The 57,671-nt window shown below is 64.9% G+C and carries 48 protein-coding genes (1 of these 48 running past the window's edge); 35 read left to right on the top strand and 13 right to left on the bottom strand.

From position 1 onward, the window contains the following. The 14 genes from JYP50_RS15965 to JYP50_RS15900 all read left to right on the top strand — a co-directional run. A protein-coding gene (locus JYP50_RS15965; protein WP_206561552.1) for a universal stress protein crosses the window boundary here: on the top strand, window positions 1-99 show its end. Its footprint begins 771 nt before the window's first position; the window shows 99 of its 870 coding nt (coding positions 772-870); the start codon falls outside the window, past its left edge; the stop codon is at window positions 97-99. Between the two features lie 502 nt (window positions 100-601). Next, a complete protein-coding gene (gene ppk1 / locus JYP50_RS15960; protein WP_206561551.1) occupies window positions 602-2,740 on the top strand; it encodes a polyphosphate kinase 1 in 2,139 nt (712 codons plus the stop codon). Between the two features lie 133 nt (window positions 2,741-2,873). Next, window positions 2,874-4,220, top strand: a complete 1,347-nt coding sequence (locus tag JYP50_RS15955) for an ISNCY family transposase (protein WP_206561550.1) — start codon at window positions 2,874-2,876, stop codon at window positions 4,218-4,220. A 272-nt stretch (window positions 4,221-4,492) separates the two neighbouring features. Further along, a complete protein-coding gene (locus JYP50_RS15950) occupies window positions 4,493-4,717 on the top strand; it encodes a hypothetical protein (protein ID WP_206561549.1) in 225 nt (74 codons plus the stop codon). Further along, entirely contained in the window at window positions 4,707-5,663 is a 957-nt protein-coding gene (locus JYP50_RS15945; protein WP_206561548.1) for a DUF808 domain-containing protein, read from the top strand. The genes JYP50_RS15950 and JYP50_RS15945 overlap by 11 nt, the downstream gene beginning before the upstream one ends. A 77-nt stretch (window positions 5,664-5,740) precedes the next feature. Then, window positions 5,741-6,451, top strand: a complete 711-nt coding sequence (locus JYP50_RS15940) for a thermostable hemolysin (protein ID WP_206561547.1) — start codon at window positions 5,741-5,743, stop codon at window positions 6,449-6,451. Continuing rightward, the gene (locus JYP50_RS15935) at window positions 6,448-7,944 is read left to right on the top strand and encodes an AMP-binding protein (protein WP_206561546.1); all 1,497 of its coding nucleotides are present in this window, start codon (window positions 6,448-6,450) and stop codon (window positions 7,942-7,944) included. The genes JYP50_RS15940 and JYP50_RS15935 overlap by 4 nt, the downstream gene beginning before the upstream one ends. Beyond that, entirely contained in the window at window positions 7,941-8,612 is a 672-nt protein-coding gene (locus JYP50_RS15930; RefSeq protein WP_206561545.1) for a TenA family transcriptional regulator, read from the top strand. Before JYP50_RS15935 ends, JYP50_RS15930 begins: the two co-directional genes overlap by 4 nt. Before the next feature lie 9 nt (window positions 8,613-8,621). Continuing rightward, window positions 8,622-9,431 carry an SDR family oxidoreductase gene (locus JYP50_RS15925; RefSeq protein ID WP_206561544.1) on the top strand — a complete coding sequence of 270 codons (810 nt, stop codon included), beginning with the start codon at window positions 8,622-8,624 and terminating at the stop codon, window positions 9,429-9,431. Continuing rightward, window positions 9,431-10,090 (top strand): response regulator, encoded by a 660-nt coding sequence (locus JYP50_RS15920; protein WP_206561543.1) that lies wholly within the window; start codon window positions 9,431-9,433, stop codon window positions 10,088-10,090. Before JYP50_RS15925 ends, JYP50_RS15920 begins: the two co-directional genes overlap by 1 nt. After that, complete coding sequence (locus JYP50_RS15915; RefSeq protein ID WP_206561542.1) at window positions 10,087-11,397, top strand: sensor histidine kinase; 1,311 nt, start codon at window positions 10,087-10,089, stop codon at window positions 11,395-11,397. The genes JYP50_RS15920 and JYP50_RS15915 overlap by 4 nt, the downstream gene beginning before the upstream one ends. Next, on the top strand, window positions 11,394-11,714 hold the full coding sequence (locus JYP50_RS15910) for a cupredoxin domain-containing protein (protein WP_241263212.1): 321 nt from the start codon (window positions 11,394-11,396) through the stop codon (window positions 11,712-11,714). Before JYP50_RS15915 ends, JYP50_RS15910 begins: the two co-directional genes overlap by 4 nt. A 6-nt stretch (window positions 11,715-11,720) precedes the next feature. Beyond that, window positions 11,721-12,509, top strand: a complete 789-nt coding sequence (locus JYP50_RS15905; RefSeq protein WP_206561541.1) for an FTR1 family protein — start codon at window positions 11,721-11,723, stop codon at window positions 12,507-12,509. A gap of 26 nt (window positions 12,510-12,535) precedes the next feature. Further along, window positions 12,536-13,225 carry a hypothetical protein gene (locus JYP50_RS15900; RefSeq protein ID WP_206561540.1) on the top strand — a complete coding sequence of 230 codons (690 nt, stop codon included), beginning with the start codon at window positions 12,536-12,538 and terminating at the stop codon, window positions 13,223-13,225. 114 nt (window positions 13,226-13,339) lie between these two features. On the opposite strand, the gene JYP50_RS15895 is transcribed toward JYP50_RS15900, so the two are convergent. Next, entirely contained in the window at window positions 13,340-14,794 is a 1,455-nt protein-coding gene (locus tag JYP50_RS15895; RefSeq protein WP_206561539.1) for a helicase HerA-like domain-containing protein, read from the bottom strand. A gap of 111 nt (window positions 14,795-14,905) precedes the next feature. Between JYP50_RS15895 and ypfJ the strand changes: the two genes are divergently transcribed. After that, window positions 14,906-15,817 (top strand): KPN_02809 family neutral zinc metallopeptidase, encoded by a 912-nt coding sequence (gene ypfJ, locus JYP50_RS15890; protein ID WP_206561538.1) that lies wholly within the window; start codon window positions 14,906-14,908, stop codon window positions 15,815-15,817. Window positions 15,818-16,200: 383 nt separating this feature from the next. Here ypfJ and JYP50_RS15885 read toward each other — a convergent pair whose 3' ends face one another. Continuing rightward, on the bottom strand, window positions 16,201-17,733 hold the full coding sequence (locus JYP50_RS15885; RefSeq protein WP_241263211.1) for a WS/DGAT/MGAT family O-acyltransferase: 1,533 nt from the start codon (window positions 17,731-17,733) through the stop codon (window positions 16,201-16,203). Between the two features lie 124 nt (window positions 17,734-17,857). Between JYP50_RS15885 and JYP50_RS15880 the strand changes: the two genes are divergently transcribed. After that, on the top strand, window positions 17,858-19,291 hold the full coding sequence (locus JYP50_RS15880) for a M20/M25/M40 family metallo-hydrolase (protein WP_241263210.1): 1,434 nt from the start codon (window positions 17,858-17,860) through the stop codon (window positions 19,289-19,291). 48 nt (window positions 19,292-19,339) lie between these two features. Here the strand turns inward: JYP50_RS15880 and JYP50_RS15875 are convergent, their stop codons facing one another. Further along, window positions 19,340-20,308, bottom strand: a complete 969-nt coding sequence (locus JYP50_RS15875) for a magnesium transporter CorA family protein (protein ID WP_206561537.1) — start codon at window positions 20,306-20,308, stop codon at window positions 19,340-19,342. Window positions 20,309-20,345: 37 nt separating this feature from the next. Here JYP50_RS15875 and JYP50_RS15870 point away from each other — a divergent pair, with 37 nt between their 5' ends. The 6 genes from JYP50_RS15870 (at window position 20,346) to JYP50_RS15845 (ending at window position 26,085) form a co-directional block, all read left to right on the top strand. Further along, entirely contained in the window at window positions 20,346-21,200 is an 855-nt protein-coding gene (locus JYP50_RS15870) for a mechanosensitive ion channel family protein (protein ID WP_206561536.1), read from the top strand. A 57-nt stretch (window positions 21,201-21,257) separates the two neighbouring features. Further along, complete coding sequence (locus JYP50_RS15865; RefSeq protein WP_347136820.1) at window positions 21,258-22,691, top strand: NfeD family protein; 1,434 nt, start codon at window positions 21,258-21,260, stop codon at window positions 22,689-22,691. Beyond that, window positions 22,684-23,430, top strand: a complete 747-nt coding sequence (locus tag JYP50_RS15860; RefSeq protein WP_206561535.1) for a slipin family protein — start codon at window positions 22,684-22,686, stop codon at window positions 23,428-23,430. The genes JYP50_RS15865 and JYP50_RS15860 overlap by 8 nt, the downstream gene beginning before the upstream one ends. Before the next feature lie 129 nt (window positions 23,431-23,559). Beyond that, window positions 23,560-23,979: a YidB family protein gene (locus JYP50_RS15855; RefSeq protein ID WP_206561534.1), complete on the top strand. Its 420-nt coding sequence runs from the start codon at window positions 23,560-23,562 to the stop codon at window positions 23,977-23,979. Between the two features lie 336 nt (window positions 23,980-24,315). Beyond that, window positions 24,316-25,020, top strand: a complete 705-nt coding sequence (locus JYP50_RS15850) for a hypothetical protein (RefSeq protein ID WP_206561533.1) — start codon at window positions 24,316-24,318, stop codon at window positions 25,018-25,020. A 51-nt stretch (window positions 25,021-25,071) separates the two neighbouring features. Then, window positions 25,072-26,085: an NAD(P)H-quinone oxidoreductase gene (locus JYP50_RS15845; RefSeq protein ID WP_347136818.1), complete on the top strand. Its 1,014-nt coding sequence runs from the start codon at window positions 25,072-25,074 to the stop codon at window positions 26,083-26,085. A 42-nt stretch (window positions 26,086-26,127) separates the two neighbouring features. Here JYP50_RS15845 and JYP50_RS15840 read toward each other — a convergent pair whose 3' ends face one another. After that, window positions 26,128-26,697 (bottom strand): hypothetical protein, encoded by a 570-nt coding sequence (locus JYP50_RS15840; protein ID WP_206561532.1) that lies wholly within the window; start codon window positions 26,695-26,697, stop codon window positions 26,128-26,130. An 11-nt stretch (window positions 26,698-26,708) separates the two neighbouring features. Beyond that, window positions 26,709-27,074, bottom strand: coding sequence for a YkvA family protein (locus JYP50_RS15835; RefSeq protein ID WP_206561531.1), 366 nt, complete (start codon window positions 27,072-27,074; stop codon window positions 26,709-26,711). Window positions 27,075-27,284: 210 nt separating this feature from the next. On the opposite strand from JYP50_RS15835, the gene JYP50_RS15830 reads away from it, so the two are divergent. From JYP50_RS15830 to JYP50_RS15815, 4 genes are all read left to right on the top strand, one after another. Further along, the gene (locus JYP50_RS15830; RefSeq protein ID WP_206561530.1) at window positions 27,285-27,911 is read left to right on the top strand and encodes a PepSY-associated TM helix domain-containing protein; all 627 of its coding nucleotides are present in this window, start codon (window positions 27,285-27,287) and stop codon (window positions 27,909-27,911) included. An 11-nt stretch (window positions 27,912-27,922) separates the two neighbouring features. Then, window positions 27,923-28,444 carry a DUF2271 domain-containing protein gene (locus JYP50_RS15825; protein ID WP_206561529.1) on the top strand — a complete coding sequence of 174 codons (522 nt, stop codon included), beginning with the start codon at window positions 27,923-27,925 and terminating at the stop codon, window positions 28,442-28,444. Between the two features lie 124 nt (window positions 28,445-28,568). Beyond that, on the top strand, window positions 28,569-29,393 hold the full coding sequence (locus JYP50_RS15820; protein ID WP_206561528.1) for a DUF4198 domain-containing protein: 825 nt from the start codon (window positions 28,569-28,571) through the stop codon (window positions 29,391-29,393). A 1-nt stretch (window position 29,394) separates the two neighbouring features. After that, complete coding sequence (locus JYP50_RS15815; RefSeq protein ID WP_206561527.1) at window positions 29,395-30,750, top strand: sulfite reductase subunit alpha; 1,356 nt, start codon at window positions 29,395-29,397, stop codon at window positions 30,748-30,750. Between the two features lie 19 nt (window positions 30,751-30,769). On the opposite strand, the gene JYP50_RS15810 is transcribed toward JYP50_RS15815, so the two are convergent. Next, window positions 30,770-31,639: a helix-turn-helix transcriptional regulator gene (locus tag JYP50_RS15810; protein WP_206561526.1), complete on the bottom strand. Its 870-nt coding sequence runs from the start codon at window positions 31,637-31,639 to the stop codon at window positions 30,770-30,772. A 152-nt stretch (window positions 31,640-31,791) separates the two neighbouring features. On the opposite strand from JYP50_RS15810, the gene JYP50_RS15805 reads away from it, so the two are divergent. Then, window positions 31,792-33,180 (top strand): DUF2868 domain-containing protein, encoded by a 1,389-nt coding sequence (locus tag JYP50_RS15805; protein WP_206561525.1) that lies wholly within the window; start codon window positions 31,792-31,794, stop codon window positions 33,178-33,180. After that, window positions 33,177-34,577 (top strand): DUF3482 domain-containing protein, encoded by a 1,401-nt coding sequence (locus tag JYP50_RS15800; RefSeq protein WP_206561524.1) that lies wholly within the window; start codon window positions 33,177-33,179, stop codon window positions 34,575-34,577. Before JYP50_RS15805 ends, JYP50_RS15800 begins: the two co-directional genes overlap by 4 nt. A gap of 411 nt (window positions 34,578-34,988) precedes the next feature. Here the strand turns inward: JYP50_RS15800 and JYP50_RS15795 are convergent, their stop codons facing one another. Further along, window positions 34,989-38,228, bottom strand: a complete 3,240-nt coding sequence (locus JYP50_RS15795) for an amidohydrolase family protein (RefSeq protein ID WP_206561523.1) — start codon at window positions 38,226-38,228, stop codon at window positions 34,989-34,991. Between the two features lie 101 nt (window positions 38,229-38,329). Between JYP50_RS15795 and JYP50_RS15790 the strand changes: the two genes are divergently transcribed. Together JYP50_RS15790 and JYP50_RS15785 are read left to right on the top strand one after the other, a co-directional pair. Beyond that, on the top strand, window positions 38,330-38,860 hold the full coding sequence (locus JYP50_RS15790; RefSeq protein ID WP_206561522.1) for a peroxiredoxin: 531 nt from the start codon (window positions 38,330-38,332) through the stop codon (window positions 38,858-38,860). Next, a complete protein-coding gene (locus JYP50_RS15785; protein WP_206561521.1) occupies window positions 38,850-39,458 on the top strand; it encodes an SH3 domain-containing protein in 609 nt (202 codons plus the stop codon). Before JYP50_RS15790 ends, JYP50_RS15785 begins: the two co-directional genes overlap by 11 nt. Here the strand turns inward: JYP50_RS15785 and JYP50_RS15780 are convergent. Both JYP50_RS15780 and JYP50_RS15775 read right to left on the bottom strand, forming a co-directional pair. Further along, window positions 39,455-41,638, bottom strand: a complete 2,184-nt coding sequence (locus JYP50_RS15780) for a cation:dicarboxylate symporter family transporter (protein ID WP_206561520.1) — start codon at window positions 41,636-41,638, stop codon at window positions 39,455-39,457. The two genes, JYP50_RS15785 and JYP50_RS15780, sit on opposite strands and share 4 nt — an antisense overlap. Before the next feature lie 148 nt (window positions 41,639-41,786). Beyond that, window positions 41,787-43,097, bottom strand: a complete 1,311-nt coding sequence (locus JYP50_RS15775; RefSeq protein ID WP_206561519.1) for an alpha/beta hydrolase — start codon at window positions 43,095-43,097, stop codon at window positions 41,787-41,789. Window positions 43,098-43,357: 260 nt separating this feature from the next. Between JYP50_RS15775 and JYP50_RS15770 the strand changes: the two genes are divergently transcribed. Then, complete coding sequence (locus tag JYP50_RS15770) at window positions 43,358-44,503, top strand: hypothetical protein (protein WP_206561518.1); 1,146 nt, start codon at window positions 43,358-43,360, stop codon at window positions 44,501-44,503. Continuing rightward, window positions 44,500-45,894 carry an LssY C-terminal domain-containing protein gene (locus JYP50_RS15765; RefSeq protein ID WP_206561517.1) on the top strand — a complete coding sequence of 465 codons (1,395 nt, stop codon included), beginning with the start codon at window positions 44,500-44,502 and terminating at the stop codon, window positions 45,892-45,894. Before JYP50_RS15770 ends, JYP50_RS15765 begins: the two co-directional genes overlap by 4 nt. On the opposite strand, the gene JYP50_RS15760 is transcribed toward JYP50_RS15765, so the two are convergent. Next, a complete protein-coding gene (locus JYP50_RS15760) occupies window positions 45,882-46,790 on the bottom strand; it encodes a hypothetical protein (RefSeq protein ID WP_206561516.1) in 909 nt (302 codons plus the stop codon). The genes JYP50_RS15765 and JYP50_RS15760 overlap by 13 nt on opposite strands. Window positions 46,791-47,083: 293 nt before the next feature. On the opposite strand from JYP50_RS15760, the gene JYP50_RS15755 reads away from it, so the two are divergent. Both JYP50_RS15755 and JYP50_RS15750 read left to right on the top strand, forming a co-directional pair. After that, window positions 47,084-48,886: a DUF885 domain-containing protein gene (locus tag JYP50_RS15755; protein WP_206561515.1), complete on the top strand. Its 1,803-nt coding sequence runs from the start codon at window positions 47,084-47,086 to the stop codon at window positions 48,884-48,886. Continuing rightward, window positions 48,868-50,250: an MATE family efflux transporter gene (locus JYP50_RS15750; RefSeq protein WP_347136817.1), complete on the top strand. Its 1,383-nt coding sequence runs from the start codon at window positions 48,868-48,870 to the stop codon at window positions 50,248-50,250. Before JYP50_RS15755 ends, JYP50_RS15750 begins: the two co-directional genes overlap by 19 nt. A 31-nt stretch (window positions 50,251-50,281) precedes the next feature. On the opposite strand, the gene JYP50_RS15745 is transcribed toward JYP50_RS15750, so the two are convergent. Then, complete coding sequence (locus JYP50_RS15745; protein ID WP_206561514.1) at window positions 50,282-51,163, bottom strand: lysophospholipid acyltransferase family protein; 882 nt, start codon at window positions 51,161-51,163, stop codon at window positions 50,282-50,284. A gap of 90 nt (window positions 51,164-51,253) precedes the next feature. Further along, the gene (gene ptsP / locus JYP50_RS15740) at window positions 51,254-53,497 is read right to left on the bottom strand and encodes a phosphoenolpyruvate--protein phosphotransferase (protein WP_206561513.1); all 2,244 of its coding nucleotides are present in this window, start codon (window positions 53,495-53,497) and stop codon (window positions 51,254-51,256) included. A gap of 123 nt (window positions 53,498-53,620) precedes the next feature. Between ptsP and JYP50_RS15735 the strand changes: the two genes are divergently transcribed. After that, a complete protein-coding gene (locus JYP50_RS15735) occupies window positions 53,621-54,472 on the top strand; it encodes an SDR family oxidoreductase (protein WP_206561512.1) in 852 nt (283 codons plus the stop codon). Between the two features lie 911 nt (window positions 54,473-55,383). Here JYP50_RS15735 and JYP50_RS15730 read toward each other — a convergent pair. Further along, entirely contained in the window at window positions 55,384-57,450 is a 2,067-nt protein-coding gene (locus JYP50_RS15730; RefSeq protein ID WP_206561511.1) for a choice-of-anchor D domain-containing protein, read from the bottom strand. Between the last annotated feature and the right edge of the window lie 221 nt (window positions 57,451-57,671).

Here is a 57,671-nt window from a genome sequence, read left to right as displayed (position 1 = left end):
ACCGTGGGGCGCCGGGGCGTGAAAGCGCGACTGCTGGGCAACACGGCGGAGTCGGTGTTGCAGTTGCTGCATACCGATGTCATGGCCCTCAAGCCCTAGTGGTTCCGGGGCCGGCCGGAATTTTTTTGTGACAGAGCTTGCCATTTAGCTAAAGCGGTCTATTTTGAACGTAGCACGGTGCATTTCTGCCCGTGCTACACGTCCCCTGGCCGATGTTTCCGCCCCGAAACATACGGCTGTTTTAGCCCGCCATCTCTTCCCGATTAGCGGGCTTTTTTTATACTTTGTAAATACTTAGGGGCTTCTTCTCAAGCATTTTGACATCCCTCGGCGGCCGCTGTCGCCGCGGCCATGCGCCTGTCGCGGCGGGCGGTGTCGACCCCTGGCGGCGCCGGTACGGCCGCCACCCCGGCCGGGGGGCGGGGCCCCGGAAGCGTCACCGGATTTTGGCGGATGCCGGTGCGTCGGGGCGCCGTGGGGCGAAGGGCGCGCGCCCGTCTTCCGGTCGTCACAAAACTGTCATACTCTGTCTGGACAATATCGGGTTTCGACTGACCGCGCCCCGGTGTGCGGTTCGAACCATCGATAATCAGGGAGAGTTATGGCCAGCCCGATCAAGCAGCGTCTCGTCGAATCGCACACCGACCTGTTCGTGCCGCGGGAGTTGAGCTGGCTGCAATTCAACGCCAGGGTCCTGCAGGAGGCCGCCGACCAGAGCGTGCCCGTGATCGAGCGGCTGCGCTACCTCGGTATCTTCTCCAACAACATGGACGAATTCTTCCGTGTCCGGGTCGCGGAGGTGCGCCGCCTTATCTCCGTGTCGAACGGCAAGCCCAAGCAGCAGGCCAAGGACCTCCTGGCGGATATCCTCGATAGGGTGGTGGAGCTGCAGAAGGAATTCGAGCAGGTCTACAACGTCGTGCTGCGCGACCTGCGCGGCCGGCGTATCTACATGATCAACGAACGCCAGCTCGATCCCGGCCAGGCGGTCTTCGTGCAGGAGTACTTCACCCAGACCGTACTGCCCGAGCTGGAGCCGATACTGCTGCGCTCCGACCAGTCCATTCCCACCCTCAACGACGAATCCATCTACCTGGCCCTGGATATCCGCTCTGGCGACGACTACAACTACGCCGTGGTGGAGGTGCCCACCGATCGCCTGGACCGTTTCGTGGAAATCCCCCGGCGCAAAGGCAAGGCGGGCAAGGTGTTCATCGCCCTCGACAACGTCATCCGCGCCTGTCTGCCGCAGATGTTTCGCGGCGTGTTTACCATCGACGAAGCGGCGGCCTATTGCTTCAAATTCTCCCGTGACGCCGAATTGGAGATCGATCCGGACATCACCGAGAGCCTGATCGAGAAGATGGAAAGCAGCCTCAAGCAACGGCGCAAGGCCGACGCCGTGCGCTTCGTCTACGACGAGACCATGCCCCCGCGCCTGCTGGACTATCTGCGTACCCGCTTCGGCTATGGCAAGTACGACAGTGTGATTCCCGGTGGCCGCTACCACAATTCCAAGGACTTCATGTCCTTTCCCAACGTCGGGCCCAAGTACCTGGAATTCAAGCCGCTGCCCCCCATCCGCATGCCGCGCCTGGACGAGCCGGGGAGCCTGTTCGACAACATTCGCGAGCGGGATGTATTCCTGTACTACCCCTACCACCCCTTCGACTACATTGTCGACCTGCTGAAAACCGCGGCGCTGGACCCCGGGGTGACAAATATCAAGATCTGTCTCTACCGGGTGGCCAAGATATCCCGGGTGATCGACGCGCTGGTCAACGCGGTGCAAAATGGCAAGCGGGTGCTGGCGGTGGTCGAGCTGGCGGCGCGCTTCGACGAGGCGGCCAATATCTCCTGGGCCCAGCGGCTGACCGAGAACGGTATCGACGTCATGTTCGGGGTGCCCGGTCTCAAGGTGCACAGCAAACTGATCCTGATCGAGCGGCGCGAGGAGGGGGGCACGCGCTTCTACTCCCATATCGGCACCGGCAACTTCAACGAGAAAACCGCGCGCCTGTACACCGACTTCGCCCTGCTGACCTACAACCAGGAAATTGGTCGCGACGTTCACAGCGCCTTCGATTTCCTGCAGTACAACTACAAAAGGCCCGAGTACAAGCACTTGCTGGTGTCGCCGCACACCGCGCGCAGCGGCATCGACGCGCTGATCGACCGCGAGATCGCCAACGCCCGCGACGGCTACCACGCGCAGATGATCCTCAAGTGCAATAACCTGGTGGATACCGCGCTGGTGGAGAAGCTTTACGAGGCATCCAGTGCCGGCGTGGAGGTTCACCTGATCGTGCGCGGCATGTGCTCGCTGAAACCGGGGATGCCGGGAATTTCCGAGAATATCCGCGCCATCAGCATCGTCGATCGCTTCCTGGAGCACCCCAGGGCCTATGTGTTTCACAACCGGGGCCGGCCGGTGTACCTGATCGGCTCCGCGGACCTGATGACCCGCAACCTGGACTTTCGCGTGGAAGTGTTGTGCCCGGTCTATGACGAGGACGCGCAAAAGATGATCCAGGACGTGCTGGACCAGCAGTGGCACGACAACGTCAAGGCGCGGATCATCGACGACACCCAGAGCAATACCTTTTCCAAGGGGCGGAAAAAATCCGCACAGATCCGCTCGCAGGAATCCATTCACCGCTACCTCGCCACCGGCAAGCTGCCGCGCTATCCCAAGTCGCGCATGCGCGAGCAGACGCGCAAGCGGCGTCACCAGCACTAGCTAGTGTGCGTCCGGAAACTCTACTGCGTTGAATTATAAGAGGAAATTTCGTTCAGGCATAAAAAATCCCTCCTGTTGTTGGTAAGCTTTTAAGTGCGACCCAAAAAGAAACCAACCACAAAAGGGATTTACGATGCGAGAAGCCCGCAACGCACAACCGAGTATATTTGATCGCTATGCAAAACACGAGATGGGATCACAACTGGAGATGATGTCGGCCCTGCTGGACCGGTGTCCTGCCATCGTCGATCTGGTCGAGTCAGATCTGATTGACCGTCGGGCAAAAGCGACGGGGCGTACCGGTCTGCCGGTTGAGAGCGTATTGCGTTGTGCGGTACTGAAGCAATCACGGCAACTGAGCTATCACGAGCTGGCTTTCTATCTTGAGGATAGCGGCAGTTTTCGCAGCTTCGCCCGGCTACCGCAAGGGGTTGTGCCAAGGAAATCAGCCTTACAGGCCAATATCCGCCGTATTCAACCGGCGACGTGGGAACGCATTAATCAGGCATTGATGCAGGAAGCGTTATCGACGGGCCTGGAGGATGGTGAGCAAGTGCGGATGGACAGCACCGCAGTGGAAACCAATGTACACGAGCCCTCCGACAGCAGCCTGCTCTGCGATGGCATTCGCATGCTGACCCGGCAGATGGTGAAGGCCCGGCAGTTACTGAAGGTGCCGGGCATTCGCTTTGCCGATCACCGCAAAGCCGCGCGCAGTCTGGGCCGGCAGGTGTTTTACACACGGGGGGCGACAAAGAAAAAGCCTTTGTATGAAGCGCTATTGTCCTATGCTGAGCAAGTGCTGGAGGAGAGCCGGGAAGCATTGAAGCTGGTTGAGCGATTACAGCAGGATGGCCCTGTGTATGCGCAATGGGTGTGGCAGGTCACGCATACCCGACAACTGTTGAGGCAGGTGATTCAGCAAACCAGGCGTCGTGTTATCGATGGGGAGCAGGTGCCTGCATCGGAGAAACTGGTGAGTCTGCACGAACCCCACACCGATATCATCGTGAAAGGCAGCCGGGATGTTCAGTACGGGCACAAGATCAACCTGACCACAGGCCGCCAGGGGCTGGTGCTGGACGCCACGATTGAAGCAGGTAATCCGGGCGACGTGACGCGCTACCTACCGCTGATTGAACGTCAGATGGCTCTTTACGGCAAGATTCCAGCAGCAGTCGCGGCGGATGGGGGTTATGCGAGCGTCCCCAATCTCAAGGGCGCGAAGGCATTGGGTGTGAATGAGGTGGCCTTCCAGAAGAAGAAAGGATTGGCGATCGACGCAATGAGCAGCACGCCGGCGTTATACCGGCAATTGTGCAACTTCCGTGCTGGTGTTGAATCAAACATCTCCGAGTTGAAGCGGGCCTACGGTCTGGCGCGCAGCCTGTGGCGTGGCTTGAAGGGGTTCATGGCCGAAGTCTGGTCAGCAATCTTCAGTTATAACCTGGTGAAGATGTCTCGACTAATCGCCACATAACGACATTGTTGCTGGTGGAGGTGTTGTTGAGAGCGGAAACTGGCGTTCCCGCGGGAACCCCGACGGCAGGAAACGCGAAATTGAGGGCTTTGGCTCCGAAGTTCGGAGCACAGAGCCAAAACAAACAGGAGTCTATGTAGTGGGAAATACTTGTACACAAAGACTCAAACGAAAATGCCCGTTTCCGGATGGGCACTAGCTACTTTCACATTCTGTTTGCGCTGTCACCTCACTCGGTTACACTCAGCCAGAGCGCGAAACGGAGTGGCGAGATGATTGGATACGTTACCCTGGGCACCAACGACATGGAGCGTGCCAAGTATTTCTACACCACCTTGCTGGCCCCCCTGGGGGCCAGTGTACTGATGGACATGGGGCGCTTTGCCGCGATTGGCAATACGCCGGGAGCGCCCATGCTGTCGATATGCACGCCCTGGGACGGGGAGCCGTCGACGGTGGGCAACGGCACGATGGTGGCCATACCCCATGGCGGGTAGTTCCCTCCTTGTCCTGATCGACGACATCGCCACCATCCTCGATGACGTGGCGGTGTTGTCGAAAGTGGCGGCCAAGAAAACCGCCGGGGTCCTCGGCGATGACCTGGCGGTCAACGCCGAGCAGGTTTCAGGGGTCAAGGCCGACCGCGAGTTGCCGGTGGTGTGGGCGGTGGCCAAGGGCTCCTTTCGCAACAAGTGCATCCTCGTTCCCGCCGCGCTGTTGATCTCGGTGGTGGCTCCCTGGCTGATTACACCGCTGCTTATGCTGGGGGGGCTGTTCCTGTGCTACGAGGGCTTCGAAAAACTCGCCCACTCCCTGCTGCACAGCAAGGCGGAGGACGAAGCCCATCACCGGGATCTCGCGGAGCACCTGGCCGACCCCTCGATCGATCCCGTGGCCTATGAGAAGCGCAAGATCCGTGGGGCGATCCGCACGGACTTTATCCTCTCGGCGGAGATTATCGTGATCACCCTGGGCACCGTGGCCGAGGCCGCGTTTTCCACCCAGGTGCTGGTGGTGTCGAGCATCGCCCTGGTGATGACCATCGGCGTCTATGGCCTGGTGGCCGGGATCATCAAGCTGGATGATGCCGGCCTTCATCTCGCGGAGTCCGCGGGGGAGGGGGCCTGGGCCGGTTTTCGGCGCTGGCTGGGGCTGAGACTGCTGGACTTTGCCCCCCTGCTGATGAAGACCCTGGGGGTGGTGGGCACCGCCGCCATGTTCATGGTCGGCGGCGGGATTCTGGTTCACGGCCTGCACCCGGTGGCCGAGTTGATCGACCACCTGGTGCATGCGGGCAGCGCCTGGCAGGTGGTTGGCCCGGTGATCGACGTCGCCGGCTTCACCCTGCTGGCGGCCCTGTGTGGCATTGTCGCCGGCGCGCTGGTCATGGCGCTGGTGGGGGTCGTGCAGCGGGTGCGCGGTGGCGGGGCGGCCGAAGCCTGATATCTCTTTTTCCGGCCTTAAGTTTTTACTAAGGGGGCAGGGTTAACCTTTCGTCAACCATAACGGGAGGTGACCAGATGTATACCCAGTTATCCACCGCGGCGCCAGCCGCCAGCCCCGCCCCACCGGCGCCCGGGATTGTCCGCTGGCAGCTGCCGGAGCTGCGCGTCTACAGCGGTGGGGAAGACGGGTGCGGGGTTCTCTCTCGCTATATTACCCAGGTATTTGACTCCGCTTACGGTGCGCGTATCGGCGAGTTCATGCCGCTGCTGGTCGGGCTTTTCGAGGACGGAATGCCGGTGGCCTCCCTGGGCCTGCGCCGGGCCAGCGGACAAACCCTGTTTTGCGAACGCTATCTCGATCAGCCCGTGGAGTACTACGCCCGGACCTTGTTTGGGGACGACGGCGACCGCGGCCGCATCATGGAGCTGGGCAACCTGGCGGTGACCCGCAGTGGCTACAGCATGATCCTCTACCTGGTGACGATGGCCGCCTTGCGCGAGGCGCGGGTCGATTACCTGCTGTTTGCCGCCAACCGTTCTGTTCGCCGGTCGCTCAAGCGTTGTGGCTTTACCCCACAGGGCATCGATGTCGCGCGGGCCGAGCGCCTGCCGGACGGGGGCGCGCAATGGGGCAGCTACTACGCCTCCGACCCCATGGTCATGCTGGCGGACATCGAACTTACGGCCCGCCAGGCCGCGACCCGCGCGGAAATGGTGGCCTGCCTGGAGCACTACGCCGGATCGATCCGCGAGCTGGCGGAAAAAATACAGCTGGTACGCGAATGATTCGCCTTCTGAATGTACTGCGGCAGCGCGCCGCCGAAGCCGACGCGACCCCGGTCCTCGCCTGCGCCGGCGGGGAATTCAGCGCGCAACAACTGCTGGAAAAGCTGGACGCGCTGCTCGTGGAGCTTCGCGCCAGCGGTATACGGCGGCTGGCCCTGCGCGCCGACAACGGTCCCGGCTGGGCAATGCTGGATATCGCGGCCCAGCTTGCCGGCTTGGTAGTGGTGCCAATTCCGACTTTCTTTTCAGCGGAGCAAACCCAATGGGTGCTCGACCAGGCGGGGATCGACGGTGTTTGCGCCTCGCGGTCGGACGCGTGGTTTCCCGGCATGGCCGGCGGTGACAGCCTTGGCGAGCTTGGCGTGCCGGACGAGCTGGTGCTGGCGCGACGCCCGGTCCCGGAACCGGTCGAGCTGCCTCGGGGGACCTCCAAGATCACTTTTACCTCGGGCTCCACCGGCCAACCCAAGGGCGTCTGCCTGTCCACTTCCCAGTGCATGGCCGTCGCGGAGTCGCTTTTGGCTCGCAGCGGGCTTCGGGGCGCGCGGCACCTGGCGATACTGCCGCTAGCCACCTTGCTGGAAAACATCGCCGGACTGTATATGCCGATACTGGCGGGCGGGACGGTGATACTGCCAGGGGCGCGCGAGGTCGGCCTGGCCGGTAGCGGCGGACTCGATGTGCCCAGAATGCTGTCGGCAATCGATCACTGGCAACCCAATAGCGCGATCCTGGTCCCGGAAATCCTGCGCGTTCTGGTGGCCGCGACCGGCGCTGGCTGGACGCCCCCTGGCTCACTGCGCTTCCTCGCGGTGGGCGGGGCGAGGGTGTCGCCGGAAATTGTGCTGCGCGCCCGGGAACTGGGTTTGCCGGTCTACGAGGGCTACGGCCTTTCGGAATGCGCGTCGGTGGTATCGCTCAACGCGCCCGGGGTGGATCGGCCCGGGACCAGCGGGCGCATATTGCCACATGTATCCGTTCGCGAAGTGGACGGAGAGCTGCGTATTTCCGGCAACGCTTTCCTGGGCTACCTCGGTGACCGCGCGGGGTGGAGCCCGGCCGAAATCGCCAGTGGTGACCTTGGTCGGGTGACCGAAGACGGGTTCCTGGTGATCGAGGGGCGCAGGAAAAACCTGCTGATTACCTCGTTTGGACGCAACGTAAGCCCCGAGTGGGTAGAAAGCGAGTTGTTGGCCGGCGGCGTCCTGCGCCAGGCCGTGGTCTTTGGGGATGGCCGTCCCGGTTGCTGTGCGCTGGTGTATCCGCTGCATCAAACGACCGCAGACGAAGCCATCGATGGCGCCATTGAAGCCGCCAATGCACGACTGCCGGATTACGCCCGCGTGCGGGGCTGGCACCGGCTGCCGCGGCCGCTGGAGTCCACGCCCGGGCTGTTGACCGCCAATGGCCGGCCCAGACGCGAGGCCATCGCACGATATCACCGTGAAGACATTGAGTCTCTCTATCCACACGAGGAGTCCTTGCCACAATGAGTTTCTATACTACCTTGGTTGAATCCACCGCGGGCGAACGCAACGCGCTGATGGCGACATCGCTTGTACGGGACGCGCTGTCCGGGCAATTGACCCGTGAGCGCTACGCCGCGTTTCTGTGCCAGGCCTACCACCATGTGCGCCATACGGTCCCCCTGCTAATGGCCGTCGGCAGTCGCCTCGACGCGAGCCGGGAATGGCTGCGCAGCGCGGTGGCGGAGTATATCGAGGAGGAAATCGGGCACCAGGAATGGGTGCTCAACGACATCGCCGCCTGTGGCTACGACCGGGATCTGGCGGCGGCCAGCCAGCCCAATCCGGCCACCGAGTTGATGGTGGCCTATGCCTACCATGTCATCGACCGGGTCAATCCGGTGGGCTTTTTTGGCATGGTTCATGTTCTCGAGGGCACCAGTATTGCCGTGGCTGACCAGGCGGCGGAGGCGATCATGGGCTCGACCGGATTGCCGCCGGAGGCATTCACCTACCTGCGCTCCCACGGGGCCCTCGATATCGAGCATGTGGATTTTTTCCGGGGGTTGATGGACAAGGTGGACGATGACGCGGACAGGGCGTTGATCCTGCACTGTGCGGGTATGTTCTATCGCCTTTACGCGGACGTGTTTCGCGGCGTTGAAGCCGATCAGGTGGCCGCGCTCGCGGCATAGGAGGCGTTCGTGGACATTGCCGGAAAGCGAATACTGCTGACAGGGGCGACGGGAGGGCTGGGCCGCGCACTCGCCGTGCGCCTGGCGGATCGGGACGTGGAACTGGTGCTGGTGGGGCGCAAGCGGGCGGCGCTGGACGAACAGCTCGGGGCCCTGCCCGCGGGCAATCACCAGTCGGTGCTCGCCGACATAGCCTCCGTCGACGGGCGGCGGGCGGTCGTCGATGCCGTGGGTGGATCGTTGGACGGGCTGATCAATTGTGCCGGTGTCAACACCTTCGGCCTGTTTGCCGACCAGTGCGCCGATGACCTGGAGCGCCTGCTGCGGGTGAACGTTATCGCCGCGGTGGAGCTGATCCGGGACCTGTTGCCGGTACTGGGGCAGCGGAAGTCGCTGGTGGTGAACGTGGGTTCGACCTTCGGCACTATTGGCTATCCGGGTTATACGGCGTATTGTGCCAGTAAGTTCGCCCTGCGCGGCTTTACCGAAGCCCTGGCCAGGGAGCTTGCGGACAGTTCCGTTCGCGTGTGCTATTTCGCCCCCAGGGCGATTCGCACGCCGATGAACGATGCCAATATCGAAGCAATGAATGCAGAGCTGGGGAACACCATGGATACGCCGGAGCGCGTCGCCGATTCACTGGTGAAGTTTCTGGAGCAGGGCAGGGCGCGGCGGCATGTCGGTTGGCCGGAGCGCCTGTTCGTAACATTGAACGCCCTGTTGCCGGGTATTGTCGACGGGGCGCTGGCGAAAAACCTGCCCGTCATCCAGCGTCACTGCCGTGGCGATGGCGCGTCGTCGCTGAGTCCCCCTGGCTGATGCGCGTCCTGTTGGTGGAGGATGATTTGTCCCTGGCCAGCGGGCTGGAATCGGCCCTGGGCCGGGAGGGCTTCGCCGTCAATCACGTGGCCAGGGGCAGGGATGCGCTGGCTGCCCTTCGCGCCGAATCCCACGACACGGTGATCCTGGACCTGGGCCTGCCGGACATGGACGGACTCCAGGTACTCGCGGAATTGCGGGCCGCGGGGGATCGCACTCCCGTCCTTCTGTTGACAGCCCGTGGCGAGGCCGACGACAAGGTGGTGGGCCTGGACCGGGGAGCGGACGACTATCTGGCCAAACCATTCGATATGCAGGAACTGGCAGCCCGTCTGCGGGTCATCGCCCGGCGTTTGTCCACCACCGCCAGTAACCGGGTGATCGTGGGCGCGGTGGCGCTTGATTCGGCGGCGCACTCGGTGACGGTCGACGGCGCGCCCGTGCAGCTGCCGCGACGCGAGTACATGCTGCTGAAGGCGCTGATGGAAAACGCGGGGAAGGTGCTGACGCGATCGACCCTGGAGAATCACCTCTATAGTTGGGGGGAAGAGGTGTCCAGCAACGCGCTGGAAGTGCACATTCACCACTTGCGACGCAAACTGCCCGAGGGCTTTATTCGCACGGTGCGTGGGATCGGATACAGTATCGCGTTGACATGAAGTCCATCCGTGCTTCCCTGGTGGCGATGCTGGTGGCGGCATTTACGCTGGTATCGTTTCTCGCGGCCTTACTGGGTTATCGCGCCAGCATGGACAAGGCCGAGGACCTGCTGGATTCACAGTTGCGTTATGTCGCGGAGATCCTGCAGGCCGTCGATACCACCGGCGCGGCCGCCCGGGCGGCCCCGGATACCGAAGGGCTTGCATTCCAGGTTTGGCGTGAGGGTTCGCTGGTGCGTTATTCCGCCGGCTTGGACGAGGCCCCCATCGTGCGCCTGGAAACGGGTTATGGCTACGCCAATTTCGCGGGGTTTCGCTGGCGAACCCTGGCCAGAAGCGACGGTGCCGGTACCTGGTACCTGGTCGCCGAGCGCGCCGATTTGCGCTATATCCTGGCGGAGCGGGTGATCATGGAGTCGATTCTGCCGCTGTTGACCTGGATTCCCGTGGCGGCGGTGGTTATCTGGGTGCTGGTTGGCTGGGGGCTGCGCCCCCTGCGGGCACTGTCGGAACAGATCAATCGCAAGGCCAGTGACGACCTGTCGCCGCTGTCGTTTCCCGACCCGCCCACCGAATTGGCCCCGGTCATCCGATCCACCGATGCCTTGTTGGCCAGGCTGTCGTCGGCCTTGCAGCGCGAGCGGGATTTCGCCTCCCACGCGGCACACGAACTGCGTACACCGGTCAGCGGCATGAAGGTCCATCTGCACAACCTCTCGGAGGAACTGCCTGCCCATCCCTCGCTGGCGCACCTGCGTTCCGACGTGGCGCGCATGCAGCACCTGGTCGAACAGATCCTGGACCTGGCGAGATCCCAGCCGGAACAGATAGGTCGAAGCTTTGTCACGGTCGATTTACATCATTTGGCGGAGCGGGTTACGGCATCGCTGTGGCCGGACTTTACCGAAGCGGGTGTGTCCCTTTCCCTGGCGGGACAAGCCTGCCAGGTGCACGGCGACGAGGGCTTGCTCGAGACCCTGCTGCGCAATCTGTTGGAGAATGCCTGCAAATACGGCGGCCGCGGTGTCGAGGTCGAAGTTTTCACAACTGACTCGGCGCAAGGACCCGTGCTGACGGTGGTGGACAGCGGTCCCGGCATACCCCCGCATGAGCGCGAGCGTGTGTTCAGTCGCTTTTACCGCGCTGTGGATAGCGATCGCAAGGCCGTCTCCGGGGCGGGTCTCGGGCTCGCCATTGTGATGCAGATCGCGCAGCTCCATGGCGCCACGGTGGCGCTCGGCGAGCGCGAGGGGGGGGCAGGTCTATCGGTTGAGATCACATTCCCCCGGGCGGGCGTGCAAACATGAGAAGGATGGCTCTGGGCATGGCGTTCGTTGCCGGGGTTGCCTCGGCGCAGGCGGCGCCGGAATACACTCTCGTCATACGCGATCACCTCTTCGATCCGGCGGAACTGGTGATACCGTCGGACACGCGGGTGAAACTGGTGGTTCACAACCAGGATGCCACGCCGGAGGAGTTCGAGAGCTACGAACTCAACCGTGAAAAAGTGATTCTGGGTGGCCGCAAGGCGACCATTTATATCGGCCCGCTGTCCCCCGGAACCTATCCTTTCTTTGGCGAGTTCAACCCCAGGACCGCGCAGGGAAAGGTCATCGTGGAGTAGGGACAGGTGCTGATCAATTCCGTTGTGCTCGTACTGCGCGAAATTCTCGAAGCCGCCATCCTGGTGACGGCCCTGATGGGTCTGGCGCGTATTGTCGGCCTGGGGCTGACCTGGTTTTACGCCGCGGCAGCCGCATCGCTTGTCGGGGTGATTGGCCTTGCGGCGGTGCTCGGCCCGGTTACCGACATGCTCGATGGAACCGGGCAGGAGGTGATCGGCGCCGCGCTGCAATACGGCGTTTACCTGTTGGTGCTGCTGGTTATTCTCGATACCCGGCAACGGGTTTGCGGCCGGCGCCATTCCCGCTTCACCGGATGGTTGATGGCCGCCGCCGTGGCGCTCGCCGTTACCCGGGAGGGGGCGGAAATCCAACTGTATATTGGCGGCTTCATGAGTGTTGTTGAGTATCGCCAGGCGGTGCTGCTGGGCAGTGCGCTGGGAGCGGGTATCGGCATCAGCGCGGGGATTCTTTTCTACTGGACGCTAGTGACCCGCCCGCGGCGCTGGGCTTACCCCCTCTGCCTGTTTTGCCTGTGCCTGCTGGCCACCGGGATGATCATGCAGGGCACGCTATTGCTGGAACAGGCGGGGTGGGTCCAGGCCGGAGAACCGGTGTGGAACAGCAGCGGGATAGTTTCTGAACAGTCGATTGCCGGCGAGCTGCTGTATGCCGTGTTTGGTTATGAAGCCACCCCGGGGCCCTTGCTGATTGCCCTGTACGGACTGGGCCTGGCGCTGTCCCTGATGGCCAGTATCTATGCAATCCGCTCGAGGGCTGGAGGAGGTGATGATTGAGTAGGTGTATCCGATACGGGTTGTCGATGCTTGCGTTGAATGGCTTTGCCTGTGGAGTTCTGGCTGATGGCCTGGCCATTGACAAGGTGTACCACCCCTACGTCGATCCGCTGGCCTGGGAGCTGGAGTGGCGGGTGACACATGCTGATTATAATCCGGCGAGCGATATTGACCGCGAGGAGGTTCACCGGTTCGGGCTGGCCAAGGCCGTTGCTCCGGAGTTGATGCTGGAAGGTTATTTGATCGCCGAACGCAGCGCCAACCAGGACTTGAAAATCGAGGGCTATGAGCTCGAGGCTCTGTGGCAGTTGACGGAACAGGGAGAAAAGTCACTGGACTACGGTTTGCTGTTTGAACTGGAGAAAGAGCGCGGTCAGAACGCCTGGGAAGGCGCGGCGAGCCTGTTGCTCGAGCGTGAACTGGGCCGCTATAGCGTCACCGCCAACATTGAACTTGGCTATGAGTGGGGAGAGGACATCCGCGATGAGTGGGAAACCGGCCTGGCGTTGCAGGCGCGATATCGGTACCGGATGATCCTCGAACCAATGCTGGAGTTTTACCTTGGCGAGGATACCGTTGGCTTGGGGCCCGCAGCCCAGGGCAATATTCGCCTGGGAGGCATGAAAAGCCTGCACTGGCAAACCGCGGTCGTGGTCGGGGTGGACGGCACGACGCCGGACTATACTTTACGCGGTCTGTTGGAATACGAGTTCTAGGCAACACAGCCAGGGTTATGACCGATGAAGGGCCGGGCGAGCGATATTGTCGCCGGCGCCGCGGGGCCTCCCTCGACGGGGTGCGTAATATCGCGCGGGCCAATTGGCCGGGTATTACTTTTTCAACAGCGAGCCCAGAATACCGCGAAACAACTGCCGGCCGAGGCTGCTGCCCGCGGCCCGTGCCATGCTCTTGAAAAAGGCCTCGCCGGAACTCTGCCGGTTTGAGCGGCGGCCCCGGGATTTGCTGGCGCGCGCCTCGCGTTCGGCTTCTTCCCGCTGTTTCAACGCCTCGGCGGTGCGCTCCGCGAGAATTTCATGGGCCGAGCGCGGGTCCACCGTATCGCGGTAGCGGCGCTGGTTGGGGTCGTGGGCCAATACCGCCTCGCGCTCCGCCGCGGTGGCCTTGCCCATGCGGGAGTGGGGCGGGCGCACCAGCACGCGCTCCACCGGCGCCGGCACGCCGCCTTCCTGCAGGGTCGACACCAGGGCCTCGCCCACCCCCAGCTCGCCGATGGCCACTACCGTGTCCAGTGAGGGATTGTCGCGAAAGGATTGTGCCGCCACCCGCACCGCCTTGCGCTCTTTCGGCGTGTAGGCGCGCAGGGCGTGCTGCACCCGGTTGCCGAGCTGGCCCAGCACGCTGTCCGGGATGTCGGCGGGGCTTTGGGTGACGAAATAGACGCCCACGCCCTTGGAGCGGATCAGGCGCACCACCTGCTCGATTTTGTCCTGCAGGGCCTTGGGTGCGTCGTTGAACAGCAGGTGGGCCTCGTCGAAGAAAAACACCAGTACCGGCTGCTCGGGATCGCCTAGCTCCGGCAGGTTTTCGAACAATTCCGACAGCAGCCACAACAGGAAAGTGGAGTAGGTGCGCGGGCTGCGTATCAAGGTGTCGGCGGCCAGCAGGTTGATCACGCCGCGGCCGTCGCGGGTGGTCTGCATGAAGTCCTGAAGTTGCAGCGCGGGTTCGCCGAAGAAGGCCTTGCCGCCCTCGCGCTCAAGCACCAGCAGGCGGCGCAGGATCGCGTTGACCGAGGCCGTGGCGACGTTGTAACCACTGCCCAGTTCCCCGCGGTGCTCGCCGAGATAGGACAGGGTGGAGCGCAGGTCCGCCAGGTCCACCAGCAGCATCCCTTCCCGGTCGGCGAATTCGAATACCAGGGTCATGACCCCTTCCTGGGTGTCGTTCAGGTCCAGCAGTCGCGAGAGCAACTGCGGCCCCATCTCCGATACCGTGGCCCGGATCGGCGTGCCCTTGTCGCCAAACAGGTCCCAGAACGCGACCGGGTAGTCCCGGGGCTGGTAGTCCGCGATGCCGATCGCCTGCAATCGCTGGTCGATCTTCGGATGGGCCTTGCCAGCCTGGCACATGCCGGAGATGTCGCCCTTCACGTCGGCCAGGAAGACCGGCACGCCGAGGTCGGAAAAACCCTCGGCCAGGCACTGTAGTGTCACGGTCTTGCCGGTGCCGGTGGCGCCGGCGATCAGCCCGTGGCGGTTGGCGTAGCGTGGATGGAGAAATACCTGGGCGGCCTCATTGCCGCCGATGAGAATCCCTTCGCCCATGTGTTAGTGCCCCTGGATAGTCCCAAGGGGAACATCTTAAGCAGCTTTGTTACCGCTTGCCACCACCGGGGCAGGTGCTAATGTATGCAAGTGATCCCGGGAGTGACAGCCATGCGTTGGAAAAGCGGCAGGCGCAGCAGCAACATCGATGACCGACGCGGCCAGACGCCGTCCTACGGAAGGGCGGCCGCCGCGGCGCCGGCGCTGCTGCGCTTCCTGCCGGCGCTGATCCGCAGCAAGACCGGGCGCAGTATCCTGATTGTCGGTGTCCTGGTGGTTGTCGGTGGGCGCATGTTGGGGGTGGATGTGCTGTCGCTGTTTCTGGGCGGCGGCGCGGGCAGCGGCGGCGCCACCGCCCCGGCGCAGCTGAGCGCCCGTGAGCGGGAGCTGGCGGATTTCACCGCGGTGGTGCTGGCGGATACCGAGGATACCTGGCACGCGATTTTCCAGGAACAGGGGGGCAGCTATCGGGAGCCCACGCTGGTGCTGTTCTCGGGACGGGTGAATTCGGCCTGCGGGATGGCCTCTGCGGCGGTTGGGCCGTTTTACTGCCCGGGGGACCAGCAGCTCTACATCGACCTGTCTTTTTTCGGCGACCTCAGGGACCGTCACGGCGCGCCCGGGGATTTCGCCCAGGCCTACGTGATCGCTCACGAGGTGGGCCATCACGTGCAGACCCTGCTGGGCATCAGCCAGCAGGTGCGCGCGGCCGGCCGCGGCAAGAGCCAGGCGGCGGTCAATGCGCTTTCGGTGCGCCAGGAGCTGCAGGCGGATTGTTTCGCCGGCCTTTGGGGGCACGCGGCGAATACGCAGCGCCAGCTGCTCGACCCCGGTGACCTCGAGGAAGCCCTGCGTGCCGCTTCGGCGATCGGCGACGATCGCCTGCAGCGGGAGGCGGGCAGGGAGGTGGTGCCGGACAGTTTTACCCACGGCACTTCGCAACAGCGTGTGCGCTGGTTTCGCGTGGGCTTCGACAGTGGTGATTTTTCCCGCTGTGATACTTTTGCGGAGGGGACGATTTAGATATGGAAAACGAAAGCGGTGGCCTGATTGTTCGAAGAGGTGCTTCCACGCCCCGGCCCTACCTACGCAGCATGTAGCCAGTTGGGGTATATAAATCACATGATATTGAATCTCGCTCCGTAGAGAGGGACGGGAGGCGGGTTGGGGTTCGAACAATCAGGCCACGCTTTTAGGGCTTGTCATCACCGGAGGGGGCTTTACCGCGAGCACTGGTCGAATCCCAATTTTTGCGCAGCAAAAATGGTTGAGTTGCGCAGCGGCCCGGAGGTGATGACAAGACCAGTGGCCGTTCGGACCCCAACCCGCCTTCCGGCCCGACTTGCGAAGTCGCAAACCCTTGCCGACCAAAGAAGACCTTTGCCACTGTAAAGTAACCCAAATGGCTAGCTGGTTGCATTGCTCCGGGCCTGGGTTTTCGCCTTGCCAGTCGCGGATGCTTTGCCCTTGCTGTTACTCCGGACTGTCGCCTTCCTTGCACTCTTGGCCTTACGTTTAGGTGCCGCGGCTGGAATGCCGGCAACCTGCTCCAGCTCCCGCAGCGACTCCTCCAGGTAGTCGATCAGGCGCTGCACCTGCGGCACCGAGCGCCGGCAGGCGACAATGCCGAAGTCCAGTTGCTTGTTGTAGCTCACCAGGGTGATGTTCATCGCGAAGCCATCGAACACAATCGACGCCGGGTACATGCCCTCCAGGCGGGCGCCGTTCCAGTACAGCTGCTCGCGCGGGCCCGGGACGTTGGAAATCACCGTACTGAAGGCGGGGAACTTGGTGGCCAGGCCCATCACCGAGGTCAACAGCGCCGGCACCTGGGTAATCTGCATGAACAGCATGGCCTCGCGCCGCGACAGGCTTTGCAGCAGCTCCTTGCCGGCGGTCATCGACTCCTGCACCCGGCGCAGGCGGGCCTCGGGGTCGTCGAGATTGGTGGCGAGGTCGGCGACCATAAAGCCCACCGCATTGGCGGAATCGAGGTCGTCCTCCTCGCGCAGCGACACCGGTGTCATCGCCTTGAGTGAATGCCGGGGCAGCTCGTTCTGTGCCTGCAGGTAGCGCCGAAGCGCCGAGCCACACATGGCCAACACCACGTCGTTTACCGTGCCATCCAGCGCCTTGCACACCGCCCGCACGCGCTCGAAGTCCCAGCTCTGGGCCACGAAGCGGCGGGAGCCGGTGACCTGCGCATTCATCGAGGTGTGGGGAATCCGGTGCCAGGGTACCGCCAGGCCATCGCCGCCGCCGATGAAGGCGCCGCCAAAACGGCGAAACGCGCCCAGTAAATTGGCCGTGGTGTCCAGCTGGCCGCGCAGCACGTCCAGCACATTGCGCAGTTCCGCGCCGCGGGGTGTCACCCGCTCCTGTTGCGCCGTTCGCCGCTGGGCCTTGTAAGCCTCGTAGGCCTCCAGCGAGAACGGGGAATGGCTGGCCTTGTCGGATTTGCGGGTGGAGTACATCGCGCTGATCATGTGCATCGCCCCGACGCCATCGGTGGCGGCGTGGTGGATCTTCTGGTACATGGCGAACTGGCGTTTCTGCAGGCCCTCGATCAGGTGTATCTCCCACAGCGGGCGGTTGCGATCCAGCAGCGTGCCGTGCAGGCGCGATATCAGCATGAACAGCTCGCGAAAGCGCCCCGGCTTCGGCAGCGCCGAGTGGCGCACGTGATAGTCGATGTCGAAATTGCCGTCCTGTTCCCAGTACAGCGGCCCCAGGTGACCGGCGCGACCAGTGGCCACGAATTCGCCAAAGGGGCGCCGGTAGGCCTCCTCGAGGCGCAGCACCTCTTTCACTTCCAGCAGGAAGCGGGCCTCGTCGACGCCGGTGGGCAGGGTGAACAGGTGCAGGCCGCCCACGTGCATGGGGGTCTGGCGTCGTTCCATGTAGAGAAAGCCGGCGTCGGCCATGGGGATGCGTCGCATTGCTGTTATCCTTGTCGTGCGGACCTCGTTTAACCTTAGTCCTTGCGCGGCGGCTTGCAAAGTCCCGGTCATGACGCACGCGCCATTTGGTCCTACAATGCAGTCTTTGCCCGGAGTCGCGTCGATGAAGCGAATGACCTGCCTGCTCGCCCTGCTACTGTGCCAGCCTTGGGCCGCCGCCGCGGAGCAGCCCGTGTTGACCGAACACGCCAATAAAACCCTGGAGATCTATCGCACCATCGTGGAGGTGGACACTTCCAAGCATAGCGGCAACACCCCGAAAGTGGCGCGCTATCTCGCGGCGCAGCTCACCGAGGCGGGATTCCCGGGGGAGGATGTGGAAGTCCTGATGAAGGGACCCTTCGCCGCCCTGGTGGCCCGCTATCGCGGCGATGGCCAATCCGCCGACGCGCCGATCCTGCTGCTGGGGCACATGGACGTGGTGGAAGCCCGCGCCAGCGACTGGGAGCGCCCGCCTTTCGAGCTCACCAGCGACGACAGCTATTTCTATGGCCGGGGGACCATCGACAACAAGTTCGGCATCGCCCAGCTCACCGCGACTTTTATCCGCCTCAAGCGGGCGGGATTCGTGCCCACCCGGGATCTCTACCTGGTCTTCTCCGGCGACGAGGAGAGCGGCATGAGCACCACGCGCATGCTGGCCTACGAGCGGCCGGATCTGGCAAAGGCGGCTTTCGCGCTCAATTCCGATGCCGGGGGCGGCGATTTGGACAAGCGGGGGCGGGCGGTGACCTATAACATCCAGGCGGCGGAGAAGACCTATGCCACCTGGGAGATCACCGCGCGCAATCCGGGCGGCCACAGCTCGCGCCCGCGCGAGGACAACGCCATCTATGACCTGGCCGCCGCCATTGGCAGGATTCAGCGCCACAAATTCCCCGCAAAGTGGAGCGAGATGACCCTGGCCTACTTCCAGGAGACGGGGCAGCGCCTGGGCGGCGAGCTGGGCGAGGCGATGGTTCGCTTCGCCTATGATCCGGGCGACGCGGAGGCCGCGGCGCGCCTGGCGCGCGAGCCGTCCTACGTCGGCACCACCCGCACCACCTGCGTGGTGACCATGCTGGACGCGGGGCACGCCGAGAACGCCTTGCCCCAGTCCGCCACCGCAACCGTGAACTGCCGCATATTTCCGGGCGAATCGGTGGCCGATGTCGAGCGAGCCCTGCGTCAGGTGGTGGCCGACGACGCCATCGCGTTCAATCTGCTAGGGGATCCCACCGAGAGCCCCATTTCCGAATTGCGGCAAGACGTGGTGGCGGCGGTGGGCAAGGCGGTGCACGGCCGCTACCCGGGTGTGCCCCTGATCGCCTATATGGAATCCGGCGGTACCGATGGCATGCACTTTCGCAAGGCGGGCATTCCCACCTGGGCGGTTAGCGGAATCTTCATGGACCCGGACGAGATGTTCGCCCACGGCTTGAACGAGCGCGTGCCGAAGAAGGCTTTTTTCGACGCCCTCGACCACTGGGACATTATACTTCGCGAGCTGGCCGGGCCTTCCGGGAACGGATCGGCCCGAGCGGCCGCCGGGCATTGACCGGGCGGGTCTGGAACCCGCCTGGCTTGTGGCTGTATCGGCGCGCCCCTACAGCCACTTGATGCGCCGGAACAGCAGCAACATCGCGCAGGCGACGCCGGCCATAACCAGCAGCACCCCGAAGTAGCCGAAGCGCAGGTGAAGCTCGGGCATGTGATCGAAATTCATGCCGTAGAGCCCGGCGAGGAAACTCAGCGGCACGAAAATCGCGGTGATGATGGTGAGGATTTTCATGGTGTTGTTGAGCTGGTGGGAGCTGATGGAGATATAGCCTTCCACCAGGTCGCCGCAGATTTCGTAGTACATGTTGCACAGGCTGTAGAGCCGTTCACAGCGGTCGTAGAGATCGCGCCGCAGGTGGTGGCTGTCGTCATCGCCGCTCCCCAGGTGAGGGGTGCCCTGGTGCAGCAGTTGCTCGGTCATGCGCTGGTGGTAACTGAAGATCCGCCGCAGCTTGCGCAGCCGGGAGCGATAGGCCACCAGTTCCTTCATCACCTCGTCGGATTCACCCGCCAGCAGCGCGTCCTCCAGCTCGCCCAGGGTGTCCTCGAATTGCAGCACCCGGTCGAGGTAGCGGCCGCTGGCGAAATGCAGCAGGCGCAGGGCCAGGGTGGGGGGCGAGGCGAGGGAGCGTTCGGCGGGGTCCTCCTCCCAGAAGTGATTGACGCTGACCGACAGCCCCCGGTGCACGGAAATCAGGCAGTTGTCGGCGACCCACAGCCCCACTTGCTGGGGTACCAGGGTCAACTCGTCATCGATGCTGGCAATCCCCCGAAACAACACGAAGGTATAGTCGGCGAAAGCCTCGATCTTCGGCGGGTGGCGGAGGCGGGCGCTGTCGGTGATGGCGAGCTCGTCACAGCCCAGTGACAGCAACAGCTCGCGGACCTGCGGCGTGATCTCGCCCTCGATATCGAGCCACAGGACATCGCCGTCCGCGGCGCGCCACCGCTCCACCAGATGCACATCGCCCGTTTGCTGTTCGCCGTCGGCGGATAGTAACTTGGCTCGTATCATGGTAAACACTTCTGGCTTGTTTGCCCTGGATCATAGCATGGAAGAATTACGACACATCCTTCACACCCCGATCATCGTACTCGGCGATATCAGCATCGACCTGGCCAGGATACTCACGGTCCTGGCCTTTGTCCTGGCGGGCAGCGGCTTTGTGCTGTGGAGCGCCCGTTTTATCCGCAAACAGATGGGCGGGCGTGGCATCGACCCCAACGCCATCCAGCTGGTGTCGCGGGCCTACCTCATCCTGGGCCTGGTATTGCTGGGCCTGGTCACCCTGGACATGTTGAGCGTGCCGCTGACCGCCTTCGCCTTTATTTCCGGCGCGGTGGCGATCGGCGTGGGTTTCGGTGCCCAGAACATCATCAACAACTTCATCAGCGGCTGGATACTGATGTGGGAGCGGCCGATCAAGATCGGCGACTTCCTCGAACTCGGCGAGGTGCGCGGCAGTGTCGAGGCGATCAACACCCGCTCCACCCGCATTCGCCGCGTGGACGGCGTGCATTTGCTGATTCCCAATAGCCAGCTGCTCGAAAACACGGTCACCAACTGGACCCTGGTGGACAGCCTGGTGCGCACCACGGTGCGGGTGGGGGTGGCCTACGGTTCCGACGTGCGCCTCACCGAGCGCCTGATCGCCCAGGCCGCGGCGGAACACCCCGATGTCTTGAAGACACCCGAGAGCATGGTGATTTTCGACGATTTTGGCGACAGCGCCCTGATTTTCGAACTCAATATCTGGATTTATGCCACCGCTGATCGGGGCCTGCGCATGATACGCAGCGACTTGCGCTTCAGCATCGATGCGCTGTTTCGCGAGCATGGCGTGGTTATTGCCTTCCCCCAGCGGGACCTGCACATCGACGGGGAGCTGCGCCTGCTGAGGGATTGACGCGCAGTGGCGCGGCTGGCCTATACTTCGGGATATGTGCCAGCGAAAGATAACAGCGTGACACGGCTACTGGGCCTGCTGCTATACGGCTTGCTGTGGGTCGCACCGGGCCTGGCCGCGGCGCAGCCGCCTCCCGGTGCCATCTGGCAGGTGAGCATCGAGGGCGCGGTGGGGCCGGCCACGGCCGATCACATGATCCGCGGGATCGAGGCCGCGGCGGAGGCCGGGGCCAGCCTGGTGATCCTGCGCATCGATACGCCCGGGGGGCTCGATTCCGCGATGCGCGACATGGTCAAGTCGATCCTGGCCGCGCCGTTGCCGGTGGTTGGCTACGTGGCCCCCAGTGGCGCCCGGGCCGCCAGCGCCGGTACCTATATCCTCTACGCCACCCATATAGCCGCGATGGCCCCGGGCACCAATCTCGGTGCGGCCACGCCGGTGCAGATGGGCACGCCCGGGCCGCCGAGCCTGCCGCAAGCCCGCGACGAGCGCCGCGAGGACGGCGGCGGGAGTGAGGGAGAAGGGGGTGAGGGCGAAGTGCGCGACGGCAAGGGCAAAGGCGCCGACGCGCCGGCGTCGCCGCAACCGGGCACGGCCATGGAACGCAAGGTTATCAATGACGCGGTGGCCTATATCCAGGGTCTGGCGGAGTTGCGTGGACGCAATGCCGCCTGGGCTGAAAAAGCGGTCCGCGAAGGGGCGAGCCTGCCGGCGTCCGCGGCGCTCGAGCTGGGCGTCATCGACCTGGTGGCGGATTCGCGCGAGGATTTGCTGGCGGCGCTCGACGGGCGCGAGGTCACGGTCGGCGACCGCGGCCTCACCCTGGCCACCGAGGGCGTGGCCCTGCACGAGCACGCCGTGGACTGGCGCAGCGAGTTCCTGGCGGTCATTACCAACCCCAATATCGCCTACCTGCTGATGCTGGCGGGCATCTATGGCCTGTTGATCGAATTTTACAACCCGGGAGTCGGCCTGCCGGGAGTCGTGGGGGCGGTGAGCCTGCTGCTGGCGATGTACGCCTTCCAGGTACTGCCGGTGAGTTACGCGGGGCTGGGCTTGATCCTGTTGGGCGTGGCCCTGATGGCGGCGGAGGCCTTCGCCCCGAGTTTCGGGATTCTCGGCCTGGGGGGGATCGTGGCTTTCGTGGTGGGCTCGATCATGCTCATGGATACCGAGCTGCCCGCTTACCAGGTGGCGTTGCCGATGATCATCGCCATAACCGTGTTCAGCGCGGGGCTGTTGATCTTCGCCCTGGGGATGCTGGCCAGGAGCCGCAGCCGGGCCCTGGTCAGCGGGGTGGAGCGACTGCTGGGGCAGCGCGCGGTGGTGCAGCGCAGCGAAGGCAGCGACGCCTATGTGTGGCTCGACGGCGAGTTGTGGCATGCCCGCGGCGACGTCGACCTGGCGCCCGAGGACGAGGTGGAGGTTACCGCCGTCGACGGCCTGACCGTCGAGGTACGCAAAACCGGAGGGAGAGCGACAGATGTTTGAATTCGAGTATTTTGGGGCCATGCTGCTGTTTCTGGTGATCGGCCTGCTGGTTTCCATGTTCCGCGTGCTGCGCGAGTACGAGCGCGGCGTGATTTTCATGCTGGGCCGCTTTTACAAGGTCAAGGGGCCCGGCCTGATCATCATCATCCCCGTGCTGCAGCAAATGGTGCGGGTGGATTTGCGCACCGTGGTCATGGATGTGCCCACCCAGGACGTGATTTCCCGGGACAATGTGTCGGTGCAGGTCAACGCGGTGATCTATTTCCGCGTCATGGACCCGGAGCGGGCCATCATCCAGGTGGAGAATTACCTGGAGGCCACCAGCCAGTTGTCCCAGACCACCCTGCGCTCGGTGCTGGGCCAGCACGAGCTGGACGACATGCTGGCGGAACGCGACAAGCTCAACAACGACATCCAGCACATCCTCGACAAGCAGACCGAGGCCTGGGGCATCAAGGTGGCCAATGTGGAGATCAAGCACGTGGATCTCAACGAGTCCATGGTGCGGGCCATCGCCAAGCAGGCGGAGGCCGAGCGCGAGCGCCGGGCCAAGGTGATCCACGCCCTGGGCGAATCCGAGGCGGCGGAGAAACTCGCCAACGCCGCCGAGACGCTCTCCACCCAGGACCAGGCCATACAGCTGCGCTACCTGCAAACGCTGGTGGAAATCGCCGGCGACAAAAGTTCCACCATCGTCTTCCCCCTGCCGGTGGATATGCTGCAGAAGTTGCGGAGCTAGAGCTGGGCCACCTTGATTTGTCCCGGGTAGGCGCGGCCAATGACGCAGGCTGTTTTTAATCAGCCTGCCGGGCTGGAACCTCGGTTATAATCCGGTGGTCTTGACTACATACTGCGAGAGGAGCAGACCATGGACCTGATTGAAATGGGCGCCCAGCTGTTGTCGGAAAAACTGGGCCTGAATGTCGACCCCGCCACCATTACCGCCGCACTGGGCCAACTGCTGGGCGATGGGCAGGGCAACCTGGACCTCGCCGGATTGGCCAGCCGGATGACCGAAAACGGAGGCCTCGAGGCGATTCTCGGCTCCTGGCTGGGTGACGGGTCCAACAGTCCGATCTCGGCGGACAGCATTCTGGGCTTGTTGGGGGAGGGCCGGGTGTCCGACTTTGCCGGTCAGGTCGGCACCGACACCGGCAGCGCGGCCCAGGGCCTGTCGGAGGTCCTGCCCCAGCTGATGGACAAGGCCAGCAGCGGCGGCAATCTGCTGTCCTCGGTCGGTGGCCTGGGCGGCCTGATGAACGCGGCGGGTTCGCTGTTCAAGTCCTGAGCCGGTCGGATCCATGGTCGATAGGCGCTCCCTCGGCTCTCAACTGGCTGGGAACGTGTCCGTGTAGGGCCGAATTCATTCGGCCACCCGCGCGCGGCGATCGCGCGCGGAGCCAGTGTGAGCGCCGCCGCACAATCCCGATCGGGGCCTTGCAATTTTCCAGTCCTGGAGTACCTTGATAGGTAGCTGTTGTTGGCGCGGAAGGACACCCGCCAGCGGCAGCCTTGAGTTCCGAGGCAACAGCCTGCGCGCCCAAGCAACAGCCTTGAGCACGTATGCAAAGGACTCAAGCGGCAATCTGTACAGTGCGTGAATCAGCTCATGGAGGGGCGACGCATGCGGGAATATATCGACAACACCAGCCAGTCCGAAGTCCTAGGCCGTCTTGGCCTGCCGCCGATTCCCTACCCCCTGCCCAGCGACCTGCGGGTTGAAGCCATTGAGCATTCCGATGATCCCCCGGTGGCGCGCCTGCTTTACTGGTTGCAGTTGTGCAGTGCCCAACCCGGCGCGGACTGGCTGGGCCTGGAATACGCCATGCAGCGGTTGCTGCAGCAGCTGGTGGCGGAGCCCCCGGTGGCCAGTGTTGCAAAAGCGGTGCCGGAGAACCGGGTGGCAAGTTCCGAGCACTGGTGGCTCGAGCTCGACGCGGTGCCCCTGGACCGAGAACTGGTCACCCTGGAGCGCGACGGCTATATGCTGGCGGCGCTGGCGCCAAATATCGACTCCAGACTTGTGGTGTCGGCCTATCGCCCGCTGGATGCCCACAGCCTGCGGATGCTGACCGGTCTCGCCGCCCATCCACATCCGCGACTGGGGGTGGCGATGCGCGAGAACAACTGGGAGCTGGCGGTGGACGCCGCCGCCGGCGCGGAAAATTTCCTGGCTTCCGAGCAGGGCGGGGCCTACCTGGCTCACTGGCCGCGGGGGCTGGGGGGCGCGGTGGCGGACGATGTGCAGACGCCCCTGGCGCCGGAGTTCGTCGACGCCCAGCTGCAAGTCTACCAACGCTTTGCGCGCGCGGCGGCGCCGGACTCGTAAGCCCGCGCTGGTTTATGCCAGAATGCGGCGGTTCGTTCCAGGAGCCGTGCCATGTCTTCCACAACGCCCAAGCCTGTCCCCGCAGCGATGCGCTGCGTTGAAATCGCCACCGCCGGTGGCCCCGAGGTCCTGACGCCAGCCCAAAGGCCAGTGCCGCAACCCGGCCCCGGCCAGCTGTTGATCGAGGTGGCCGCCGCCGGTGTCAATCGGCCCGACGTGGCCCAGCGACAGGGTCGCTACCCGCCGCCTGCCGGCGCCTCCGACCTGCCCGGCCTCGAGGTGGCCGGGTGTGTGGCGGCGCTGGGCGAAGGGGTGACGGGCTGGCGGGTCGGCGACCCGGTGTGCGCCCTTACCAATGGCGGCGGTTACGCGGCCTACGCGGCGGCACCCGCCGGGCAGTGCCTGCCAATCCCCGACGGCCTGGACGCCGTGGCGGCGGCGGGCCTGCCGGAAACCTACTTCACCGTGTGGAGCAACGTATTCGAGCGCGGCGCGCTGCGGCGGGGCGAGAGCCTGCTGGTGCACGGCGGCAGTTCCGGTATCGGCGTGAGCGCCATCCAGCTCGCCCGCGCGCGCGGCGCGCGGGTGTTCGCCACCGCGGGCAGTGAGCAGAAATGCCGGGCCTGCGAGGAACTGGGGGCGGAACTGGCGGTGAACTACCGGCAGCAGGATTTTGTCGAGGTGCTCCGCGAGGCCACCGGCGGCGCGGGGGTCGATGTGATTCTGGACATGGTGGGCGGGGATTACGTCGACCGCAACCTGAAACTCGCGGCCCCCGATGGCCGTATCGTCAATATTGCCTTCCTGCAGGGCTTCGAGACCCGCGTGAATTTCGTGCCGCTGTTGACGAAGCGGCTGACCCTGACCGGCTCCACGCTGCGCCCCAGGTCGCCCGAATACAAGGCCGGCATTGCCGATGCGCTGCGGCGCGACGTGTGGCCGCTGTTTGTCGAAGGCGCGCTCCAGCCGGTGGTGGCGCGGACCTTCCCCCTGGAGGAGGCCGCCGGGGCCCACGCGCTGATGGAAAGCAGTGGGCATATCGGCAAGATCATTCTGACCCTGTAGGGTCTCAACGATTGCCCTGGCAGGCGGTTTTTCAGCGGCCTGTCAGGGCGGCGCCTCGCCATTGGCCTGTCCCCGCGACCAGGCCTGGAACGCGCCGTAGTCGCGATGCAGCCGTTCCGGCGCCCCGGTCCAGAGCCGGCCGTCGCGGGTCAGGTCGGGATTGCAGATCAGGTCCATGACTTCCCGGTCGGCCTCGGGGTCGATACCCATGTCCCGGTACAGGCTATCGAGGTCACGCAGGTTGTCGCAGGCCAGTGTCAGTTCGTATGCGGTGACTCCCACCACCACGGCCCAGCCCAGCAGGGGCACCGCCTCGGCGGGCAGGGAGCCGATATTCGCCGCGGCGGATTTCACGGTGCGCGCGCGTATATTGCCGCCCACCTTGCGCAACTGGCGTTGCTGCAGGGCCAGGCGCTTTTTCTGCGCGGCCAGCTGGCGCGCCTGGGTGCGATTGCGGGTTTCCAGTTGCGCGTGAACCGTGCTCACCCCGAGCGCGCCCAACAGGCCCGACAGGGCCGCGGTGGCGGCGCTCCAGGTCAGGGTCAGGATATTGCTGGCCAGCAGTGCGATAAAGGCGGCGATGACGAGGCCGCGGCGCAACAGGGTAAACACCGGACCGTCGCTCAGGCGTCGTCGCCGAACCAGCGCCGCGCGCGTTCGGCGGCCTGCGCGCGGACGCCATCGTCGATGTAGCGGGCCACGGTGACGAAGGCCAGTGCGAGGACCCCGAGGTCATCGCTGTAGCCCACCACGGGGGTGATGTCGACCACGGCGTCGAAGGGCGCGATGAAGTAGCCCAGCGCGCCGTAGATGGTCGCCCTGGCCCAGGCCGGCGTCTCGTCGCGCCGGGCGGCGTAGTACATCAGCAGGGCCTTCTCCACCAGTTCGCGCCCGGCGGCGCCGGCGTATTGGCCCAGCTTGCGCCAGAAGCCAGCCTCGCTGTAGTGCCCGGCGTGACGCGTTGTTTCCAGCTCTCCTCGATACGACATCGTACTCACCTGCTACTGCTGTCCGGCCACGTGGCAGTGTAGCGGTTGCCCCGCGATTCCCACAACGCTTTGGACACGCGTAGCGCGGGGCTGTTCCCCGGTGCGGTTTCGCCGCGTCGCTCCGCGCTGGAACCGGGTCGCGGGGCAATGCCAATAAAAACACCCGGGATAAGTACAAATGATAATGATTCGTGTTTATAATCTCCGACCATGACGAGATTACGCACACCTGATTGGCTGGGTTCCGTCCGGCAGTGGCACTGGGTCAGTTCGGCCCTGTGCCTGGTCGGTCTGCTGCTGTTCGCGGTAACCGGCATCACCCTGAACCACGCCGGGCAGATCGAGGCCAGACCGGTGACCACAACCGTGGAGCAGGCCCTGCCCGATGCGCTATTGCAGTCGCTGCGACAGCAGGCCGGCGCCGAGGGCGCCCCGGAGGAGGCGAGGTTACCCACCGCGTTGCGGCACTGGCTCGGGGAGCGCGCCATCGCCACCGGGGGCCGCCTGGCGCAGTGGAGCGTCGATGAAATCTACCTGGCCATGCCGCGCCCCGGGGGAGACGCCTGGCTGGCCATCGACCTGCGCGCCGGCGAGTTGCTTTACGAGGACACCGACCGCGGTGTGATCTCCTATCTCAACGACCTGCACAAGGGGCGCAATACCGGCGTTGCCTGGCGATGGTTTATCGACCTTTTCTCCGTCGCCTGCCTGGTTTTTACCGCAACCGGCCTGTGGCTGTTGCTGCGCCACGGCGCCGCGCGGCCCGCCACCTGGCCGGTGGCGGGGCTGGGGCTGGTGATCCCGGTGCTGCTGGCCATCCTGTTCGTCCACCGTTAATCGAGGAAGTTATGTCGCGAAGTTTCAGTCGTGCACTGGCCGCGTTCGCCCTGGCGGGCACCACCGCCGCCAACGCGCAAAGCCTGTCGGTCGATCTCGAGGTGCCGCGCCTGCGCGTCGCCGAGTACCACCGCCCCTATATCGCCCTGTGGGTTGCCCGGGAGGACAATTCGGTGGCCGCCAACCTGGCGGTTCTCTACGACGTGGCGATGGCGGACGAGGAGGGCGAGAAGTGGCTCAAGGACATGCGCCAGTGGTGGCGTCGCACCGGCAGGAGCCTGTCATTGCCGGTGGATGGCCTGAGCGGCGCGACGCGCGGTCCGGGCCGGCACGAATTTGTGTTCAGCGACAAGCTCGCCGACCTCCAGCCCGGGCAATACCGCCTGCTGGTGGAGGCCGCGCGCGAGGTCGGTGGCCGGGAAATGCTGGAGATTCCCTTCCAGTGGCCGCCGGCACAAGGCAGTGAACAGCGTGTCGCCGGCGGGCAAGAGCTGGGCGAGGTGGTGTTGACGCTACAGCCCCGTACACCGTAAGCCGGGTTGTGCCGTGTCTCTTCGGTCGCGGCGCACGGTCATGCCGTCGCCCTCGAGGTCGAGCGCCGGTTTTGCCGCCACCTTTCAGTAAGTCCAATTTTTCAGCAAACACATAGGAGTGAACATGAACAAGACCCTTGCCGCGCTCGCCATCCTGGCGGGCCTCAGTTCCCTGGTGGCGCCGGCCCAGGCCCATCGCGCCTGGATCCTGCCTGCCGCCACGGTACTGTCCAGCGAGGACCCCTGGGTCACTTTCGACGCCGCGATTTCCAACGATATCTTCCATCCGGACTATCACGCCCTGGGGCTGGAGGGTGTCGAGGTGGCCGGGCCCAATAGCGAGGCGGTTGCCCTGCAAAACCCCCACACGGGCAAGTACCGCAGCACCTTCGACCTCGCCCTGGCGCGGGCCGGCACCTACAAGGTCTACCGCGCCAGCAACGGCCCCACCGCCACCTGGACCGAGAACGGCGAGCGCCGGCGCTGGCCCGGTCGCGGCGCGAGCCCGGCCCCCGGTGACTTTGAACGCGAGGTCCCGATGGATGCGCAGGACCTGAAGATCACCCAGAGCTCCTGGCGGATCGAGACCTTTGTCACCGCCGGCCAACCCAATGAAACTGCGCTGGCGCCGGGCAACATCGGCCTGGAATTGGTCCCGGTGACCCATCCCAACGACCTCTACGTCGGTGAGCCGGCCAGCTTCCGGCTGCTTATCGACGGCGAGCCCGCCGCTGGCGCCAAAGTGAGCGTGCTGGCGGCGGGCATGCGCTACCGCGACAGCCAGCTCGCGATCGAGCTCACCGCTGACGAGGCGGGCCTGGTGGTCATCGACTGGCCGCGGGCGGGCATGTACTTCCTGGAGGCGGACTACGCCGACGACCGCGCGCGGGCCCCTGCCACCGCGCGTCGCGGCGCCTATGCCGCCACCTTCGAGGTGCTGCCGCTCTAATATGGAGGTGTCCGCCGCGCAAGTGCTACAGGCCGGTGCGGCCCTGCTCGCCTATGCCGCGCTGTGTTGGTACTACCTGGTGCGCCCCCGCGGGGGGGCGTTGCCGCAGCGGGGAGCGGTGCTGGTGGGTTATGCCAGCCAGGGCGGGGAGGCGGAGCGGATCGCGCGCTGGCAGGCCGGGATACTGGCCAGTCAGGGGCCGGTCGCGGTCCAGCCCCTGAACCAGATCGATGACCGGCGTTTGCAAGGCGCCAGCCTGGCGCTGTTCGTGGTCAGCACCTACGGCGAGGGCGAGCCCCCGGACAATGCCCTGCGTTTTGCCCGCCGTTGGACCCGGGGCGCCAACGGCCGCGACCTGTCCCATTTGCATTTCGCCGTGCTGGCGCTGGGCGACAGTAATTACCGCCATTTTTGCGGCTTCGGCCTTGCCCTGGAGCGGGGACTGCGCGAACACGGTGGCCGCGCCATGTTCGATGCGGTGATGGTGGATCGCCTGCAGGACACGCAGTTGGCCGCGTGGCGGCAACAGCTCCTCGCCTGCGGGGTGGGCGAGGGCGCGGTCGCGCCAGTGCCGGCGCCACCCGCTGGCGGCGCATGGGACGGCCGCCTGGTGGAGCGCCGGGTGCTCAACGCGGGTTCGCCGGGGGCGCCGGTGTTTCACCTGCGCCTTGCCTGCCCGGCGTCGGGCCCCGTTGACTGGCAAGCCGGCGATATCGCCGTGCTCTCGATTCCGGACCCGGTGGGACGCGGGGCGGTGGTGACGCGCGAATACTCTATCGCCTCGTTGCCGGGGGACGGCACGCTGGATCTGGTGGTCAGGCAGGTGCGCAAGGACGACGGTGCTTTGGGCATCGGCTCCGGCTGGCTTACCGCGGGGCTTGCACTAGGCCAGGCGGTGACGGTGAATGTGCGCGGCAACCCCGCATTTCACGCGCCGCCGGCGGAGCGGCCGATGATCCTCATTGGCAACGGCTCCGGTATTGCCGGCCTGCGCGCTCACCTGCGCCACCGCGAATGTCTCGGGGCGCGGCGCAACTGGCTGGTTTTTGGCGAACGCACCCGGCGCCACGACCGCCTGTTCGACGCCGAACTGGGGGCCTGGCGGGACGGCGGTCACCTGGAACGGCTGGACCGCGTTTTCTCCCGCGACGGCGGCGCTCAGCGCTATGTGCAGGACCTGCTGCGCGACCGGTTGGAGCCGCTGCGCGCCTGGCTCGACGCCGGCGCCGCGATCTACGTCTGCGGCAGCGCGCGGGGCATGGCGCCGGCCATCCACCGCCTGCTGCTGGATCTGCTGGGAGAGGCCGGGCTGGAGGCGCTCACCCTGGAGGGCCGCTACCGCAGGGATGTCTACTGACGCGGCGAGCCTGTTCCCGTCAGGCGAAAAGCCAGCGCCGTAGCTCGTCGAGGTTTTCCACGATGATCTGCTGCGCCTCGGCCCCGGCGCGCGATTCCACCGGATCGATGTGCAAGAGCTTGAGCGCGTAGGGCACGAGCTTGCCGCGGGTGGTGATTTCCAGGGCCCCGTTTTCCATGCCGTAGTCCACCGCCACCACCTGTTGCTGGTCGGGGCGCAGTCGCGGGTCCGGCACCACGCGGATGGTGGCGGGGGTGTTCCATTCGCTGTCGCCGTCGAGGCCGTGTTCCGACGGCTCCATGATCTCCGGCTCGTCGCGGAATCGGCTCAACACGAAGTCGCGGTACTCCCGGTTCTTCTCGCACCAGGCGCGCACGTGCCAGCGCAGGCCGGTGTACACCAGGGTGTGGGGGACGATAATGCGCCCCTGGCGATCGGGGTTGTTGATCGAGACATAGTCCACCTCCAGGCGCCGTTGCTGTCGCGCCGCCTGCATGATCGGCCGCAGGACCGCCGGCGACACATCGCGCACCGGCACCGACAGCACCTCGACATTGGCCACGTTGAGGGCCAGGGACTCGAACACGTTCGACAGCTCGTTGTTGCGCGCCATCAGGTGGAGGTATTCGTCCGCCAGGCCGCGGGTTACCCGGGGCTGGAACCCCGGGGTTGGTTTATAACCCTTGAGGTACTTGTCGTACTCCAGGTTGCCCGGGCCGATGTCGCGGATGTAATTGTTGATGTCCTTGCTGGCCTGCTGGCGGCCGATACCGAAGGTATCGCAGAGGTGACGGGTGGTCAGGCGTCCCTCCCACAGTACCAGGGTTTCGATAAAACGGTAGCGCACCAGCAGATCCCAGCGAATGGGCCACTTCTTCCGGTCCGGCATGGATGGCAACTCCCCTCGGGCTCAATTACCCTATAGCCTACTATGTTAGCTTACTACGGCAGCTTACTACGTTCGCCTACGACATTGGGGAGACAGGGTACTCAAGTGAATGACCGGCGCAAGCACAAGGCCTGGACACAAGGCGGCGCGTGATGAAAGCGCGCCCTGACCTGCGGGATATCTACCGGCTTGCGGACCAGCTGGAACGCGACCGGGAAAGGCCCCTGGACGAGCTGAAACAGCGCGACCATGCGATTGCCGCCGATTGCCGGCACGGGGCCGACCCCGAGCTGTTGTTGCACTGGCTGGATCGCCTGGCGCCGCGAGGTGACAGGGATAGCCGCGAGGGCTCGGTGGCACTGTACCTGTCGCGGCTGTTGTGCCCGCTGCTGGGCTTTGGCGCCATGGCCGGTTTCCTGCTGGGCAGCGCCCGCGGCTTGGTCAATGTGTTGATACTGCTGGGTGTGTTCGTGGTGTTGCAGGTCCTGGCCAGCCTGGGCGCGGCGGTGGGTCTGTTGCGCACGGCCTCCGGCCATGTCCCGGCCGCGCTGCCCGCCAGCCCCGCGCGCTGGGTGGCCGGGCGCAGCCTGCCCGACGACCGCTACTTGCGGGAGGCTGGCGGTGTGCTGCGGTTGCTGTTCCTGCGCTTCGGCCAGGAGTGGGGAGCCCTGTTTACCCTGGGCGCGCTACTGGCCTTTGTACTGGTGCCGGCGCTGTCGGATTTCAGTTTCGTCTGGGGGTCGACCTTTCCCCTGGGCGAAGGTGTGATGCAGGGCCTGGTCGATACCCTGGCGGCGCCCTGGTCGACGCTGTTGCCGGGGGCGACGGTGCCGCCGGAGGTGGTGGCCAACAGCCGCTACCATCCGGCCCTGGTTGACCTCGACCGGGTGGGCATCGAGAGCATGCGCGGCTGGTGGGGGTTTCTCTTTATGTGCTTGCTCGGCTATGCGCTGCTGCCGCGTATACTGCTGTGGTTGGTCGCGCGCTGGATTGCGCCGCGACTGCTGCGCCGTACATTCCTGGGCTACCCGGGCGCCGAGCTGGTGTTGAGCCGCATGCGCCAGCCCCTGGTGCGGACCCAGGCCCGGGCGGGGGAGGGGGCGGACGACAAGGGCGGGGCCGCCGCGACCGCGCCAGCCCATGATGTGACGCTGGACGGCAAGCTCCTGCTGCTGGACTGGGGCGACGCCCTCGCGGGCGAGCCGCCATCGGGTTTTGAGGAGCTGCTGGCGGTGGGCGCCGGCAACAGCGTGGTGATCGGCCGCGGCACCCTGGAGGAGGACCGGCGGCGCTTGCACGATCGCTCGGGCGCTGGTTTCGATCACCTGCTGGTCGTGGTCAAGTCCTGGGAGCCGCCGATGGCGGAGCTGGCGGACCTGCTGGAAACCCTGCGCGGGATTCCGCGCTGCACGCTCTACCTCTTGCCCCTGCCGGGCAAGGCCGTGCCCCATCGGAAGGTCGAGGATTGGCGGGCCTTCACCCGCGGCCTGCCCTTCGCCGCGGTCGACGTGCGCCTGCTGAACCGGGTGGCCGCCGCGTGAGCCTGCCCAGTTTCGCGGTTGTGGGGCGCCCCAATAAGGGCAAGTCGAGCATCGTGGCCACCCTGGCCCGGGACGACTCGGTGTATATCGACGCCAGGGCGGGCTCGACCCGCAAGGCGCGGGTCTTTCCGATGGAGGTCAACGGGGAGACGCTGTATCAACTGGTGGACACCCCGGGCATTCAGCGGGCGCGGGCGGTACTCGACTGGTTGCAGGCCCACTGCGTCGACGCCGCCGCGCGGCCGCGAACGGTGCGCGATTTTGTCGAGCAACACCGGGGCGACCCGCGTTTTGCCGACGAATGCGAACTGCTGGCGCCCATCGTCGCGGGCGCCGGCATTATCTACGTGGTGGACGGCTCGGTGCCCTTCGGCGCCGACTACGAAGCGGAAATGGAAATCCTGCGCTGGACCGGGCGCCCGAGCCTGGCGGTGATCAATCCCATCGACAACGACGACTACGCCGAGGAATGGTCCGCGGGCCTCGGCCAGTTCTTCCGCACCGTGCGCAGCTTCGACGCCCATCGCGCCGAACACGCCAAGCAACTGGAGTTGCTGGAGCTGTTCGGCCACCTGGACCCCGACTGGCAGGATGCGCTCCGCCGCGCGGTGCAGGTACTCGAGGACGAGCGCGCCGGCCAGCACCACGGCGCCAGCCTGCTGATCGCCGACCTGATTGTCGACGCCCTCGGATTCAGTACCTCCCGGCGATTGCCGGAGGGCGCCCCCGTCGAGCCGGTGCAACAAGCCCTGGCCGCGAGCTATCGCCGGCAACTGGCCGAGCGGGAGCGCCGCTGCCGGCGGCGGGTGGAGGAGGTGTACCACTACCACAACCTGCAGCGCAGCGAGGGCGGACTGGCGCTGGAGGACTCCGACCTGTTCAACGTGGAAAACTGGTACCTGTGGGGCCTGAACCGGACTTCGCTGACACTGGTGGCCTCGTCGGCCGGGGCGCTGCTCGGCGGCGGTGCCGGCATGGTGGTGGATGGCGCCACCGGCGGCTTGCTGGGTGGCCTCGCCACCCTGACCAGCGGCGCGGTGGGAGCCATCTCAGGGGGCGTCGGTGCCCGGCGTTACGCCGACGAGATTGCCCGCATACAGATCAAGGGCATTCCCACCGGGGGCAAGTTGCTTACGGTGGGCCCCAGCCGCAATCTCAATTTTCCCTTTGTGCTGCTGGGGCGGGCCCTGTTGCACCACCGGCTGTTGTGCCATCGCACCCACGCCGATCGCAGTGCCCTGGCCCTGGACGAGGCCCTTTTGGAACAGGTGGATGAGCGGGATCGCCGCGCCCTGGCGCGATTGTTCGCCGACCTGCGCGCCGGCAAGCGCGCCACCGAGCGCCGGACGCAGCTGGGGGAAATGCTGCTGGCCTGGTGCCAGCAGCACGATATGTAGGGCGCAATTCATTGCGCCGCCGTTTGGCGGGGTTGGTCGAATGAATTCGACCCTACAGGGTGGGCGCCGGTTGTGCCCGCTGTAGGGCGCAATTCATTGCGCCGCCGTTTGCTGGGGCGGTCGAATGAATTCGACCCTACAGGGTGGGCGCCGGTTGTGCCCGCTGTAGGGCGCAATTCATTGCGCCGCCGTTTGCTGGGGCGGTCGAATGAATTCGACCCTACAGGGTGGGCGCCGGTTGTGCCCGCTGTAGGGCGCAATTCATTGCGCCGCCGTTTGCTGGGGCGGTCGAATGAATTCGACCCTACAGGGTGGGCGCCGGTCGAGCCCACTGTAGGGCGCAATTCATTGCGCCGCCGTTTGCCGGGGGCGGTCGAATGAATTCGACCCTACAGTGGGGGCTCACTTTGTTCAGCGGATATCCGACTCCGGCTTGCCCTGCCAGTAGAAGGGCGCGAGTGTGCTGTCGCCGGTGTGTTGCTCGGCCAGGTCGGTTGCCCGGTACATCCGCCCGTTCAGCAGTACGTGACTGATGTGGTCGGTGTGGCGGATATCCTCCAGCGGGTTGGCGTCCAGGATCACCAGGTCCGCCAGTTTACCGGCTTCCAGGGACCCCAGGTCGCGGTCCATGCCCAGGTAGGTGGCGGGGTTGATGGTGGCCGCCGACAGGGCCTCCATGGGACTGAAGCCGCCGCGGGCGAAGCTCCACATCTCCCAATGGGTAGCCAGCCCCTCCCGCTGGCCGTGACCGCCGGTGTTGACCATGATGCCCTGGTTCAGCAGCACCTTGGCCGCGGCCGCGGCGTCGTCGTCCCGGTAGTCCGCTTCCGGCGCCATCGGCCGGCGCACCGAGCGCGGCTGCAGCACTGAGGGCGGCACGAAGTTGGCGAGGATCGGGTGCTTCCACACCTCGGTGTCCTGGTAGTAATAGTCCTCCGAGGTCAACCCGCCAAAGGTCACCACCAGGGTCGGCGTGTAGCCGGCCTGGGACTGGGACCAGTACTGGCTGACGTCCTCGTACATCGGCAATACCGGCACGTTGTGCTCAATGCCGGTGATGCCATCGCCGATCAGGCCCATGTCCTGGTGGTACAGCGAGCCGCCCTCGGCCACCGACATCAGGCCTTCCTGACGCGCGGCCTCGATCACCTGCTGGCGCTGTTCGCGCCGCGGCTGGTTGTAGTTCTTCACCGAGATGGCGCCCTGCGCCTTGAGTCGGCGTACGTGGGCCAGGGCGTCCTCCAGGCTGCTCACCGGTGACCAGTAGGTGCTTTTGGCGCCGTAGATGATCTCCGCGGTGGAGAATATCCGCGGGCCGAGAATCAGCCCCGCGTTGCGGTATTCCGCCGCGGCGAACACCAGGTTGGCGGCGCTGGAGGGGTTGTGCACCGTGGTCACCCCGAGGGCGAGGTGGGCCAGCAGGTCCCAGTTCTGCTGCGGAATGATCTCGCCGTCGCCGTAGGGACCGTGGGCGTGGATGTCGACCAGGCCCGGGATAATGGTTTTGCCGCTCAGGTCGACCGTGCGATAGCCGTCAGGAACCGTTACCCGGTCGCTGTCGCCCACGGCTTGAATGCGGTTGTCCTCGATCAGCACCGTGCCCCGTTCGTGTACCGCGCGCTCGCCGTCCATGGTAATGACCCGCGCATTGACCAGCGCCAGCCGGCCCTCCGGTTTCGCCGCCGGCACCGTAACCGACAGGTCGGTGCCGCTGTCGCTGTCGGGGGGCGTGAAACCCTCCGCCAGGGCCGCGTCCACCGCCACGGTTTTCAGCCGCGGGCCGACCGACCAGCTGACCGCGCTGCCGTCGGCATTCCAGTACAGGTAGGTGCCGCCCACGCGGCTCAACTTGACTACCGGGAAGGCGGGCTTGTCGGCGTCGAGTTCCACCGCCTTGCCGCTGGGCAGCAGCGCCGCCAGGTACATGTGATGGCTGTTCTCGAAGGCCACGTGGCGCCCGGTGGGCGCCATGCGGATGCTGGTGGCGAATTCGGCCTGGGCCAGCTCGCGCACGTCGTGGCCCTCCAGGGTCATCGACAGCAGCTTGGTGACCGCGGTGCTGCTGCCGCGGCCGGAAGCGGTGTCGGCGCGTTCCTGCACGTACAGGCGCGCCGGGTCCGGACCGAAGTGCGGGTCGGTGCCGCGCTTGCCGACGAAGCGCGCGTCGCCGCCGTCGATGTCCATCAGGTAGATGCCGGGTTTGATATCCCAGGCGGGATTGAGCAGTTCCGATCCCGCGCGCTTGCGAAACGCCAGGGTTTCGCCGCGCGGGTCGATGGCCAGCTCGGTGAACTGGCCGCGCAGATTCCCCAGCTCGCGGGACTTGCCGCCGCGGGCGCTGACCCGGCGGATCGAGGACAGCTCGCTGTCGTTCCAGCGCAGGAAATACACGCTATCGCCGTCGGGGGACCACACCGGGGCGTAGTCAAAACCGTTGCCGCTGTCGGAGCTAAGGAGCTTGGGCTCGCGGTCGCCGTGCTTGATGTACAGGCGCCCCAGGGCTTCGAACACCACTGCCTCGCCATCGGGGGAGGGCTGGGCAAAGCGCACCATGCGGGTGTCCACCGATTCCGGCGCCACCTCGACCTCGAAGCGCGGTACCGGGTAGATGTCGCGCTGGTCTTTGACATGGAAGGGAATCTCTTCCAGCGCGCCATCGGCGACGCTGAGTTTCCACAGCTTGCCGCCGGCCCAGAATACCAGCCGCCGGCTGTCGGGGGTCCAGTCCATGTTGGGGTACAGGCCGTGCACCGCCCAGGTTTCCTGCATGTCCAGGTCGAGCTTGTCGTGGACCATGCGCTCCTCGCCGGAGGCCAGGTCCATGACGAACAGGCGGGACTGGGCGCGCACGCGCTTGACGTAGGCCAGCCACTTGCCGTCGGGGGAGGGGGTGGGCCTGACCGCGCCGCCGGGGCCGCCGGCCACGGTGGTGACCTCGCCACTGTCCAGGTCCACGCGACGGATCTGGAACAGCTCGGTGTTGCTGTCCTGGTGGTAGATGAAGGTGTCGCCGGGGGTGGTGTTCAGGGTGTAGTAAATGCCCGAACCGTCCGCCGTGAACATGGGTTCGCCCTGTTCCTTCTGGAAGGTCTTGCTGGGGCGCGCCACCACCTGCTGGCCGCTGTTGTTGTCGCCGCCGGCGGCGTAGTAGAGCCAGATCTCGCCGGTGCCGAGGGAGCGCGAGGTGGTGAAGTGCTTGCGCGCGGCGATGTACTGCCCGTCGGGGCTCCAGCTGGGGTTGTTCAGCAGGCGGAACTGCTCGAAGGTCACCTGGTGAAAGTCGCCGCTTTCCAGGTCGAGGGTCCAGATATTGTCGCCCCCGGCGCGATCCGAGGTGAAGGCGATGCGCCGGCCGTCGGGGCTGTAGCGCGGCTGCATGTCCCAGGCGTGTCCGGAGGTCAGGGATTGGGCCTCGCCGCCAGCGATCGGAATGCGGTAGATGTCGCCCAGCAGGTCGAACACCACCTGCTTGCCGTCCGGGGACACGTCGAGGCTCATCCAGGTGCCCTCGGTCACGTCCAGGCTGGCGCGCCTGGCGGATACCGAGTAGTCCGGTTGCCCGACGTCCCAGGTTGGAGTCTCGTCGCTGGCGGAAAGGTGGGCCGGCAGTGCCATCAGGCCCGCCAGCGCGAAAGAAAATGTCAGTCTCATGGATAAATCCGTCGGCTTGTTGTCGAAGGTGCAGTGATCCATACTGCTATGCGGCCGTACCATACACGCTTATCCCCACCGATTGTAGCTCGGAGAAACCGATGATCCTGATGCGCAATGCCCTTGCTGCCCTTGTGTTCGCGCTGCTCGGCGCGACCGGAGCCCACGCCCTGGAGGTTGGCGACCAGGCCCCGGACTTCACCCTGCGCGGTAGCGACGGCGAGACCTATACGCTTTCCGATTTCCGCGGCGAACAGGCGGTGGTGCTGGCCTGGTTCCCCAAGGCTTTTACCCGCGGCTGCACCATTGAGTGCAAGTCGCTGGCGGAGAAGGGCCACCTGATCCGCCGTTATGACGTCAGCTATTTCATGGCCAGCGTGGACCCGCTGGAGGACAACAAGGGCTTTGCCGCCGAAACCCGGGCGGACTTCCCCCTGCTCAGCGACCCGGATACCACCGTGGCCAGGGCCTACGGGGTGCTGCACCCCCTGGGCTACGCCAAGCGGCATACGTTCTACATCGGCAAGGACGGCACCATCCTCAAAATCGATACCGACGTGAAGCCCGCGAGTTCGGCGGAAGACATGGCGGCGACGCTGGGTGAGTTGGGGGTGGCCCTGGATGAGCGCTAGCACCGCCGCGCCGCGGATGGTGGCTAGGGGTCGACTCCCGGGCTTGCTCGCCCCCCTGCTTCTGGCGCTGTCCGCCTGTGCGGCGAGGGTCGAGACGGTCGAGCCGGATTTTGCCGACGGCTACGCCGGCGGCCCGGATTTCTGGGTAGTTGCCGGGGTCCCCGGGAACGAGGTCCTCGACGTGCGCGCCAAACCCGGCAGCGAAAATCCGCTGGTGGGGGCGCTCGGCAATGGCGATATCGGCCGCAACCTGGGGTGCGCGCCCCACAAAGGGCAGCGCTGGTGCCGAATCAGGACCCTGGAGGACCCGCCCACCGAGGGCTGGGTGGCGGGGCGCCACCTTCGCGAGAGCGCGCCGCCTCCGTCCGCCACGGGAGTCGGCCGCACGGTGATTTCATCGGGCGATGGCGGGCCTGAAATCGCCGTGCGCGGCAGCGGTGAGTTCGAGGTGATATTCCCCGAGGGTTGCATCGCCCTCTACGACGCGGCCGGCGCGGAGATTGTCGCCGGTGCCACCTGTTCGGAAGAACAACTTCAGTGGGCCGCGGCGGCGGTTGCCCGGCAAACGCGGGAGTCACCCACGAACCGCCCGCGCTAGTCGCGGTTCTTCCACCCCAGCACGTCGCGCAGGATCGACCAGCGCGGCGCCCGGGTCTCGGCGCCCTTGCCGAGCACCCAGTAGCGGTAGTGCTGGTCCACCAACCCGGCCTCGCGGGCGAACACGGTCCACTCGTCGACCACCCGGCGCAGGGTGAGGGCGTCGGTGGCCACGCCGAAGGCCGAGGGCAGCCTGACCGGGTCCGGTTGCGGTACCACCACCGTGAAATGGGGGTAGAGCAGGGTCCAGGCGGCGGCGTGTTCGGCCGGCATCAGGAAGGCGTCGATCTCCGGGTGGCGGCCCTCGAAGAAGGGTTTCCAGAATTCCAGTACCTGGAAGCGGACATCGCTGCCGGCGAAGTAGTACTCCATGCTGGTGCTGATCTGTTCCGAATCCAGGGGCACGCCGATGGTGAGCCCCTCGCTGCGCTGCAATTGCTCGACACGCTGGAATTCCTGGCGCCGGTGATCCCGGGTAACCAGGGCGATGGTGCCGGTGAAGTAGGGTTCGCTCAGTTGCAGGCGCGAGAACCAGTAGGGCCGGTACCACATGCCGGGCATGACATCGATCACCCCCTGTTGCAGCATCGTTGGCAGCGCCGGCCAGCGGATGGGGACGAATTCGGCCCGCAGCCCCATGGCGGAGGCCAGCTCCTCGCCCAGCTCCACATCGAAACCCACCAGTTCGTCGTCGCGATTGAAAAAGCTCATCGGCAGGTTGTCGGGATCGTAACCTATGCGCAGGGTGCCGCGCCGTCGCACCCGCTCCAGGGCGTCCTTCGGGGCATCCGCCGCGACGGGCGGCGGCGCGTCCCGGTGCACGATGGTCCCGGAGTGGCGCTTGGCGTTGTGCATCGATTGCACCACCTCGTCCAGCTGGTAGCTGGTATCGATCAGGGCGCCCAGCAGCAGTCGCAGGACCAGCACTGCCGCCACGGTCCCGCCGGCGATGGCCGCAAGCGCCGCGAGCACCCGGCCGCGGCGCAGGCGCAGGAAGCCGGCCATGGCCGCGGAGCCCAGCAGGGCGAATACGATCAGGTTCATCGCCGCCACCAGCGAGTCGAATTTGCCGGTGAGTATGGTGGTGGGTATGTAAAGGTCGAACAGGTCCTGGGGCAGGGCGAACAAATCGAGCAGGAAGGGCAGGGCGGTTTGCGCCTTGGCGAAGTAGCTGGGTATGCCGGCGGCGAGCAGTGTCGGGTAGTCGCCGAACACCATGGGCGCGCCGCTCAGCCAGGCGGCGAAGGGCACGAACAGCAAGGTCAGCAACTTGCCCGCATTGGGGAAGTTGAACATCACCGGAATCAGTACCTCGGTGGCCGAGTCGCTGTTCTCTTCCAGCAGTCCGTGTCTGGCGAGGAGTTCCTTGCAGCGGTCGATCAGCAGCGGCAGCACGATAAAGGCGCTGTTGGTGACGAAGGCCATCAGCAGGGCGTCCCGGGCCACGCCGGTGACCTCGCGGTAGCTGAAGGGCGTGGCGGCGGTGACCATCAGCGGCAGGATCCAGAAGGCCAGTAGCAACGCGGCGGCGCCAAACACCAGGAAGTACACCTCCAGGCGCAGCCAGGTTTCGGTGGTCAGGGTGCCCGCGATGACCGAGGCCAGCGCGAACACGCCGATGGGTGTCAGCCCGATCACGAAGTGGGTGACCCGCACGATGGCCTGGTTCCAGATGCGCAGGGGGGCGAGCAGCTTGTCCTTGTCGGGCAGGCCCATGACGCCGACCCCCACCAGGCTGCTGAACAGCACGATGGCGGGGACCACGTTGCGCGACAGCGAGTCGAAGGGATTGTGGGTAAAGTAGATGTCGGTGAAGGAAATGGCGGGGCGCTGCTCGATCAGGGCCTGGCTGTAGAAGGTGGCGCTGGTGAATTCCGGGAAGGTCGCCGGAAACAGTACCAGTACCACGCCGGTGAATGCCCACACAACCGCCAGTAGCGCCCCGCCCCAGATGGCGAGGCGTTTCGCCTGGCTGACTTCCAGCTGGCCGAAGGCGATGACCAGGGAGGTAATGAGGTAGGGCAGCACCGTCATTTGCATCAAGCGAATGTAGATATCGCCCAGCGGTTGCAGCATGCCGGCCGGTTCGCCAAAAAACAGGCCGGTGAAAATGCCGGCGGCAAGGCCGATGAGAATGCGCACCGACAGGTCCAGGTTGCGCCAGCGTTTATACAGTGTCATCAATGGCTTGCTTCCCCGGACCAGGCCCCTGGTGTAAACAGATTAACGGGTCCCGCACGCCGATTGAAGTGTATTCGATGCGAGGCGGGCACAAGGGTGGCCCAATGCGACCGGGTTGGCGGGCTTTGGGTGCCAGGCCGGCGTTCACTCACTGCCGCGCCATGCGCGCCGCGTCGAGGGCTGTTTCGAAGCGCTGGTGGTAGTCCGCCGGGAAGCGCCAGAAGGGCGATGTGTCGCGTTGCTCGAGACCCCGCGTCCCCGGGGCGAGGTCGAAGCGCAGTGTCATCAGGATGTCGCTGCTCACCCAGGGGCTCTTGCGGAAATAGGCGTGACCGTTGCCGTCGTCGAAATGGTCGGCATCCTCCACGTCCACCAGCAACAAGCGGGACGAGGCGTGGGCAAACTGGCGCATGCGCTCGTCCAGGGAACCGGGCACGACCTGCCCGAAGCGGCGGTGGGAGAACAGGCGTTTCGACAGCTTCAGGGCCTGGTCGCCGGGGGAGGTGTAGAAGGTCAGGCGGTCCTGGGTGTACAACAGGCCATCGAGCATATAGCTCGCCACCAAGCCCGTATCGACGTCGGAGCCCACCAGGATCACGTTGCCAAGCCGCGTTGTGTCGCTGATCGCCTCGGGCCGATCGCATTGGTGTTGCAGCGCCATCTCGTGGAGCGCGGTAAGCACCACCCGGGTGCCGGCGCTGTAGCCCACGATGTGAATACGCCGCGCGCTCGTTTCCCGGGCCAGCAGTTCGAGCAGTTGCCTCAGTCCCCAGGCCGACACGCGGGCGGTTTCGATGTCTTTCATGTAGGCAAAGGTCGCGGGGGTCGAGGGCCAGGAGAAGGCGACCACCGCGCCTTCGTAGCCGAGGAAGTGCCACAATTCGGAGGACACCAGCAGGGGGTTTTCGAAGATCACCTTGTAGCCGTGGACATAGATGAAAATGTCCTTCATAGAAGAGCGCGCCAGGCGCTGCTCAATCGCCTCCAGAAAGGCCCGCGTGGGTGTATCGTCCACTGTCGCCGCAATGTCCTCGGGGGTAAACAGCGAGACGCTGTTGCGCAGGATGCCGGTTTCGTTGATGCCCTTCACTTCTAGCGGAAAGGAGCCGGGGCGGTTCTTCAGCAGGGAGATCTTGCGCGCCTCGTCCCAGGTGACATCGGTGTCGCCGAAGGCGATGTCGGCGCTGCCGGCGCGCAGGAGATAGCCCCGCTCGCCACTGTAGTGGCGTTCGCCGTGCTGCCCCCGTTCGGTTACCGGGGCCCGATTGGTGACATACAGCATGTCCAGCGGCTCCGGGCCGCTCAGGTGCCCCAGCGCCTCGCCCCCGCCGGAGCCGTAGACAGCGGGCGCTGGCATCATTTCGATTCCCCGCGGCGGATTGCCGCCGCAGCCCGCGGCGAGCAGGGCCAGGAAAGTGCTTAGGACGGGCCCGAGGGCCCGCGAGACCGCGATCTTCATTGTGTATGCCCCGCGCCCGCGATGGGCTGTGCGCCGCGCCGTGAATCGCGCCGCCGGCCGCGTGTACCGGCAGCGTGTATTGGCCGCTTGTATTGACCAAGTATAGAAAAAAATCCACCCCGGTGGATCCACCGCCCGCGGCGTCGCCTTAACGCCAGGCGAACACCGCCGCAGGCGCACTATAATGTGAGCAAACTGGCTCTACCGACGGCGGTGGTAGCGCACTGGAGAAGGGGCCGAAGCAACAGTTGGACAGGGTGTTGGCCAAGGCGTTGGAGAAAACATCGGAGAAAGCACCGGAAAAAACATCGGTGGCCGTATGGCGCTGGATCGCCGCCCTGCTGGTGCCGTCACTGGTCGCCGGGTGTGTGGCGGTGCCCACGGCGGAGGATTACCGGGCGGGCGAGGCCGTGCTGCCGGCGCCGGCCCCCGGCGTGGCGCGGGATTTGCGCGCCGGTTTTCGGCAGGTGTTTTGCGCCACTCTGGCACAAGACGTGGCACAAGGCGTGGCACAAGACGTGGCACAAGACGTGGCGAAGGACGATCGGGGCTGCGGCGAATGGCTGTGGCGCCTTGCCGACGAGTCGCCCGCCGCGGCGCCGGCGCCGCTGCCGGCCCTGGATCGCAACCTGCGTGTCTTCGTGGTGGGCGGGGCCTTCTCGGATTGTTTCGGGGCCGCCTCCCTGGCCTGGGGGCGGGCGGTGGGCGCCCTGTCGGCGGCGGGCTACCCGGTCGCGGAACTGCCCATCGCCAGTCGTTCCAGTGCCTCGGCCAACGCGGACCTGATCGCCGGTGCCCTGCGCAGCGACCCGCCCGCACCCGGGCAGCGCACCCTGCTGGTCGGCTACTCCAAGGGTGCGGTGGATATTTTGCACTTTCTCGGCGAGTATCCGCGCCTGGCGGCCCGGGTGGACGCCGTGGTCAGCGTGGCCGGCCCGGTGCGGGGAAGCCAGGTGGCCAGCAGTGGCGCCTGGGCCTACGACACACTGCTCGTCCACGCCTTTGCCGGGCGCTGCGATCCCGGCGATGGCGGGGTGGTGGACAGCCTGTTGCCCGAGCGCCGCCAGCGCTGGCTGGCGGCGCATGCGTTGCCGGCCCACATTCGCTATTTTATGCTGGAGGCGTTTACTACCCGCGAGCGCATCGCCCGCGCACTCAGGCCCAGCTGGCAATTGCTGGCGCGCCGGGAGTTGCGCAACGACGGTCAACTGATGTTGAGCGAGGGGCTGTGGCCGGGTTCGAGCCTGCTGGGCTACGCCAACACCGACCACTGGGGGGTGGCCATTGATATCGAGCGAGAGCTGGAAACGCTGGCGGCGCGGGACGACGATGCGCCTTTTCCGCGCGCGGCGCTGTTCGAAGCCATCGTGCGCTTTGTGGCGCGGCAGTTGGGGGAGGGAGCATGAGCTTGCCTGAGCGGCCGGCCTACTGCTGGGTCCTGGCGGCCTGTCTGTTGCTGGCCGGGTGCGGGGCCAGCACACCGCGGCAGGACAGCGCGCAGGGGGGCGCCAGCAACGATTTTCGCACCCAGACCCGTCACGATGTGACGGTGTCCACGACCCTGCTGACCGACGGGCAGGCTCGGCAGGTTTACGGCGTGGACCTGGCCGATGTCGGCCTGCAGGCGATCTGGCTGCGCATGGAAAACCGCAGCGATCACAGCCACTGGTTGCTGGTGGCGGCCTTGGACGCCAACTATTTCGCGCCGGGAGAGGCCGCCGCCCTGTTTACGCCGGGTCTGATGGGAGAGGACGAAACGCGCCTGGTGCAGCGTTTCAATGACCTCGCCATGCCCCTGAAGAGTCCTCCCGGGGCGATCACCGAGGGCTACGTGCTGGCGCCGCGGCACGAGGGCGGCCGCTACCTGGCGGTCACCCTGGCCGGGGAAAAGCACTCGCTGCACTTCGATTTCGCGGTGACCCTGCCGGACGGCACCTTCGACTTTGAAAGTCTCGAGCCGGAACAGATCTACGCGGGCCAGGTGCGCCCCGACCTGGATCTGGACGCGCTGCAGGCCCGGCTGCGGGGGCTGCCGTGCTGTACCACCGACAAGAAGGCGCAGGGGCAGGGCGACCCGGTCAATCTCGTGTTCCTGGGGAATCTCGGGGACGTGCTGGCGGGATTGTCCCGGGCGGGTTGGTCGTTCACCCACAAAATCAACCTGGACACCGTGCGCCGCCTGATTGGCGCGGGCATTTCCGGCGGCGCCTATCCGGTGGCCCCGGTGTCGCCACTGTACCTGTTTGACCGCCCCCAGGACCTGGCCCTGCAGCGGGCGCGCAACACCATCCTGCAACGCAACCACATACGGCTGTGGCTGGCGCCCTTCCGCCACCAGGAGCGTTCGGTCTGGGTGGGGCAGGTCAGCCGCGACGTGAGTATCAAGCCCACCCTGCGCAGCCCTAACTTCGTGACCCATGTCATCGACCCCAATGTCGACGAGGCCAGGGAGAACCTGTTGCAGTCACTGATGCTGGCGGGTGTCCTGCAGCGCTTCGCCTTCGCGGCCGGCGCGCCCGTCGGCGACCTCGACGAGCCGCGCAAAAACCTGACCGGTGACCCCTATATCAGCGACGGCCTGCGCCTGGTGGCCCAGGTGTCCGGGCGCAGCACCACGGCTCTCGGCGACATTGAGTTTCTCGATTGGCAGGACAGCCCGGACCCGTTGCTCGCGCCGCGGGCGCGGCGCTGCCGGGCAGTCGCGGGGGATGATTGCACTTTCCTGCCGCCCGGGGTGACCCCGCCGTCGGGGAATGGCGGGCAGCGCGACGTCGCGACCGGGGGTCAGAACCCGTAGTCGAATACGATACTCAACCCGTCCACGTCCGGTCCGAGTACCGCCTGTATGCCCAGGGCCACCTGCCGGTAGCCCAGGGAGGCCCCCAGTTCGAAAAAGTGGTCGAAATTCAGGACCTCCCGGGGAGCGCCCACGAAACTGGTGGCGGCCCCGTGGCCGATCAGGTAGAGCGGGTCGTCGCCGATCTTGATCGCCAGCGGCTTGGCGAGATCGAGTTTGACCGACACGCTGCCGTTGTGGGCGTCGAAGGGGGCAAAGCCCTTCGATTCGTTAAAACTTTCCACGTAGCTGTATACGAAGTGTGCCGCGCCCCGGACCTTGATTGAGCCCCATTTCTCCCGGTAGAGCAGGCCGATATTGGCGCGGCCGATATAGGCGCTGCTCTGCCAGTCGATGACGACGCCCGAGAGCAATGCTTCAAGGGCCGGTCCGAGGGGCTCGCCGGTAATGGTCGTTTCGTTGTCGATGCGGGTGCCGCCGAGACCCAGTCCCGGCGCCAGGAAAAACCCGCCCCCCAGGGGCATGACCAGGCCCGCCTCGATCACCGCGGAGTAGGCTTGCCACTCGGCGTCGAGTTCCACCGGGGGTAGCGCCAGCGCGGGAAAGTCGACCCGCCCCTCCTCGGTGTAACTGAGGGCGCTGAACGCGGCCTGGAGATAGGCCTTGGACCGGCGGCCTTCCAGTTCGAATTCGCGATACAGCGGAAGCTTGATCACGTCGATGTCCTGGTCGATGGCGCCGTTGCTGTCATTGTCGATGCTGAAGCGGGAAGCGGAGATTTCCGGTTCGGCGGCGAAACTGATCAGGTGGGCATAGGCGCTGCCCAGTTCACGCAGTTCAAGGGTTCCGCGATCAACCTCGCCTGTCTGGCTCGCCGCGGTTCGGGCGAGGGCCATGCAGGCCAGGCACGCCGCGGCGCGCGCCGAACGGCGACGCGATTGGCTTCGGGGCGGTTGTCGGTCAATGCGCTTTCGATGGAACATCTGGACTTCCAGGTGGCCGGGTGACCCGGGCAAGTATAGACCAGGCGCGGTCCCGGCTACGGGCTTTCCAATCCCGCGCCAGCGTCTATACTAGGCGGCTTGGCCGCATCCGGGCAGAGGACCCGCCGCTCGTTCCAGCGCACGCAAAGTAGCCTGTCGACACTTCCGGCCCGCCCGGCGCAGCCCCCAAAATCAGGAGTATCTCCATGCGCAACTATATTGTGACGGCGCTGTTTTTGCCGTTGTTCACGCTTGCCGCCCCGTTGTGGGCGGAAACCGAGAGCGAGCGCCTGACGCGCTGGCTCGATGACCGCTACGAAGAGGAGCTGGCTTTCAGCCCGATGGGCCTGACCGAACTGGGGCGCAAGCAACAGTACGACCAGATCGACGATTACAGCGAGGCTGCCCTGGACGCCGAGCTGGCCTGGCAACTGGGTACCGTCGACGATCTGCGCGAGCGCTTTGACTACGGGGCGCTGGAGCCCGAGGCAAAAGTCTCCTACGACTACTGGGTGTATCGCGCCGAGCGCGCGAGCAACCAGGCGAAGTGGCGGCGCCACGACTACGTGCTGGACCCGGTTACCAGCAGCCACACCGACCTGCCGCAATTCATGATCAACTACCACAAGGTCGACACGGTACAGGATATGCGCGACTACATCGCGCGACTGTCCGGGGTCGCCCGGGCCCTGGGACAACTGCAGGCGCGGGCCGCGGTGGCGGCGGGGGAGGGCATCCGCCCGCCACGCTTTGCCTACGGGGTGGTGATCGAGCAGTCACGGGGCATGATCACTGGCGCGCCCTTCGAGAATGAGGGGAATCCCGCTCCGCTGTGGAGCGACGTACTGGCCAAGACCGCCGCCCTGCGCGAGGCGGGGCTGGTGGACGACGCGCAAATGCAGGCATTGCGTGATCGTGCCCGCGCCGCGTTGGTGGACGAGGTGGGGCCCGCCTACCGAACGTTGATTGCCTGGTTGCAACAGGACCGTGCCAACGCGGACGCCCAGGCGCGGGGCGTGCACGGCTTGCCCGACGGCGGTGCCTACTATGCGCACCGCCTGCGCCAGTACACCACCACCGATCTCAGCGCGGAGCAGGTTCACCAGCTGGGCCTCGAGGAAGTGGCGCGCATCCGCGGCGAGATGGAGGCCATCCGCGAGCAGGTGGGTTTTGAGGGCGACCTGGACGCCTTCTTCGAGTATGTGCGCAGCGACGACCGTTTCTACTACCCGAACACCGACGCCGGGCGGCAGGCTTTTATCGACGAGACCCGCCATTACCTGGAGCTAATCGAGGACAAATTGCCGCAGTACTTTGGCATCCTGCCCAAGGCGGGGCTGGAGGTGCGCCGGGTGGAGGCCTTCCGCGAACGCGATGGCGCCTCCGCCTTCTACGAGCCGGGCACCGCCGATGGCAGCCGTCCCGGCGTGTACTATATGCACCTGTCGGACATGCGCGCCAACAACCGCACCGACCTGCAGACCACCGCCTACCACGAGGGCGACCCCGGCCACCACATGCAGGGTTCCATCGCCCTGGAGCGCGAGGACCTGCCGCTGTTTCGCACCAACGTCTGGTATTCCGCCTACGGCGAGGGCTGGGCCCTGTATTCGGAACTGCTGGCCTGGGAGATGGGCGTCTACGATAACCCCTACTACGACTTCGGCCGTCTCGGCGCGGAAATTTTCCGCGCCATTCGCCTGGTGGTCGATACCGGCATGCACGCCAAAGGCTGGTCCGAGGAGCGGGCGGTGCGGTACATGCTGGACAACTCGGCGATTCCCGAGGCCTCGGTGCGCTCCGAGATCCAGCGCTACCTGGTGTGGCCCGGGCAGGCCACCTCCTACAAAGTGGGCATGCTGAAGATCCTCGAGTTGCGTGAGCGGGCCCGGGAGGCCCTCGGTGACGACTTCGACATCCGCGACTTCCACGACCTGGTGCTGGGCGGCGGCTCCCTGCCGCTGGACATCCTGGAGCGGCGCGTGGATGAGTGGATCGCCGCCGGCTGACCGTGTTTTCATCCGCGACACTCAGGGAACTGTTCCGGCTGGCGCTGCCAATGGTGGTGTCACAGAGCGCCTTTGCGCTCATGGTGTTCACCGACCGCCTGTTCATGTCGCGCATCGACGCCCTGCACATCGCCTCCGCCCTCGGCGGCGGTGTGACCTTTTTCGTCTCCATCGCTTTCTTTATGGGGGTGATCTCCTACGCCACCGCGGTGGTGGCCCAGTACTATGGCGCTGGTCACATGGACAAATGCCCGCGGGTGGTGACCCAGGGCGTGTTGATCGCGTTGCTGTGCCAGCCCCTGCTGGCGCTGGTCGCCTGGCAGGCGGGGAACCTGTTCGCGGTGATGGGGCACGAGCCGGCCCAGGTGCGCCTGGAACGGCAGTATTACTACGTCCTGATGGCGGGCTCTTTCTTTACCCTGGTGAAAACCGGGATTGCGGCCTATTTCACCGGCATCGCCCGGCCCCGGGTGGTGATGATCGCGGACCTGTTCGGCGTGGCGGTGAACATCCCCTTGACCTACGCCCTGGTGTTCGGCGCCTGGGGGTTCCCCGAGCTGGGGATTCGCGGCGCGGCCCTGGGCACGGTGATTGCCACGGTGTTCACCATCGCCGTGTACATGGTGTTCTATTTCAACCGGGTGCACCGGCAGCGCTTCTCGGTGGCCGCGTCCTTTCATTACGACGCCGGTATCCTGCGCCGCTACCTGCGCCTGGGCCTGCCCTCGGGTTTCGAGCTGTTCGTGGGCGCCGCCACCTTTAACCTGTTCCTGTTGCTGTTCCAGTCCTACGGGGTGACTGAGGGCGCGGCGATGGCCATTGTGTTCAACTGGGACATGCTCAACTACGTGCCGCTGATCGGTATGAACATCGCCGTGACGAGCATGATCGGCCGCTATGTGGGCGCCGGCGACATGACCCGTACCAACCAGGTTATCAGCGCCGGCTTTTTGCTGGCCATCGGCTATTCGCTGGTGCTGGGGATCGGCTTTATTGTATTTCGCACCGAGCTGATGAACGTGTTCGCCACCCCCGAGGGCGATTTTGGCGCGATCGCCCGGCTGGGCAGCCAGATGATGACCGGCCTGGCCACCTATGTCCTGGCGGACGCCACCATCCTGATTGCCAGCGGGGTACTGCGCGGCGCCGGGGACACCCGCTGGCTGATGAAGACCTCCATGCTGGTGCACCTGTTGATGCTGGTCTCCCAGGTGGTGATCATCAAGGTCCTGGACTTCGGGCCCATGGCCAGCTGGTGGGCCTTCGTGGTGATGCTGCTGGCGCTGGCGATGATCTATTCCTGGCGCCTGCTCGGCAGCACCTGGCGCGCGCCGGAGCGGCTGGCCCGGGTGATGGCGGAATAGGGAAAGAGGGGTGGCGGCCGCGGCCGCTACCTCACAGGGTCAGTATGCGGCGCAGCAGGCCATCCTCGCGCCGGCGCTGTTCGCGCACCCGCAGCAGTTCCGCCAGCTGGGTCTCGATCTCGGTGGCCACGCGTTCGCGAATCTTGCGTTGCTGCGCCTTGGTCGGCGTCTTGCCGGCGTAGGCGGCGAGGTCCACCGGCTCGCCGAAACCCAGGAAACAGCGCTGCGGCCGCGGCAGCAGCGTACCCAGGCTGCCCCGGGGTATGGGCGGCAGCATGTCGGTGCGGGTGTCGCCATCGAGCAGCCCGAAGCGCCGCAGCAGGGCGCCCAGAGGCGTGTTGGGGAGTTCCTCGCTTTCGATCCAGTGGTCGTAGAACTCGTCGGGGCCGACGATGCCGAAGGGCATGATGGTGTAGCCGTGCGCCGCCGCCAGGCGCACGAAACCGTAGCGCTCCTTCCACTGCAGCTCGTACATGGCGCTGGCGGGCTTGACCGCCTCGTGCGCGCCGCCGGGGAACACCAGCAGGTCCTCGCCCTGTTCCATCAGCGCGGTGCACACTTCCGGGTGCCCCATTGCCGCCCCCAGCCGGATCAGGGTGTCGCCGATGGTGCGGTTGCTCCACAGGAATTTGTCGCCGAGGGGGCGCACCGCGCGGCCCAGTTCGCGGGCCAGCAGTGGCGAGATCACCATGCCATCGAGGGCGAACAGCGAGTGGTTGCCGACGAACAGGCAGGGCCGGTCCGGCACGCGCTCGCTGTGCAGTAGCACCGGCTTGAACAGCGCGCGCACCGCCAGGTACCAGGCGTCCAGTTCCCTGCCCTGAAGGGGGCGGGCCGCGATCGCGGCCGCGATATGGCGCTGCAGGGCATCACCCGCTAGCGGGTCGTTGTCGGCGCTGAAGCTGATCGGCATAGTATTCTTCCCGCTCTTCCTGCTTGTCCCGCAGGGTGACAATGAACCAGGGTTTACGCAAACAGTATAGAGGCCAGGCCCGGTGCCGGGCTACGTCGAATTCAGCAGGCGCTCGAGTCCGCGCTCGCGCAGGGCCTGTTGCAGCAGTTCGCGGATGTCGGCGGCGTGCTCCATGTGCAGTGCCCGCTGCGCGAGGGCGGCGGCATCCGCCTGTGAGATGGTGCGCAGCAGCCACTTGATACGGGGGATGCGCGCGGCGCTCATGCTCAAAGTGCGAATGCCCAGCCCGGCCAGTACCAGTACCGCCGCCGGGTCGGAGGCCATCTCCCCGCACAGGCTCAGGGGCAGGCCCACTTCGTCGGCGATCGCGGTGACGCGGGCCACTTCCCTGAGCACCGCCGGGTGCAGGTGGTCGTAGGCCGCCGCGACGCGCGGGTTGTTGCGGTCGAGGGCCAGCAGGTACTGGCTGAGGTCGTTGGAGCCGATCGAGACGAAGTCGAGGCGCGGCGCCCAGGTGGGAAGCAGTGAAATCGCCGCCGGTACTTCCACCATGATGCCCACGGGCGGTCGTTTCAGCGGGTAGCCCTCGTCGCCAAGCTGCGCCAGCGCGTCGTCGAGCAGCGAGCGCAGGGCGTCGATTTCGCCGGTATTGCTGACCATTGGCAGCAGAATATGCAGGTTGTCGCTGTCCCGTCCGGCGCGCAGCATGGCGCGCAGCTGGGTCATTAGCAGGGCGCTGTTGTCGAGGCAAAAGCGGATGCCGCGCCAGCCCAGGGCGGGGTTTTCCTCTTCGATGGGGAAGTAGGGGAGGGGTTTGTCGCCGCCGATATCCAGGGTGCGCATGTACACCGGCTTGCCGGCGTAGGCGCCCAGCACCTGGCGGTAGATGTGCTCCTGCTCCTCCTCCGAGGGGAAGGTGTCGCTGAGCATGAAGGGCATCTCGGTGCGGTACAGCCCCACGCCCTCGGCGCCGTTGGCCAGACCCGGGGAAATGTCCGCCAGCAGGCCGGTGTTGGCGAACAGCCGGATGCGCTGGCCGTCGGTGGTGGTGGCGCTCTCGTTGACCAGTTCCGCGAGTTCGCCCTTCAAGGCCTGCTCGGCCTGCTGCAGGCGGCGGAATTCCCTTTTCACCGAGGCTGCCGGGCGCAGCAGTACCTGCCCGACGTTGCCGTCGACGATCACCGTATCGCCGTTGTTGAGCTGTTTCAGGCCGCCGGTGCCCATTACCGCCGGCACCCCCAGGGCGTTGGCGAGCACCGCGGTGTGGGACAGGGTTGAACCCTCGAAGGAGACGATGCCCTGCAGCCGGTCCGGGTGGCAGGCCGCGATGTCGGACACACTCAACTTGCTGCCCACCAGCACCACGGGCCCCTTGCCGCTGCTCACAGGGCGGGCGTCGTTGCCGGTCCACGCCGCGTAGAGCTTGTTGCCCAGGTGGTGAATGTCCTCGTGGCGGGCGCGCAGGTAGGGGTCGTCCATGGCCAGGAACACGTCCGCGAAATGCTGTACGGTCTGGCGCAGGGCGCCCGGCAGCCACTGGCCCGCGCGAATGCGCATGGCCACGCCGTCGCGCAGCTGGCTGTCGCCGAGCAGCATCTGGTAGGCCGAAAACACCGCCGTCACCGCGTCGGAGAGACCCGGTTCCAGGGACCGCCGCTCCTGTTCCACCTCCTGGGTAACCTGCTCAAGCAGGGCATGCCACTGCCGCAGGTCGGCCTCGGGGTCGGCGCAGGCCTTGTCGGGGACTTTGTACAGGTCGTCGCGATCGCAGATCCATGCCTTGCCAATACCGACGCCGGGAGCGCCCTTTACCCCCCGCACCCGCTGGCTGGTGCCGCGCGCGCGGCTGATCGCCGCCGGGTCCATCGGCAGCACCAGCGCGAGCTGGGTGGAGAGGGTGACCAGAAAGGCCAGTTCCTCCTCGCTCATCAGCCGCGCCTCGCGGGATTGCACCACCAGCACGCCGATCACCTGCCCGCCGCGCACCAGTGGTACGCCGCAAAAGCTGTGAAAGGCGTCTTCGTGGGTTTCGGCGACGTAGCGGAAATCCGGATGGGCGGATGCCTCGGCGACGTTCACCGGATGCCGGCTGCGCGCCGCCAGTCCCACCAGGCCCGTGCCCTCCGGCAGCAGGGTGTGTCCCACCGAGCGCGGATCAAGGCCCCGGCTGGCGGCCAGCAGCATGCTGTGATCCGGCTGGGATATATACAGGCTGCACACATCCACACCGACCGCGCGGTGGATGGATTCCACGATCAGCTCCACCTGGTCGGCGTCGCTGCTGGCCTGGGCCGCGGCCTGGACGATTCGGGTCAGTTCGAGTAGGGGGTTCATATACCTGTTATTAGGCGGGAAAAGTCCGGTGTCGGCAAGAGGCAGGGGCGTGCTAGTGTTTGCTATGGGCAGCGGCAACGCGGCCGTTGACAATAATCATAACAGTGTGGACAGGAGTCGAGTATGCAGGGAAAACGTGTAGCCATCACCGGGCCCACGGCGGGGATCGGCCGCGAGACGGCGCTGGAACTGGGTCGCCGCGGCGCGCAACTGGTGCTGCTGTGCCGCAACGTGGCCAAGGGCGAGGCGCTTGCCGGGGAGATCGCGGAGCGCGGAGGCTCGCCGGCGGAGGTCGTCCACATGGATATGGCGTCCCTGGCCAGCGTGCGCGAGGCCGCTCGCGCCATACTGGCCTCCGGCGAGCCCCTGGACGTACTGCTGAACAACGCCGGCCTGATCAACACCGAGCGCCGCGAGAGCCAGGACGGTTACGAGGAGACCCTGGCGGTCAATCACTTCGCCCCCTTCCTGTTGACCGGCCTGCTGTTGCCCGCGCTGCAGCGGGCGGAGGCCGCACGCATCGTCAACGTCGCCTCCGACGCCCACCAGTTCGTGCGCAGCATGGGCTTCGAGGATATGCAGGCACAGGAAAACTACCGGACGTTCCGGGAGTACGGGCGCTCCAAGCTGGCCAATATGCTGTTCACCCTCAGCCTGGCGCGGCGTTTGGAAGGGCAGGGGATTACCGTCAACTGCCTGCACCCCGGGGCGGTGTCCACTTCCCTGGGCGGGCAGAACCCGGGCGTGTTGAGCCGCCTGTTGCCGGTGTTGCTCAAGCCCTTCTTCCGCAGTCCCGAACAGGGGGCGCAAACCTCGATCTACCTGTGCTGTGACGAGGCGGTGGCCGATGTGACGGGGCGCTATTTCGTGCGCTGCAAGGCGGTGAAACCGCGGCCCTGGGCGCTGGACGAGGGCGCCGCGGAACGCTTGTGGGAGTACACGCAGGACTGTGTTGATTTTGTGTATCCGCAGTAGAGTCTGCCCGTGTTGAGATCAGAGGTGTGAAGGAGGCTCCGTTGTATCTCGCAGACTGTGGGTACGCAGGGCTGACTTGCAACTGAAGTCTTGCGATCTCCTTTCTGAAAAACTGGTACGCTCAAGTAGTCGGTGTTGGTTAGCTAATCCAATGAAAGTTTATGCAAATATCTATTAGGAAATTTGGTATCTGGCTTGTCTTGCTGGCAATTCCGTTAATTATACTGTGCGCGGTGGCTACTAATACTTATCAATCAGTATCTATATTCCGAAAAATTGATCGCATGCTGCAGAATCCGACCGTTGTTGTATATATAAACGGTAGGCCCCTTAATGATTTGTGTGAGCTACAACGGGTTTTTTCAAATAGACAATATTTAAAGATACGAAGTGGGTCTCATCCTGAATTTGATTTTGATGTTTCAATAACAACGCGGGAAAAATCTTTGAATATCAGGTTGGCTGCAGACTCTCGCGATAAGAATATGTACTGGGTATATTTTGTCGACAATCAGGACAATGAGCTTTTCGGACATGATGAGCTTATTGGATTTGTTAGATCCGATGTGGTCATAGGGAAAAGATAAAGAAATTATGCGTCAGGAGTCAGGTGCAGCTCGTCGCCGGTCAGTCGCTGCGGGATATCCCCAAGCTCCAGAAATTGGGTCCGCCAAAGCCTTTGAGCTATTTTGCAGAGAGTTTTACAGCGCGGAAAGTCGCAATGGCAATGGCCCATCGCAGCGGGCACTATACCCTCGCAAAGCTGGGTGAAGCTTTTGGTGTGAGCTACGCCACTGTCAGTCGAGCGGTGAGGGCGCTCGAAGAAAAACGTGGATACAACGTGTCAAATGTAAGGCCTGACCCCGTTCGCTGCGCTAGGCGGGGTTTTCTCAGTGCGATAAATCAGGAAATTACCATGCCCATCGGCGCCTTACATAGGATACACCGATGAGGCCGATGACCGCAGCGAGGAATATTCGAGTCCATTCCGGGAGGGTAGGTACGGCGGTCACGGACGCTGGCAGTACCACAGCAGTGACTGGGTCGGTGATGGTGCCTGGAATGCTGTCCTCATCCAGAGGTCCTCCGTCCGTCACGATGTAGCTGATCTTGTTACCTTCAATAGTTGCGTTCGGTATTGCAATCCAGTCACCAGAAGAGGTGACCTTATAGGCAATGCTTCCATTCGGGAGGTCGTCGCCGAACAGGGCTTCTATCGAGACAGAGCTACCACAACCGGCGAGAACAAACCGCAATTGTGTCGATATGGCTTGCCCCGGTGCCTTCTCTGTCGATACCGGCTCGGCGGTTACCGGCCCTTGGAACTGGCAAGTTAGCGGTGCATCAACAACCCTTACACCCACTCCGAGTCCGCCAGCATCTCCGTTGTCACCTATTCCGTCGCCGTCAAAATCATCTTTTTCCACAGGATCGAAAGGGAATGCATCATCTGAGTCGAGTGTTCCATCACCGTCTGTGTCTCCCGAAGGTGTTACTGAATTACTGGCTTCAGATACTTCGCTCGTTCCAACACTATTAGTGGCTTTGACGGTAAAGGTGTAGGTTGTGTCATTTGTGAGCCCAGTGACAGTACAGGGAGAGCTCGAACAGGTACCGGTTCGGTTCTCTGGTGTACTGGTGGCCGTGTATTCAGTGATGGGAGAGCCACCATCACTAGCGGGGGCGGTAAACTCGATGGTCGCTCGAGCTTCCCCGGCGGTTGCTGTGCCTATAACAGGAGCTTCCGGGACTGAAATGACCGTGAGCGTGTCAGTAGCCGAACCGCTAGTGCCCAGGGATGACAATAGATCTCCGCTTGTGTTGATATACGTTCCCGCGTTGCTGGAGGTGGTATCTACACTGATCACGCAGACGGTGTTTGCTGCCGCAGTGCCTCCAGTGAAACTTACATTACCCGTTCCCGAGAGGGCTGTAAGCGTTCCACCGCTGCAGGTGGTTGCGGCATTGCTTGGCGTGGAAACAACTAGCCCGGCTGGTAGATTATCTGTAAACGACAGATTTGTTGCTCCAACAGTATTTGAACTGTTGTCTATAGTGAGCGTTAGCGTCGAAGTGCTATCGGCATTTATTGAATTTGGTGCAAAGCTCATGCTGAAAGCAGGTGGAGCGGTTCCCACTCCTGTAACAGAGAGATTGTAGGGATTTTCATCGCTATCGTTGTTGGCTATTGCGATAGTCGCGGTCTTGGCGCCCGCGCTTGTGGGGGTAAAACGCACGGTGTAGGTGGTCGTGCCGCCGCCGGCAGCTACCGGGGACGAAGGTTGAGTCTGGATACTGAATTGATCGGCATTGGCTCCCCCCAAGCTGATCGGCGTGGTCAGCATCAGATCGCTGTTGCCCGAGTTCACCACAGTGAATACCGCATTGCTACTGGAATTCAGCGCGTGATTGCCAAAGCCGTAGCTACCGCCATCGGCGATGGGTATGGCACCTTGCGACAGGGCCATTTCCGGGGCCGTTCCCGTACCGGTAATGGTCAGGTTATAGGGATTTTCATCGCTATCATTGTTGGCAATTGCGATGGTGGCGGTCTTGGTTCCCGTGCTGGTGGGGGTGAAGCGTAGGGTGTAGGTGGTCTCGCCGCCGCCGGAAGCTATTGTCGATGAAGGTTGAGCTTGAATACTGAACTGATCGGCATTCGCTCCGCCCAGGCTGATCGGTGTGCTCAATGTTAGATTGCCACTACCCGAGTTGGCCACCGTAAATACCGTATCGGTACTGGAGTTGAGTGCTCGAGCTCCGAAGTCATGTGTGCCGCCGTCGGCGATGCCGGTGGCGCCTTGGGAAAGAGCCATTTCCGGTGCTACCGGAACCGCGTCAATGAGGTCGTCCACAATAACTCGTCCGCCGATATTGGCGGCATCTTCAATTGCGACCCAGGCCACGTCTCCTGGAATATTCAGTGTAGTTGCGCTTGTATCCAGTGCGACGCTGCTCGATGTGTAGAGAGTATTCAAGTCGCTGTCCCACGCAGTTACTTTGTAGTTGCCGGCGACGGTGACTGCAACTTTTGTCGAGAAAGTAGAGGCGCTAGAGGTTAGCCCAAGGAAAAGGCCTACTGAATCGCCCCGGGATTTCCGGAGGCTCAGTTGCTTGAGTCAGGCCGCCATGGCTGACTCTTCTTGCTGGCGATAGTACGCCATTTCCAATTCCGCCGGCGGAATATTGCCGATGGGCT

This window comes from Parahaliea mediterranea (assembly GCF_017255185.1).
Lineage (GTDB): Bacteria > Pseudomonadota > Gammaproteobacteria > Pseudomonadales > Halieaceae > JAFKCZ01.
This window is presented reverse-complemented; position numbering and strand designations above follow the sequence as displayed.

Bases quoted from the DNA above. Each gene is read 5' to 3' on its own strand.
- JYP50_RS15900 (WP_206561540.1), top strand. From the start codon at position 12,536: ATGCTTGCGTTGAATGGCTTTGCCTGTGGAGTTCTGGCTGATGGCCTG.
- JYP50_RS15845 (WP_347136818.1), top strand. From the start codon at position 25,072: ATGTCTTCCACAACGCCCAAGCCTGTCCCCGCAGCGATGCGCTGCGTT.
- JYP50_RS15815 (WP_206561527.1), top strand. From the start codon at position 29,395: ATGGAGGTGTCCGCCGCGCAAGTGCTACAGGCCGGTGCGGCCCTGCTC.
- JYP50_RS15810 (WP_206561526.1), bottom strand. From the start codon at position 31,639: ATGCCGGACCGGAAGAAGTGGCCCATTCGCTGGGATCTGCTGGTGCGC.
- JYP50_RS15835 (WP_206561531.1), bottom strand. From the start codon at position 27,074: ATGTCGTATCGAGGAGAGCTGGAAACAACGCGTCACGCCGGGCACTAC.
- JYP50_RS15885 (WP_241263211.1), bottom strand. From the start codon at position 17,733: ATGCGACGCATCCCCATGGCCGACGCCGGCTTTCTCTACATGGAACGA.
- JYP50_RS15915 (WP_206561542.1), top strand. From the start codon at position 10,087: ATGAAGTCCATCCGTGCTTCCCTGGTGGCGATGCTGGTGGCGGCATTT.
- JYP50_RS15930 (WP_206561545.1), top strand. From the start codon at position 7,941: ATGAGTTTCTATACTACCTTGGTTGAATCCACCGCGGGCGAACGCAAC.
- JYP50_RS15805 (WP_206561525.1), top strand. From the start codon at position 31,792: ATGAAAGCGCGCCCTGACCTGCGGGATATCTACCGGCTTGCGGACCAG.
- JYP50_RS15935 (WP_206561546.1), top strand. From the start codon at position 6,448: ATGATTCGCCTTCTGAATGTACTGCGGCAGCGCGCCGCCGAAGCCGAC.
- JYP50_RS15795 (WP_206561523.1), bottom strand. From the start codon at position 38,228: ATGAGACTGACATTTTCTTTCGCGCTGGCGGGCCTGATGGCACTGCCG.
- JYP50_RS15945 (WP_206561548.1), top strand. From the start codon at position 4,707: ATGGCGGGTAGTTCCCTCCTTGTCCTGATCGACGACATCGCCACCATC.
- JYP50_RS15875 (WP_206561537.1), bottom strand. From the start codon at position 20,308: ATGATACGAGCCAAGTTACTATCCGCCGACGGCGAACAGCAAACGGGC.
- JYP50_RS15755 (WP_206561515.1), top strand. From the start codon at position 47,084: ATGCGCAACTATATTGTGACGGCGCTGTTTTTGCCGTTGTTCACGCTT.
- JYP50_RS15745 (WP_206561514.1), bottom strand. From the start codon at position 51,163: ATGCCGATCAGCTTCAGCGCCGACAACGACCCGCTAGCGGGTGATGCC.
- JYP50_RS15820 (WP_206561528.1), top strand. From the start codon at position 28,569: ATGAACAAGACCCTTGCCGCGCTCGCCATCCTGGCGGGCCTCAGTTCC.
- ptsP (WP_206561513.1), bottom strand. From the start codon at position 53,497: ATGAACCCCCTACTCGAACTGACCCGAATCGTCCAGGCCGCGGCCCAG.
- JYP50_RS15735 (WP_206561512.1), top strand. From the start codon at position 53,621: ATGCAGGGAAAACGTGTAGCCATCACCGGGCCCACGGCGGGGATCGGC.
- JYP50_RS15785 (WP_206561521.1), top strand. From the start codon at position 38,850: ATGAGCGCTAGCACCGCCGCGCCGCGGATGGTGGCTAGGGGTCGACTC.
- JYP50_RS15955 (WP_206561550.1), top strand. From the start codon at position 2,874: ATGCGAGAAGCCCGCAACGCACAACCGAGTATATTTGATCGCTATGCA.
- JYP50_RS15775 (WP_206561519.1), bottom strand. From the start codon at position 43,097: ATGAAGATCGCGGTCTCGCGGGCCCTCGGGCCCGTCCTAAGCACTTTC.
- JYP50_RS15870 (WP_206561536.1), top strand. From the start codon at position 20,346: ATGGAAGAATTACGACACATCCTTCACACCCCGATCATCGTACTCGGC.
- JYP50_RS15850 (WP_206561533.1), top strand. From the start codon at position 24,316: ATGCGGGAATATATCGACAACACCAGCCAGTCCGAAGTCCTAGGCCGT.
- JYP50_RS15780 (WP_206561520.1), bottom strand. From the start codon at position 41,638: ATGACACTGTATAAACGCTGGCGCAACCTGGACCTGTCGGTGCGCATT.
- JYP50_RS15860 (WP_206561535.1), top strand. From the start codon at position 22,684: ATGTTTGAATTCGAGTATTTTGGGGCCATGCTGCTGTTTCTGGTGATC.
- JYP50_RS15830 (WP_206561530.1), top strand. From the start codon at position 27,285: ATGACGAGATTACGCACACCTGATTGGCTGGGTTCCGTCCGGCAGTGG.
- JYP50_RS15765 (WP_206561517.1), top strand. From the start codon at position 44,500: ATGAGCTTGCCTGAGCGGCCGGCCTACTGCTGGGTCCTGGCGGCCTGT.
- JYP50_RS15940 (WP_206561547.1), top strand. From the start codon at position 5,741: ATGTATACCCAGTTATCCACCGCGGCGCCAGCCGCCAGCCCCGCCCCA.
- JYP50_RS15895 (WP_206561539.1), bottom strand. From the start codon at position 14,794: ATGGGCGAAGGGATTCTCATCGGCGGCAATGAGGCCGCCCAGGTATTT.
- ypfJ (WP_206561538.1), top strand. From the start codon at position 14,906: ATGCGTTGGAAAAGCGGCAGGCGCAGCAGCAACATCGATGACCGACGC.
- JYP50_RS15880 (WP_241263210.1), top strand. From the start codon at position 17,858: ATGAAGCGAATGACCTGCCTGCTCGCCCTGCTACTGTGCCAGCCTTGG.
- JYP50_RS15790 (WP_206561522.1), top strand. From the start codon at position 38,330: ATGATCCTGATGCGCAATGCCCTTGCTGCCCTTGTGTTCGCGCTGCTC.
- JYP50_RS15855 (WP_206561534.1), top strand. From the start codon at position 23,560: ATGGACCTGATTGAAATGGGCGCCCAGCTGTTGTCGGAAAAACTGGGC.
- JYP50_RS15825 (WP_206561529.1), top strand. From the start codon at position 27,923: ATGTCGCGAAGTTTCAGTCGTGCACTGGCCGCGTTCGCCCTGGCGGGC.
- ppk1 (WP_206561551.1), top strand. From the start codon at position 602: ATGGCCAGCCCGATCAAGCAGCGTCTCGTCGAATCGCACACCGACCTG.
- JYP50_RS15920 (WP_206561543.1), top strand. From the start codon at position 9,431: ATGCGCGTCCTGTTGGTGGAGGATGATTTGTCCCTGGCCAGCGGGCTG.
- JYP50_RS15760 (WP_206561516.1), bottom strand. From the start codon at position 46,790: ATGGCCCTCGCCCGAACCGCGGCGAGCCAGACAGGCGAGGTTGATCGC.
- JYP50_RS15910 (WP_241263212.1), top strand. From the start codon at position 11,394: ATGAGAAGGATGGCTCTGGGCATGGCGTTCGTTGCCGGGGTTGCCTCG.
- JYP50_RS15950 (WP_206561549.1), top strand. From the start codon at position 4,493: ATGATTGGATACGTTACCCTGGGCACCAACGACATGGAGCGTGCCAAG.